The 57,671-nt window shown below is 34.6% G+C and carries 62 protein-coding genes and 1 pseudogene (2 of these 63 running past the window's edge); 18 read left to right on the top strand and 45 right to left on the bottom strand.

Features of this window, described 5'->3' with window-relative positions:
• Window positions 1-257 carry the final stretch of a glycosyltransferase family 4 protein gene (locus tag AC3EMB_RS04530; protein WP_205171326.1) on the top strand. 850 nt of this gene lie to the left of the window's left edge, so only the last 257 of its 1,107 coding nucleotides appear in the window; the start codon falls outside the window, past its left edge; the stop codon is at window positions 255-257.
• A 374-nt stretch (window positions 258-631) separates the two neighbouring features.
• On the opposite strand, the gene AC3EMB_RS04525 is transcribed toward AC3EMB_RS04530, so the two are convergent.
• From AC3EMB_RS04525 to AC3EMB_RS04470, 12 genes are all read right to left on the bottom strand, one after another.
• Window positions 632-1,939: a hypothetical protein gene (locus AC3EMB_RS04525; protein ID WP_488517502.1), complete on the bottom strand. Its 1,308-nt coding sequence runs from the start codon at window positions 1,937-1,939 to the stop codon at window positions 632-634.
• A 258-nt stretch (window positions 1,940-2,197) separates the two neighbouring features.
• Window positions 2,198-3,481: a nucleotide sugar dehydrogenase gene (locus AC3EMB_RS04520; protein WP_205171346.1), complete on the bottom strand. Its 1,284-nt coding sequence runs from the start codon at window positions 3,479-3,481 to the stop codon at window positions 2,198-2,200.
• Between the two features lie 86 nt (window positions 3,482-3,567).
• Window positions 3,568-4,920: a nucleotide sugar dehydrogenase gene (locus tag AC3EMB_RS04515; RefSeq protein WP_488517501.1), complete on the bottom strand. Its 1,353-nt coding sequence runs from the start codon at window positions 4,918-4,920 to the stop codon at window positions 3,568-3,570.
• Window positions 4,921-4,991: 71 nt separating this feature from the next.
• Complete coding sequence (locus AC3EMB_RS04510; protein ID WP_488517500.1) at window positions 4,992-6,215, bottom strand: glycosyltransferase family 4 protein; 1,224 nt, start codon at window positions 6,213-6,215, stop codon at window positions 4,992-4,994.
• A gap of 96 nt (window positions 6,216-6,311) precedes the next feature.
• Entirely contained in the window at window positions 6,312-6,908 is a 597-nt protein-coding gene (locus tag AC3EMB_RS04505; protein ID WP_239482571.1) for a sugar transferase, read from the bottom strand.
• A gap of 349 nt (window positions 6,909-7,257) precedes the next feature.
• Window positions 7,258-7,956: a CpsD/CapB family tyrosine-protein kinase gene (locus tag AC3EMB_RS04500; RefSeq protein WP_488517773.1), complete on the bottom strand. Its 699-nt coding sequence runs from the start codon at window positions 7,954-7,956 to the stop codon at window positions 7,258-7,260.
• On the bottom strand, window positions 7,949-8,686 hold the full coding sequence (locus AC3EMB_RS04495; RefSeq protein ID WP_488517499.1) for a YveK family protein: 738 nt from the start codon (window positions 8,684-8,686) through the stop codon (window positions 7,949-7,951). The genes AC3EMB_RS04500 and AC3EMB_RS04495 overlap by 8 nt, the downstream gene beginning before the upstream one ends.
• 719 nt (window positions 8,687-9,405) lie before the next feature.
• Window positions 9,406-10,608: an MFS transporter gene (locus AC3EMB_RS04490; RefSeq protein WP_048655892.1), complete on the bottom strand. Its 1,203-nt coding sequence runs from the start codon at window positions 10,606-10,608 to the stop codon at window positions 9,406-9,408.
• A gap of 212 nt (window positions 10,609-10,820) precedes the next feature.
• Complete coding sequence (locus AC3EMB_RS04485; protein ID WP_003269603.1) at window positions 10,821-11,399, bottom strand: TetR/AcrR family transcriptional regulator; 579 nt, start codon at window positions 11,397-11,399, stop codon at window positions 10,821-10,823.
• A gap of 151 nt (window positions 11,400-11,550) precedes the next feature.
• Entirely contained in the window at window positions 11,551-11,865 is a 315-nt protein-coding gene (locus AC3EMB_RS04480; RefSeq protein ID WP_000539671.1) for a DMT family transporter, read from the bottom strand.
• Between the two features lie 2 nt (window positions 11,866-11,867).
• Window positions 11,868-12,212 (bottom strand): DMT family transporter, encoded by a 345-nt coding sequence (locus AC3EMB_RS04475; RefSeq protein ID WP_000796022.1) that lies wholly within the window; start codon window positions 12,210-12,212, stop codon window positions 11,868-11,870.
• A gap of 414 nt (window positions 12,213-12,626) precedes the next feature.
• Window positions 12,627-12,986: a MerR family transcriptional regulator gene (locus AC3EMB_RS04470; protein ID WP_000288069.1), complete on the bottom strand. Its 360-nt coding sequence runs from the start codon at window positions 12,984-12,986 to the stop codon at window positions 12,627-12,629.
• A gap of 134 nt (window positions 12,987-13,120) precedes the next feature.
• Here AC3EMB_RS04470 and AC3EMB_RS04465 point away from each other — a divergent pair, with 134 nt between their 5' ends.
• Window positions 13,121-13,891: an SDR family NAD(P)-dependent oxidoreductase gene (locus tag AC3EMB_RS04465; RefSeq protein ID WP_000878075.1), complete on the top strand. Its 771-nt coding sequence runs from the start codon at window positions 13,121-13,123 to the stop codon at window positions 13,889-13,891.
• Between the two features lie 80 nt (window positions 13,892-13,971).
• On the opposite strand, the gene AC3EMB_RS04460 is transcribed toward AC3EMB_RS04465, so the two are convergent.
• A complete protein-coding gene (locus tag AC3EMB_RS04460) occupies window positions 13,972-14,427 on the bottom strand; it encodes an N-acetyltransferase (protein WP_000686663.1) in 456 nt (151 codons plus the stop codon).
• Window positions 14,428-14,555: 128 nt separating this feature from the next.
• Window positions 14,556-15,050 (bottom strand): Lrp/AsnC family transcriptional regulator, encoded by a 495-nt coding sequence (locus AC3EMB_RS04455; RefSeq protein ID WP_000446096.1) that lies wholly within the window; start codon window positions 15,048-15,050, stop codon window positions 14,556-14,558.
• Window positions 15,051-15,255: 205 nt separating this feature from the next.
• On the opposite strand from AC3EMB_RS04455, the gene AC3EMB_RS04450 reads away from it, so the two are divergent.
• Entirely contained in the window at window positions 15,256-16,167 is a 912-nt protein-coding gene (locus AC3EMB_RS04450) for a DMT family transporter (RefSeq protein ID WP_001146238.1), read from the top strand.
• A gap of 33 nt (window positions 16,168-16,200) precedes the next feature.
• On the opposite strand, the gene AC3EMB_RS04445 is transcribed toward AC3EMB_RS04450, so the two are convergent.
• The 9 genes and pseudogenes from AC3EMB_RS04445 to AC3EMB_RS04405 form a co-directional block, all read right to left on the bottom strand.
• Entirely contained in the window at window positions 16,201-16,686 is a 486-nt protein-coding gene (locus AC3EMB_RS04445; RefSeq protein ID WP_059304114.1) for a PRK06770 family protein, read from the bottom strand.
• On the bottom strand, window positions 16,686-17,087 hold the full coding sequence (locus AC3EMB_RS04440; RefSeq protein WP_059304115.1) for a nuclear transport factor 2 family protein: 402 nt from the start codon (window positions 17,085-17,087) through the stop codon (window positions 16,686-16,688). The genes AC3EMB_RS04445 and AC3EMB_RS04440 overlap by 1 nt, the downstream gene beginning before the upstream one ends.
• A gap of 154 nt (window positions 17,088-17,241) precedes the next feature.
• The gene (locus AC3EMB_RS04435) at window positions 17,242-17,646 is read right to left on the bottom strand and encodes a DoxX family protein (protein WP_001077751.1); all 405 of its coding nucleotides are present in this window, start codon (window positions 17,644-17,646) and stop codon (window positions 17,242-17,244) included.
• Between the two features lie 152 nt (window positions 17,647-17,798).
• Window positions 17,799-18,873 (bottom strand): annotated as a pseudogene (locus AC3EMB_RS04430) (DUF871 domain-containing protein).
• Window positions 18,874-18,921: 48 nt separating this feature from the next.
• Window positions 18,922-20,286 (bottom strand): PTS transporter subunit EIIC, encoded by a 1,365-nt coding sequence (locus AC3EMB_RS04425; RefSeq protein WP_000711293.1) that lies wholly within the window; start codon window positions 20,284-20,286, stop codon window positions 18,922-18,924.
• Window positions 20,287-20,310: 24 nt separating this feature from the next.
• Complete coding sequence (murQ, locus tag AC3EMB_RS04420; RefSeq protein ID WP_088022369.1) at window positions 20,311-21,195, bottom strand: N-acetylmuramic acid 6-phosphate etherase; 885 nt, start codon at window positions 21,193-21,195, stop codon at window positions 20,311-20,313.
• Window positions 21,196-21,350: 155 nt separating this feature from the next.
• On the bottom strand, window positions 21,351-22,214 hold the full coding sequence (locus AC3EMB_RS04415) for a MurR/RpiR family transcriptional regulator (RefSeq protein ID WP_000648168.1): 864 nt from the start codon (window positions 22,212-22,214) through the stop codon (window positions 21,351-21,353).
• Window positions 22,215-22,243: 29 nt separating this feature from the next.
• Window positions 22,244-22,558, bottom strand: a complete 315-nt coding sequence (locus AC3EMB_RS04410) for a hypothetical protein (RefSeq protein WP_000704960.1) — start codon at window positions 22,556-22,558, stop codon at window positions 22,244-22,246.
• A gap of 124 nt (window positions 22,559-22,682) precedes the next feature.
• Window positions 22,683-23,810 (bottom strand): cation:proton antiporter, encoded by a 1,128-nt coding sequence (locus AC3EMB_RS04405; RefSeq protein ID WP_375852900.1) that lies wholly within the window; start codon window positions 23,808-23,810, stop codon window positions 22,683-22,685.
• A gap of 197 nt (window positions 23,811-24,007) precedes the next feature.
• Between AC3EMB_RS04405 and bcaP the strand changes: the two genes are divergently transcribed.
• The gene (bcaP, locus tag AC3EMB_RS04400) at window positions 24,008-25,468 is read left to right on the top strand and encodes a branched-chain amino acid transporter BcaP (protein WP_153592908.1); all 1,461 of its coding nucleotides are present in this window, start codon (window positions 24,008-24,010) and stop codon (window positions 25,466-25,468) included.
• Between the two features lie 28 nt (window positions 25,469-25,496).
• On the opposite strand, the gene AC3EMB_RS04395 is transcribed toward bcaP, so the two are convergent.
• From AC3EMB_RS04395 to AC3EMB_RS04380, 4 genes are all read right to left on the bottom strand, one after another.
• A complete protein-coding gene (locus AC3EMB_RS04395; protein WP_053565173.1) occupies window positions 25,497-25,667 on the bottom strand; it encodes a hypothetical protein in 171 nt (56 codons plus the stop codon).
• A gap of 12 nt (window positions 25,668-25,679) precedes the next feature.
• Window positions 25,680-25,883 carry a hypothetical protein gene (locus AC3EMB_RS04390; RefSeq protein ID WP_000391504.1) on the bottom strand — a complete coding sequence of 68 codons (204 nt, stop codon included), beginning with the start codon at window positions 25,881-25,883 and terminating at the stop codon, window positions 25,680-25,682.
• Between the two features lie 79 nt (window positions 25,884-25,962).
• Window positions 25,963-28,422, bottom strand: coding sequence for a LamG-like jellyroll fold domain-containing protein (locus AC3EMB_RS04385; RefSeq protein WP_488517498.1), 2,460 nt, complete (start codon window positions 28,420-28,422; stop codon window positions 25,963-25,965).
• Between the two features lie 261 nt (window positions 28,423-28,683).
• On the bottom strand, window positions 28,684-28,932 hold the full coding sequence (locus tag AC3EMB_RS04380; RefSeq protein ID WP_043924624.1) for a hypothetical protein: 249 nt from the start codon (window positions 28,930-28,932) through the stop codon (window positions 28,684-28,686).
• Between AC3EMB_RS04380 and AC3EMB_RS04375 the strand changes: the two genes are divergently transcribed.
• On the top strand, window positions 28,817-29,200 hold the full coding sequence (locus tag AC3EMB_RS04375) for an S-Ena type endospore appendage (protein WP_488517772.1): 384 nt from the start codon (window positions 28,817-28,819) through the stop codon (window positions 29,198-29,200). The two genes, AC3EMB_RS04380 and AC3EMB_RS04375, sit on opposite strands and share 116 nt — an antisense overlap.
• A 54-nt stretch (window positions 29,201-29,254) precedes the next feature.
• Here the strand turns inward: AC3EMB_RS04375 and AC3EMB_RS04370 are convergent, their stop codons facing one another.
• The 4 genes from AC3EMB_RS04370 to AC3EMB_RS04355 all read right to left on the bottom strand — a co-directional run bounded on the left by AC3EMB_RS04370 (window position 29,255) and on the right by AC3EMB_RS04355 (window position 30,991).
• Window positions 29,255-29,599, bottom strand: coding sequence for a DUF3992 domain-containing protein (locus AC3EMB_RS04370; RefSeq protein WP_000525819.1), 345 nt, complete (start codon window positions 29,597-29,599; stop codon window positions 29,255-29,257).
• 20 nt (window positions 29,600-29,619) lie between these two features.
• Window positions 29,620-29,988, bottom strand: a complete 369-nt coding sequence (locus AC3EMB_RS04365) for a DUF3992 domain-containing protein (protein ID WP_001277537.1) — start codon at window positions 29,986-29,988, stop codon at window positions 29,620-29,622.
• A 98-nt stretch (window positions 29,989-30,086) separates the two neighbouring features.
• Window positions 30,087-30,692 carry a DedA family protein gene (locus AC3EMB_RS04360; protein WP_000435017.1) on the bottom strand — a complete coding sequence of 202 codons (606 nt, stop codon included), beginning with the start codon at window positions 30,690-30,692 and terminating at the stop codon, window positions 30,087-30,089.
• A gap of 17 nt (window positions 30,693-30,709) precedes the next feature.
• On the bottom strand, window positions 30,710-30,991 hold the full coding sequence (locus AC3EMB_RS04355) for a YkvA family protein (protein WP_000733844.1): 282 nt from the start codon (window positions 30,989-30,991) through the stop codon (window positions 30,710-30,712).
• 351 nt (window positions 30,992-31,342) lie between these two features.
• On the opposite strand from AC3EMB_RS04355, the gene ku reads away from it, so the two are divergent.
• Window positions 31,343-32,155 (top strand): non-homologous end joining protein Ku, encoded by an 813-nt coding sequence (gene ku, locus AC3EMB_RS04350; RefSeq protein ID WP_053565176.1) that lies wholly within the window; start codon window positions 31,343-31,345, stop codon window positions 32,153-32,155.
• A gap of 18 nt (window positions 32,156-32,173) precedes the next feature.
• Here ku and AC3EMB_RS04345 read toward each other — a convergent pair whose 3' ends face one another.
• Both AC3EMB_RS04345 and AC3EMB_RS04340 read right to left on the bottom strand, forming a co-directional pair.
• On the bottom strand, window positions 32,174-32,953 hold the full coding sequence (locus AC3EMB_RS04345) for a DUF2935 domain-containing protein (protein ID WP_488517497.1): 780 nt from the start codon (window positions 32,951-32,953) through the stop codon (window positions 32,174-32,176).
• Window positions 32,954-32,967: 14 nt separating this feature from the next.
• The gene (locus tag AC3EMB_RS04340) at window positions 32,968-33,387 is read right to left on the bottom strand and encodes a VOC family protein (protein WP_488517496.1); all 420 of its coding nucleotides are present in this window, start codon (window positions 33,385-33,387) and stop codon (window positions 32,968-32,970) included.
• Window positions 33,388-33,420: 33 nt separating this feature from the next.
• Between AC3EMB_RS04340 and AC3EMB_RS04335 the strand changes: the two genes are divergently transcribed.
• From AC3EMB_RS04335 to brnQ2, 4 genes are all read left to right on the top strand, one after another.
• Complete coding sequence (locus AC3EMB_RS04335) at window positions 33,421-33,636, top strand: spore coat associated protein CotJA (protein ID WP_000362188.1); 216 nt, start codon at window positions 33,421-33,423, stop codon at window positions 33,634-33,636.
• Between the two features lie 8 nt (window positions 33,637-33,644).
• Window positions 33,645-33,908 (top strand): spore coat protein CotJB, encoded by a 264-nt coding sequence (cotJB, locus tag AC3EMB_RS04330; protein ID WP_001075543.1) that lies wholly within the window; start codon window positions 33,645-33,647, stop codon window positions 33,906-33,908.
• Between the two features lie 12 nt (window positions 33,909-33,920).
• Window positions 33,921-34,490: a spore coat protein CotJC gene (gene cotJC, locus AC3EMB_RS04325; protein ID WP_000265278.1), complete on the top strand. Its 570-nt coding sequence runs from the start codon at window positions 33,921-33,923 to the stop codon at window positions 34,488-34,490.
• A 217-nt stretch (window positions 34,491-34,707) separates the two neighbouring features.
• Window positions 34,708-36,024, top strand: coding sequence for a branched-chain amino acid transport system II carrier protein BrnQ2 (brnQ2, locus tag AC3EMB_RS04320; RefSeq protein ID WP_098126289.1), 1,317 nt, complete (start codon window positions 34,708-34,710; stop codon window positions 36,022-36,024).
• 41 nt (window positions 36,025-36,065) lie between these two features.
• Here the strand turns inward: brnQ2 and AC3EMB_RS04315 are convergent, their stop codons facing one another.
• The 3 genes from AC3EMB_RS04315 to AC3EMB_RS04305 form a co-directional block, all read right to left on the bottom strand.
• The gene (locus AC3EMB_RS04315) at window positions 36,066-37,070 is read right to left on the bottom strand and encodes an ABC transporter permease (RefSeq protein ID WP_000269976.1); all 1,005 of its coding nucleotides are present in this window, start codon (window positions 37,068-37,070) and stop codon (window positions 36,066-36,068) included.
• Between the two features lies 1 nt (window position 37,071).
• Window positions 37,072-37,938 (bottom strand): ABC transporter permease subunit, encoded by an 867-nt coding sequence (locus tag AC3EMB_RS04310; RefSeq protein ID WP_142947103.1) that lies wholly within the window; start codon window positions 37,936-37,938, stop codon window positions 37,072-37,074.
• 89 nt (window positions 37,939-38,027) lie between these two features.
• Window positions 38,028-38,762: a YwaF family protein gene (locus tag AC3EMB_RS04305; RefSeq protein ID WP_000388712.1), complete on the bottom strand. Its 735-nt coding sequence runs from the start codon at window positions 38,760-38,762 to the stop codon at window positions 38,028-38,030.
• 211 nt (window positions 38,763-38,973) lie between these two features.
• Between AC3EMB_RS04305 and AC3EMB_RS04300 the strand changes: the two genes are divergently transcribed.
• The 4 genes from AC3EMB_RS04300 (at window position 38,974) to entC (ending at window position 43,778) form a co-directional block, all read left to right on the top strand.
• Window positions 38,974-40,077 (top strand): efflux RND transporter periplasmic adaptor subunit, encoded by a 1,104-nt coding sequence (locus AC3EMB_RS04300; RefSeq protein WP_000728807.1) that lies wholly within the window; start codon window positions 38,974-38,976, stop codon window positions 40,075-40,077.
• Window positions 40,074-40,748: an ABC transporter ATP-binding protein gene (locus tag AC3EMB_RS04295; protein WP_000609104.1), complete on the top strand. Its 675-nt coding sequence runs from the start codon at window positions 40,074-40,076 to the stop codon at window positions 40,746-40,748. The genes AC3EMB_RS04300 and AC3EMB_RS04295 overlap by 4 nt, the downstream gene beginning before the upstream one ends.
• A gap of 26 nt (window positions 40,749-40,774) precedes the next feature.
• Complete coding sequence (locus AC3EMB_RS04290; RefSeq protein ID WP_002197439.1) at window positions 40,775-41,932, top strand: ABC transporter permease; 1,158 nt, start codon at window positions 40,775-40,777, stop codon at window positions 41,930-41,932.
• A 457-nt stretch (window positions 41,933-42,389) separates the two neighbouring features.
• The gene (gene entC, locus AC3EMB_RS04285) at window positions 42,390-43,778 is read left to right on the top strand and encodes a cell wall-binding protein EntC (RefSeq protein ID WP_488517495.1); all 1,389 of its coding nucleotides are present in this window, start codon (window positions 42,390-42,392) and stop codon (window positions 43,776-43,778) included.
• 51 nt (window positions 43,779-43,829) lie between these two features.
• On the opposite strand, the gene AC3EMB_RS04280 is transcribed toward entC, so the two are convergent.
• From AC3EMB_RS04280 to AC3EMB_RS04245, 8 genes are all read right to left on the bottom strand, one after another.
• The gene (locus AC3EMB_RS04280; RefSeq protein ID WP_488517494.1) at window positions 43,830-44,753 is read right to left on the bottom strand and encodes a HEAT repeat domain-containing protein; all 924 of its coding nucleotides are present in this window, start codon (window positions 44,751-44,753) and stop codon (window positions 43,830-43,832) included.
• Window positions 44,754-44,861: 108 nt separating this feature from the next.
• Window positions 44,862-45,947 (bottom strand): DUF871 domain-containing protein, encoded by a 1,086-nt coding sequence (locus AC3EMB_RS04275; RefSeq protein ID WP_488517493.1) that lies wholly within the window; start codon window positions 45,945-45,947, stop codon window positions 44,862-44,864.
• A complete protein-coding gene (locus tag AC3EMB_RS04270) occupies window positions 45,937-46,215 on the bottom strand; it encodes a hypothetical protein (protein WP_000900048.1) in 279 nt (92 codons plus the stop codon). Before AC3EMB_RS04270 ends, AC3EMB_RS04275 begins: the two co-directional genes overlap by 11 nt.
• Window positions 46,191-47,501, bottom strand: a complete 1,311-nt coding sequence (locus AC3EMB_RS04265) for a PTS sugar transporter subunit IIC (protein ID WP_001013053.1) — start codon at window positions 47,499-47,501, stop codon at window positions 46,191-46,193. The genes AC3EMB_RS04270 and AC3EMB_RS04265 overlap by 25 nt, the downstream gene beginning before the upstream one ends.
• Window positions 47,502-47,584: 83 nt before the next feature.
• Complete coding sequence (locus AC3EMB_RS04260; protein ID WP_000275645.1) at window positions 47,585-47,890, bottom strand: PTS sugar transporter subunit IIB; 306 nt, start codon at window positions 47,888-47,890, stop codon at window positions 47,585-47,587.
• A 1-nt stretch (window position 47,891) separates the two neighbouring features.
• A complete protein-coding gene (locus AC3EMB_RS04255; RefSeq protein WP_000774623.1) occupies window positions 47,892-48,212 on the bottom strand; it encodes a PTS lactose/cellobiose transporter subunit IIA in 321 nt (106 codons plus the stop codon).
• Between the two features lie 110 nt (window positions 48,213-48,322).
• Window positions 48,323-50,263 carry a BglG family transcription antiterminator gene (locus tag AC3EMB_RS04250; RefSeq protein ID WP_488517492.1) on the bottom strand — a complete coding sequence of 647 codons (1,941 nt, stop codon included), beginning with the start codon at window positions 50,261-50,263 and terminating at the stop codon, window positions 48,323-48,325.
• A gap of 76 nt (window positions 50,264-50,339) precedes the next feature.
• Window positions 50,340-51,428: a DUF871 domain-containing protein gene (locus AC3EMB_RS04245; protein ID WP_001253350.1), complete on the bottom strand. Its 1,089-nt coding sequence runs from the start codon at window positions 51,426-51,428 to the stop codon at window positions 50,340-50,342.
• A 319-nt stretch (window positions 51,429-51,747) separates the two neighbouring features.
• On the opposite strand from AC3EMB_RS04245, the gene AC3EMB_RS04240 reads away from it, so the two are divergent.
• A complete protein-coding gene (locus tag AC3EMB_RS04240) occupies window positions 51,748-52,950 on the top strand; it encodes an MFS transporter (RefSeq protein ID WP_000503255.1) in 1,203 nt (400 codons plus the stop codon).
• Between the two features lie 350 nt (window positions 52,951-53,300).
• Complete coding sequence (locus tag AC3EMB_RS04235) at window positions 53,301-54,956, top strand: Na/Pi cotransporter family protein (RefSeq protein WP_050842626.1); 1,656 nt, start codon at window positions 53,301-53,303, stop codon at window positions 54,954-54,956.
• Window positions 54,957-54,993: 37 nt separating this feature from the next.
• Here AC3EMB_RS04235 and AC3EMB_RS04230 read toward each other — a convergent pair whose 3' ends face one another.
• Window positions 54,994-55,989, bottom strand: coding sequence for a YhdH/YhfP family quinone oxidoreductase (locus tag AC3EMB_RS04230; protein WP_488517491.1), 996 nt, complete (start codon window positions 55,987-55,989; stop codon window positions 54,994-54,996).
• A gap of 314 nt (window positions 55,990-56,303) precedes the next feature.
• Between AC3EMB_RS04230 and AC3EMB_RS04225 the strand changes: the two genes are divergently transcribed.
• Window positions 56,304-57,503, top strand: a complete 1,200-nt coding sequence (locus AC3EMB_RS04225) for an LCP family protein (RefSeq protein ID WP_000437406.1) — start codon at window positions 56,304-56,306, stop codon at window positions 57,501-57,503.
• 148 nt (window positions 57,504-57,651) lie between these two features.
• A protein-coding gene (locus AC3EMB_RS04220; protein ID WP_000642361.1) for a hypothetical protein crosses the window boundary here: on the top strand, window positions 57,652-57,671 show its 5' portion. 421 nt of this gene lie beyond the right edge of the window; the window shows 20 of its 441 coding nt (coding positions 1-20); its start codon is at window positions 57,652-57,654; the stop codon falls past the right edge of the window.

The following is a 57,671-nucleotide window of genomic DNA, read 5'->3' as shown; positions in this document are numbered from 1 at the left end:
TTTTTGAATATATGGCTTTACGCACCCCATATATAACTTCAGACTTCGAACTTTATTCAGAATTAACCGCGGATACAAAAGCTGGTGTAACCATTAATCCTTTCGATAGTGAAGATTTAAAAGAAAAGCTTATTTTTTTATTAAATAATGAACCTGTATTAAAAAACATGGCTGAAAATGGCCGTTCATCTGTAGCAAAGAAGTACAATTGGGAGCAAGAAGAAAAAAAATTAATAAAACTATATAATCAATTATAGATAACAAAATCCTGTTCTATTTAAATAGAACAGGATTTTGTTATCTACTTAAGCACTCTTATATTGTTTATCAGTTTTATTATAATCCATCTCGTTATATGATCTCTTAATATATGTATTTAACATGCTATCTTTTTATAAATAACATCATTCCCTCTAATTATTTATGTAGCTACTATTATCATTCAAAACCTCTATAATATCTAATTGCGAAACACGTTCTTACTATACTGCCTCTATACTCTATTAATTTTATCGATAAAACTTTACTGACGAAATAAATTAAAAAGTGTTCATTTCTAAAACGAGAATAACACTCCTAAACTTTAAATTTTCTTAAATTAGACAATACATGCATAATCACTACTAAAAATTTAATTTCTATTTAACCTATTATCTTGTTCATCACGATCTCTAGGTAAAAAATATAAAATAATTAGATTCATTAACAAACCGTGCGTTAAAATTGTTGTTAATAAAGATGTATCTGTCAACGCCCAAATTGGCATCGCTATTATTAAACAAACTATAGAGATTTTTTTAAACTTTAAAGAGAGACAATTACATATATAAGATATAAATAGCAATAATAGTGAGATACTTATAATACCTGAAATACCAAAGTTGGCAAAACCATCTGCCCATAGATTTGCATTTGCTGAAGCTTTTTCATTTCCAAAATAACTTAAACCTATAGTAAATGCTGGTGTAACGACATATGGATCTTCAAAAACACCTTTAAATACACTATATGCATATACAGCTTTAGGATTAAACGAAAAAAATTCATAGTACATGCCTAATAATAATCCTGGTGTAACTATAAAGCGTCTCAAAAATAAAGAAGTCAGAATATCCGTAGACCTTGCAACATCTAAAATTAAAAAAAAGCATAACCCAACTGTAAGTACCCCTAAAAATCTAATACTGAAATTTTTACCATTTCTACTTAAACAGAGATACAGCAAAAATAATAGTGCTGTAGAAAACAGAACACTCTTATGACCTGATATAGAATAAATCATAAGTTGGCTAAAAAATCCTAATAGAACAAAAAATGGTTTCTTTTTCAATAAACCTAAAGATATAAGTGTAGGCCCTATACATTTTGTAAACCATGTTATAGCATATGTAGAAATCACATCTTTATTTTCTCTATATGAATATCGTAAATCGTATACTTCATCAAATCCTACCAAACGAATATGGAATCCAAATTTATGGACAATAACAATAAAAAAAATTAAAAATACACTGAAAAATATAAATAAAAAAGTTTTATACGGAACACCTATAATATTAATATTAATAATGGGAATTTTACGCACCAAAACTAGTCCTAACATCACTAGTGTTATCACTAAATAAATAGGTAAAATTGTTAAATCCCCTGCTTGAATGGAAGCTACAGAGTATAATGGAATATACATGCTCGGAATATATAGTATTGTAAAAAGAAACCAAAATATAAAATCAGAAGGTACTTTTACGCTAATAGGACCAAATATGACTACCAATAAAATTAATAATGTCGCAATCACTACATCTAAAACATGTGGTTTGGCAAATGTATATCCTAAATATGAATATGCCGGGGAAACAAAGTATATATATCCTATATTAATCACCAAAATATAAGATACAACTAATAAAAATAAAAGTGGCTTTCGTAAATCAAACATCTTTACCTCTCCATTAAGTTATTATATATGGATTACCAACCTTTTCCCTCACACATCATATTTGAGAGAATTTAATTACTAAGTATTTCTTTTGATACTTAATATGCATCAATTATTTATACTATATAAATACAAAAAGGTTTTACGTAAGGACAGATTCCCCTTAAATAATCTTTGAACTCTTAGAAGAGAACCTATCCCGTTATTCTATACAAGATTTAATAATCGCTAAAATACGAAGTTTTCAAATAAAATTGTTTAAACGAGTGCCAGTTGCATTTCTAATTGATATAAGCTACCAAAATTATAGTATTTTATCTCTGAACTCTTCATATTTACACAGTTTTTGGTATCCAATATCATTGGACTTTTACATTTACTAAGAATCATCTCCTGATCCAAGTTCTGAAAATCACTATGATCAGTTAATATTAAAATACAATCCACACCTTCTATCGTTTTTTCTAAACTTAATAGTTTAAAAGGTACCTGTGATTGTTTTGCATACGGATCATGTACCTTTACATCATATTTTTTTTCTATTAATGAATGGATAATTTCAAAAGATGGACTCTCACGAATATCGTCAATATCTCCTTTATATGTAAGACCAAGTACTCCGATTTTCCCTTCTTTTCCCCTAACTAATTTTTCAACAGATTCTACTACAAATCGCGGCATAGAATTATTAATATGTCTTGCATTAGAAATTAACACTGCATTTTGAGGTGATTTTTCAATTATAAAATATGGATCTATAGCTAAACAATGTCCTCCTACACCAGGCCCAGGCGAATGAATATTAACACGCGGATGATAATTTGCCATTTTAATAACTTCTAATGCATTAATCTCTAAGTCTGTCGAAATTTTTACAAGTTCATTAGCTAGAGCAATATTTACATCCCGATACGTATTTTCCATTAACTTAGACATTTCTGCAATTAATGCTGTCGTTTCTAATATTGGTGCTTTCACAAAACACTGATATACCTCTGCTGCCTTTTTAGCCGAAACTTTATTTATTCCGCCAACGATTCTTGTATTATTAACTAGTTCATCCAATATTTTACCTGGCAATACTCGTTCAGGACAATGTGCTACATATATATCTTCACCAACCCTCCAACCCTCATTTTCAATAATTGGTGCAACAATATCATTAATAGTTCGAGGTGGAATAGTTGATTCGACTATGACTATATTGCCTTTTTTAAGGTAAGGTAATATATCCTTGGATGCCGCAATAACTGCCTCTAAATTTGCAGTGTAATCTTCATTATGCGGTGTAGGAACTGCAATGATAAAAACATCTGCATACGTTGGAGTAGTATCTGCTGTTAACCTTCCCTCCACTACAACCTTTTGCAATAATTCTTCTAATCCTCTTTCCTCAATATGTGCTTGTCCAGCATTAATCATTTTTACTGTTGTGAAATTAACATCTACTCCTCTGACTATTTTTCCTGCATTTGCAAATATTGTCGCTGTAGGTAGACCAATATATCCCAATCCAACTACACAGATTGTATGAATTCCCATTAATTTTTCTCCTTTTAATAAAGATTTTTGCTAAATTAAGCCCTTTAATTTATTCAATTTTATAAACATAAAATAGCTTTTAATATCTATAGAATTATTCTTGATTTATGCAGATTGTTAGAAACCCCTAATGTGAATACCTTATTATTCCTATGTTCTTCAAACATGTTTCTAGTATCAACAATAAGTTTTGCATTTGTTAGAATCTCACTTGAATCATAAACACTGTGATCTGTTGTTAAAATAACACAGTCATAGTGTTTCAGCTGTGAATAATCTAATTCAATTGACTCCACTATTTCTTCATAATGGTCCTTAAACGCCTTTGCAAATGGATCATTGTATTGTACAATACCTCCACTTCCTTTTAACAATTCATATATTTCTAGGGCGGGTGATTCCCTTAAATCATCAATATCTGGTTTATATGTCATACCCAACATCAAAATATTAGCACCTTTTATGGATTTACCATGCTCATTTAAGGCTAAGGAAGTTTTAGCAAGAACATGCTCCGGCATTTTTTTATTTACTTCTTGTGCTAACTCTATGAATCTGCTAAAGAAATTAGCTTCTTTAGCTTTCCAAGATAAATACATGGGATCTAATGGAATACAATGCCCACCAATACCTGGGCCTGGAGTGAACTTCATATAACCAAACGGTTTAGTTGAGGCAGCATCAATTGTCTCCCAAATATCGATCCCTAATTTTTCACATAACATAGCCATTTCATTAATAAAGGCGATATTCATACTTCTGAATGTATTTTCTAATAACTTACTCATTTCAGCCACCTTAGGCGAAGAGACTGGAATAACTGTATCGACAACTTCCCCATATAATAAAGTTCCTAATTCTGTACATGCTTTTGTTGTCCCACCCAAAACTTTAGGAGTATTTTTCGTATTATATTTTTTATTTCCGGGATCAACTCTTTCTGGAGAAAAACATAAAAAATAATCATCCCCTACTTTGTATCCAGATAATTCCAATTCCTGCTCAATCAATTCTTCAGTCGTCCCTGGATATGTAGTACTTTCTAAAATTATTAAAATACCCTTATGCATATTCTCTTTAATTCTTTCCACAGCTGCTATAATATAAGACATATCTGGATTTTGTGATTTAGTTAGAGGAGTTGGAACACAAATACTTATTACATCTAAATCTTTAATAGCATCAAATTTTGTACTAGGAAAAAAAAATCCTTTATCGAGAATTTCTTTTACTTCTGAGGAAGAAATATCAATTATATAAGACTCCCCACACTTAAGTTGATTGACCTTTTCATTATTCACATCAATCCCTAAAACTTGAAATCCAGATTTTGCGAACTCAATTGCCAAAGGTAACCCAACATATCCTAATCCAATAACACCCACTTTTGCTTTTTTCTTTTCAATTTTTTGCTTTACCATCTCAAATATATTATTCATCGCCTTAAAACCTCCTTAAAAAACATTAATATAACTAAATCTCAATAATAAAAAATAACGTTTTATAGATTTTATATTCTATTTACCGTCTTGTTCATTACCCCTAAATAGATTTCAGCATGCTTTTCCCTATTGTATCTATCTAGCAATAGCTTCTTACCTTTTAACTTTAATTGTTGAACTTCTACCTTATTTAACGACAAACATTCTAGAAAATATAGCATTGAGCTTATATCTTCATAATATAAATGACTATTAATTGAACATATAATTTCTTGTGCCTCTCCTTGAGGCCCTATATAAAGCGGCAATCCACCATTTCCAATAATTTCAAATATTTTCGAAGGAATTGTACCACTAAAAGCTGGATCATTTAAAATCTTAATAAGATTAAAGTCAACCTGACTATATAGATATTGAATCTCTTTTGAAGAAACAGATCCAAATACATAGATATTGTCACTATCTTGAGCCAATTTTTTAATTTTTTGTTCTCTAGAGCCATTTCCAATAATTAAAAGTGTGTATTTTTCTACACTTAAGAATTGCTCTACAATTTCTTCTATTCCCTGTGAAATACCCAATGTACCAAAATATCCAACAATTTTTCTTTCCTTTTCCTTCTCTTTGTTTATTATTTTCAGGATATGATCTATATGACTAGTATTAATTTCTTCCTCTTTATCGAGTAAATACCCATTAGGAATAGTAGTCATTTTTCCAATTCCTACTCCATTTTCCTCTAAAATCCTTCCATATGTTTCTGTAACTGTGACTACGTGGTTTGCCTTTTTACAAAAATATAATTCTAACTTTTTCATCAAATTTATTACTATATTATTTGTATAGTTTGTTGCTTCCAAACTTTTAAAAGTAATATCACGAAATTCTAGAACACTAGGTATCTTTTTTCTTTTAGAAATATAATGACCTATGAACCCCGAAAAAATGGGTCCAACACTCGTAACAACCACATCATAATTATTAAGAAGTTTTTTTACGTTTTTGTAGCTACTTATCATAAATGATAAATAAGATTTAACTTTATTAAACTTTGATTCTGATTTTCCCCTATCGACACTATTTCTAAATATAGTAATTCCTTCTATTTCTTCAATAAAACTTTTATTTTCTTCATACCCCTTATACACTCTTCCTAAAGGATAATTAGGAATCGCCGTATATACATGTACATCATGACCTTGTTTTTCCCATAATCTTGTTAACTCTGTTAGACGTTTAGAAGCCGCACCGATCTCAGGATAATAATACTGTGTAACAACCAATATTCTCATTTCTTCCCTACCTTTTCTTGAACCCCAACTATAATGAATAAAACACTAAATAGATATATACATACTTTACAATATCTTTACTTTCAATTCTCTTTCCTACCTTGCTCCATCCCCAGTAAAAACAACCTTAATAGTATTCAACATAATCTTAATATCCAAAATACAATTAACGTTATTTATATAATAAATATCTAATTCTAATTTTTCCCTCGGAGTAATATCATATCCCCCATTCACTTGTGCCCATCCCGTAACGCCAGGTTTTACTAAAAGTCGTTTTTTAAATCCTGGAATTTGTTTTTCGAACTCCTTAGTAAAGATAGGCCTTTCTGGTCTTGGGCCAACAACTGACATATCTCCTTTTAAAATATTAAAAAACTGGGGTAATTCATCGATCCGGGTCATTCGAATAAACATACCAACTTTAGTAATTCTAGGATCATTTTTTTTTGCCCATTGTGCTCCATTTTTTTCTGCGTCAAATCGCATGGAACGTAATTTAACTATATTAAATTTTTTTCCTTTAAACCCCAATCTTTCCTGTAAATAAAAAGGGGGGCCGGGTGATTCTAACATAATAAGCACTGAAAATATAAAAATTATAGGAAAAGTGATACATAAACCAATTACTGCAAATAATATATCAAATATAGTTTTTACCTTCCTAATATATATACTTTCAGAATTTCGCATGTGGACTTGTACATCACTACTATCATCTTGCTCAACCGTTACACCTTTATCCATTTATTATTTGCACCCCCTCACATGAAAAAGTAACCACTTTTTTGGCACGTCTTATTAAGAATTTTCCTTAGCAAGAATGTCCCAATCCAATAATTATCTATATTTGCAAAAACTAAATATTTTTCACAGTGAATTCCATCATTCATCATTCAATACAGCTTTTGCCATCACTATACTATCCTCTAATGTATGCTCCCCTTCTTTTAGATCAAGTACAACATGGCACCTTAAATGAATCTCTTTATTAATCTATAAAATTTTTTAAAAATATCAGAGGCATTAAGCACACAACTCCCTAGTCTGCACCATAATAATAGTTACTGTGTTTGTATTCATGGTCATTTAGTATTACGCCTAATAGTTTACCGCGAGATTTCTCCAAAAGAGTTTTGGCTTTTATCGCCCCTTCTTTTTCTGTTTGTTTGCTTCGTATAACAAGAATAGATGCATCACATTGATTTGCCATGATTTGTGCGTCTGTTACTGGTAAAATTGGGGGCAAATCAAAAATGACTAAATCATAATCGTTACAAATATCTGTGATTAAATTCTTCATCGCTATTGAGCCAAGTAATTCTGCAGGATTGGGTGGAATTGGACCACACGGAAGAAAATCTAAATTCGGAACAATTGTTTTCTGAATACACTTTTCTAAAATCCTACTACCTGTAAGCACATTTGTAAGTCCTAAAATATTGCTAACTTGAAATACTTGATGTAGCGCTGGCTTACGGAAATCAGCATCTACAATCAATACTTTTTTTCCTTGTTGTGCAATTACAGTAGCAATATTAGATGCAGTTGTTGTCTTTCCCTCACTTTCATTTACCGATGTTATTACTAAAGAACGCTTTTTGATGTCAACTGAAGAAAATTCCATATTTGTACGTATATTGCGATATTCCTCTGTTATTGTTGATTTAGGTTGTTGATGAGCAATTAGCTGATATTTTCGACGGCTCTTCTTTTTCTCCTGAAAAATATTCCTAAATATCACCATTCTCCCTCCTTATCCTCTTGAATAACATAGTTTTATTTTTATTCTTTTCTATCTCTATATGTGAAACAACTCCGAGTACTGGTAATTTGAGTATTAACTCGACATCTTGCTCCTTTTTAAATGTATTATTTAAATATTCAATAAAAAAAGAGATCAATACAGAGATAACCAGCCCTCCAATAGACGCAACTAAAATATTAAATAAAGGTTTTGGTTTAATTGGTGATTGTCCCTCTAGAACTTCAGCTTTAGAAAGTATAGTCACGCTGTCAACCTTCATAATATTTGAAATTTCATTTTTAAATACGTCTGCCGTAGTATTGGCAATATCTTTTGCTAAACTTAGATTCTTATCCTGTACCTTAATAGAGATTATTTGGGAATTCTTTTCATTTTCTACACTAATTTTGTCATGTAAAACTTGTGATGATACATTCAAATTTAGCTTTTCCTTAACTAAATCTAAAATTACTGGACTTTTAATAATACCCTTATACGTATTTGCTAATTGAATATTAGTTTGCAATTCATTTAATTGTAAGTTATCTCCACTTTCTTTCTTTTGATTAACAAGAAGTTGTGTCGAAGTTTGATAAATTGGTATCATAAAGTAAAAACTTACTATTGCACTTATAATGGCTATTCCAATTGTCACCACGATGATTATACCTAAACGTTTTCTTAAAATTGCAAATAAATCTCTCAAATTTATTATTTCTTCCATAATTCCTCCAACTTTCATTCAGCACAAAAAATCTAATATCCATCAATTCGGTAGCGATTCTTATTTGCTTTGTATAAAAATCCCTCCTCTTTTTAAAGTGAGAAGGGATTAACTAACGTGTCTTGCAAGCAGAATTTATATAAATTGACTATTTACCGAAAGAATAACAATAGAATTCACTCTGTGATAAAATGTTATAATTTAATCCTTTCAAATTATAACAAGCACAAAAAAAGATAAATAATGTATTTTTTCACGATATAAGGTAAAATTCCATACTTTTCTAAATAACATCTAACATTTTATCCAAAGTAATACTCCGACTTAGAATGGATGCCTTTAATCATAAAATTAGTGATTATATAATTAGCGGGCCCTAGATTCTTGCTTTAGCAATGCCAACATTAAGGCAAACAATCAAGAGAAAGAAAAGTAAAAGATGTTATCCTTCATTCAGATTAAGGAAGTATCTATACTGCGAAGAATTTCAAACGTATACAAAAAAAGCATTATCACTAGCATACTCCTAAAAGGAAAGTTGCCTTGATAATGCCTTGACAGAAGCTTATACTCACAAATGTGAAAAAATGGTGCTGGAATACATTCATTACTACAGTGGTGTGCAAATTCAAGAAAAATTAAACCACCTACCCCCTCCAGAATAGAGGGAACAGGTGGTTTAGATATTTCGAGATTCACTTTAATCATAATTAATTTCGTTACTTAGCAAAACTTTCAGCCAACTGTTTCTCTCTCCACATAAATGTAATAGCGAGACCAACTATTAAAACAACTCCTGAAAATGCATATGGATAATGAATATTCATATCAAATAATATTCCGCCCATCGCTGGTCCTGCGATATTTCCTAAACTCGTATAAGTCGAGTTCATTCCAGCAACGAATCCTTGCTCTTTTCCAGCTGCTTTTGATAAAAACGTCGTTAAAGCTGGACGAAGTAAATCAAATGCTAAGAAAATGAAGCAAGTAACGAGAAGTACAATCCAATAATTAAAGACTACAGTTGAGACGAATGCTAATACTGCCCCTACAATTAAACATATTTGGATTAATACTTTCTCACCGAACATGTCTACCAATTTGCCAAACATAAATACTTGCACAACTACCCCAAAGATTGAACTAATTGTAATAATTGCTGCAATATCTTTCGGCGAGAAGCCAAATTTATGATCAGAGAACAAGCTAAACACTGTTTCATACGCTGATAATCCGAATGCGAGTACAAATACGATAATAAATGCAATTGCATACATTGGATGTAATGATTTCTTTAAATCACCTATAAAACTTGATTCTTTCGTATTAGAAGAAATCTCTGCAAGTTCTTCTTTCGTTAACGGTTCTTTTAAAATAAAGATTGAAATTACACATGCTATAAAAGCAATTGCTGCTGCAACGAAAAACGGCACACGTATACCGTATTCTGCAATAAATCCGCCGATTCCAGGCCCTATAATGAATCCAGTACTAATCGCTGCAGATAAGTATCCCATCGCCTTTGGACGTTCCTGAATAGATGTAATATCCGCAACATATGCCGTAACACCAGGCATAATAAACGCAGCACTAATTCCGCCTAACACCCTTGCTACATAAAGCATCCATACATCTTTTCCCAATCCAAAAAGAAGCTCTGAAACACCAAAAATAAATAATCCAATGATTATCATTTTCTTCCTACCGTAAAGATCAACCCATCGGCCTGTAATAGGTGAAGTAATGAGCTGTGCCATTGCAAATACTGCAACGAGATATCCCATCGTCTTCCCTGTTAAACCCATATCATTCATAAAGGACGGCATAACCGGAATGATTAATCCAATCCCTAGAAAAGCGATAAATATATTACTCAAAAGAATGACCAATACCATCTTTTGTTCTTTTATCGGTTTCTTCACTTTTTAACACCTCTTCCCGTAAGTTCCTCTCAAAAAATAATGCCCAAGAAGCTTTTTCTTTATCCTGCTCTTTGCGGGCTAGTAATGAGTGAAGATGCCTCCACTCATTAGAATTTCACTCTATCCTTCCACACATACATAAGTATTAGGTGAATGACTATCATTCAGTTTTCCTCAAAAATGAACCTACCTTTTCAGACAGGTTCATCTTACTACTTCTTTATATGTAGTGCATGTGTTAAAAAATCTAGTACTTCTGCCTTTTGTAGCTCGACTTGCTCATCATCTTTATGATCATATAAATAAACTTGTTCCGCTGCTGATTCAACAAGAGCGATAAATAACTTCGCTGTTCGTTCTGCGTGAACCGAATCACGAATTTCACCAGCTTCTTTCGCCTCACTTAAAAATTCGCTTAACCACATATAAAGAGGCTCATACACAGCTTCCCACTCTTTTATATGTTCTGTAGATGCAAGACCCGCATACATTAAAGCTTGTATTTCACGGTATTCCTCTATAAAGTGAAACACCGCATCGATTACTTGTGCCACTTTATTTGAAAAAGGTACATCTTTTTGTACTTTTTCTTTCACTGCAAGTATCATCTTTTCAACCATCACTTCTGCTATTGCAGGCATAACAGATAGCTTAGAAGGAAAATATAAATAGAAAGTTCCTTGCGCAATGCCAGCTAATTTCACGATATCAGAAATCTTCGTTTTTTCGACGCCCTTTTCCTGAAACACTTCAATAGCTGCATAGACAATTTTCTCTTTTTTATTCATCATCTAAACCCTTTCACACGCATATTGAATGACTGTCACTCATTTTATAAGATAATTGATTGTACTGTCAATGATAGTGAACTCTAAGAGGAAATCATTTTTTTATAATAAAATCTCCTAATAAACAATTAGGAGATAGAAATACAATATATCTTTAAGAAAGTGCCTTTAATCCTGTCACTCCACATACAATAAGAAACACACTAATAATACGCGCTTTACTTTTCGACTCCCCAAACAAGAACATGTTTAATAAAACGGCACCTGCTGTTCCAATACCGATCCAAACCGCATACGCGACACTGACTTGTAAAAATAAGAAAGATGTATACAAGAATGCGAAGGATGTAGCAAACCCGCCTATATAAATCGCACCATTGGCTAATGTTTTATCTTTACTATACATTTTAAGTCCTATCACACCGACTATTTCACTAATTGCAGCACAAAATACGAAAAACCAACCCATCTTTAAGCAGCTCCTTCCACAGTTTCTTCTTTATTATCAGCAAGCTTTAAACCGATAACGCCAGCTACAACCATCACGATAAAGAATAACTTCCCTACACTGAAACTTCCGCCGAAAAGAAATACATCCATCAAGAAAGTACCTACCGTACCAGCTCCGGCGAAAACAGCATATACAGTCCCTGTTGCAAGATGTTCACACGCTTTAGAAAGGAAGTGAAAATCAACAGCGATAACTCCTAAAATAATAATCCAATGCCACCAAGTATTAGCCGTATTAAAACCAAACACCCAAAAAATTTCAAAGATACATGTTAATATGACATATAACCAAGCTCTATTTTTCATACCTCTCACCTCTTATGACTGACTATCAGTCATTTTTGTTTTAAAAAAAATATGCTCTTTCATCAATACTATATAAAAACAACTATCATCCTCATTTACCATTGTATTTGTTCCATTTTTAAACTAACTACATCCTGTCACATAAAAAATGACTGAATGTCATTCATATATATTGTACATGAACATTTTAAAAACTGTCAATGCCGAAAGTTTATTTAAAATTTCTTTCATCCGATTTGTATATTTCTCAATAATCTGTCAATACTGCTAGTAACATAATATTTTCTCCACTCCCCCTTGGAGAGATCCCTTGAATGGAGCAGTTAGCTTTTGCCAGCTGCTCTTTTTTATTTGTCCGCACACTATGATGAAATACTCATAGATCAAATCCATTTTTCATCACATAACAACCATCTATTTATTTTCCAATGAGTTTTTGTATGCACTAATTTTATTCTCAAGCATCTTCTCTGTAACTTCTAAGTTTTCTCTTTGAATCTGAATAGATTTCCTATGATCTTCTAGGAGCTGTAAACGAGCTTCTGTTGTATGCTCCCCTTCTGTATATAATCTAGCGTATTCTCTTATTTTCGCTATTGGCATTTGCGTTTGTTTTAATTTCATTACAAACTGCAACCACTTTATATGTGACTCTTCGTAAAGTCGATTTCCATTTGTATCACGATTTGCAATTAATATATTTTCCTTTTCATAATAACGTAGTGTATGTGTGCTCACGCCTAATAATTTTGCTACCTCGCTAATTGTGTACATACTAAAACTCCCTTCACATGCTTACCCTTATATATTTTATAACCGTATCAAATTTATAAAAAACGTTTGACTTAGAGTATACTCTAACAAATACAATCTAACCATAAATGAATTTGAATTTAGGGGGATTTTATATGAAATACACGGTTATTACTGGCGCAAGTTCCGGAATTGGTTATGAAGCAGCTTTAGCATTTGCATCTCGCGGAAAAAATTTAGTACTTGTAGCTCGAAGACAAGAAGAATTAAACGAATTAAAATTGAAAATTAACGAAATGCATCCAGAATTGGATGTTGTCATTCGAAAAACTGATTTATCTGTTACTGCAGATGTTTATAAACTTTATGAAAGCCTACAATCTTTTCAAATTGAAACGTGGATTAACAACGCAGGTTTTGGTAATTTCGCCTCAATTGCTGAACAAAATTTAAATAAAATCGAAACGATGTTACATGTAAATATAGAAGCACTAACAATACTCTCTTCTCTTTTCGTTCGAGATTATTCAATGGTTGATGGAACACAGCTTATTAACGTTTCATCGGGCGGCGGATACACAATTGTTGCTGATGCTGTTACGTATTGCGCTACGAAATTCTATGTAAGTGCATTTACAGAAGGGCTGTCTCACGAACTGAAAGAACAAGGCGCAAAACTGCAAGCAAAAGTTTTAGCTCCTGCTGCAACTGAAACAGAATTTGCGAAGCGTTCATTTGATATTGATGAATTCCAATACGATAATGTTGTACCAAAATTCCACACTGCAAAACAAATGGCACAATTTATGCTCGACCTTTATGATAATGACAAAGTTGTAGGAATTGTCGACGGTTTAACGTATAACTATGAACTTAAAGATCCACTTTATAATTTTGCCGTGAGACAAAAGAATTCAAATTCTTAATAACCTGTCCATTTCTTATGGAAATATATGTTCCCACTATATATGTAAATAATAGTGGGAACTTTTTCTCTATAAAATTTTCATCCAACATACCGCACCATCGCCACTTCATCACAATAATCCACCTTTGGACAATGTCTACAATCAATCCATACTTTCTCTGGCAACGCTTCTTTATTTATAAAATCAAATCCACACTTTTGAAAAAATACTGTTTCATATGTTAAGGAAATTACTCTTCTTACATTTATTTTCGTAGCTTCCTCCATTACATGATTTACAAGCATACGCCCTATCCCTTTCCCTGCATATGTATGCGAAACTACTAACGATCGTATTTCTGCAAGATCTTCCCCCAATACATGCAATCCAGCAACTCCAACAATTCTCTCGTCTTCTTTCATAACATATAAACATTGCAAATATTGATAAAGAGACAAAAGAGAACGTGGTAAAACAACTCCCTCTTTTGCATAAACCTCAATAAGACTATAAATTTCTTTCACATCACTCGTCACCGCATTACAGATTTTCATATTACATCCCCTTGCCCTCGATATTAATATTTATAACTTAAAATGAATTTTAATTCATAATTTTATATAATAATACAGCTCTCTTTTCTCTTCGTCAATCACTTTATGCAAACAAAAAACCAAGCAATCTAATTGATGCTCGGTTCCTCATCTCGTATCGGCAATACCGTCGAATATTTAATTTCACGAAGTGCTAAACTTGTCTGTATCCTTGTAATACCAAGTTTATTCAGCTTTCTAATAAACTGCTCCAGTTCTTTACGATCACGATTTGCAACCTTTAATAAATAATCGTACTCTCCTGTTAAACAGTGACATTCTAACACTTCCGGCATCGATTCTAATTCTTTCTCCAACACTTCCAGCTTGTCAAATTGATGAATATTTGTACTCATAAAAATAAAACATAATAAATCAAATCCAAGCTTTTCTTGATTTAAAATCGCAACTTGCTTATCGATGAAACCTTCCCCATCCAATCTTTTTATTCTTGCATGCATCGCAGCCGGTGATAAATTAACGCGACGTGCCAGCTCTGCATTACTTACTTGTGACTCCTTCTGCAATATATCTAAAATTTGTACATCCAAATCATCCAACACTTTAATAACAGACGACTCCATTACAATTCCCCCTTTTTTCTTACCGATGATTATTCGAAAAAACACCTTATACCTTACACAAAACTGAATATCATTCCGTAAATATCATTCATAACTAAATATTTTATCGAGTTTTAATCATTATACAAAAGAATATATTACACAATAAAGAAAAATGCTAAAATTATTTACAATTCGTATTGATTACAAAAAAGGGGATTTTAGCATGCCTTATTTTTACGTCTTTTTACTATTACTAACGAGCTTATTATGGGGAGGAAATTTTGTCGTTGGAAAATCACTCGTCGATCATGCATCGCCGATGACACTGACAAATTTAAGATGGATGATTGCGATTGTTTGTTTATTACCAATGGTATGGTTTAAAGAAAAGAAAATCCTTCCACCACGTACCGCAATACTTCCTTTAATATTGATGGGAATTTCAGGGGTCGCTCTTTTTAACATCTTTCAATTTTTAGCATTAGAAAAAACCTCCGCTACGAATGTAGGTCTTATCTCTACTTTGAATGCAATTTCAATCGCATTATTTTCAGTATTATTTCTAAAAGAAAAAGTAAATACACTTCAAATCCTATCCATGATTCTTTCATTCTTCGGGGTTATCCTCGTCCTATTAAAAGGTGATTTCTCGCTTTTATTTTCACTACATTTTAATAGCGGTGATTTATGGATGATTGCAGCAGTCTGTATTTGGGGAATCTATTCTGTTTGTAGTAAATGGGCAACAAAAACAACTACACCACTTATGGCAACGTTGTACTCTGGTATTTTCGGCGTTATTTTATTACTACCGTTTAACATAGGTAGCTTCACTGTTTCAAATATAAATACTTCTTTCATCACATCACTTTTATATACCGGGCTTATTTCGACAGTTCTTTGTATGGTATTTTGGAATATTGGTGTACAAAAATTAGGTGCAACTACATCAGGTATTTTTCTAAACTTCAATCCAATTTTCACAGCCATTTTAGCATTCATATTCCTCGGAGAAGAATTAACGTGGATACAAATTTTAGGAACAATTGTCGTTGTAACAGGATGTTATTTATTTTCTCATTTCAAAACTGTTGCCGTTCAGCCAACTAGAGCTTTAATGCGAAAACATTCTTAATGAAAAAACATCGTCATCCAAGTGGCGATGTTTTTATTTACTCTTCATTTCTTTTATATACTGCTTTTCCTCTTCTGGCGATAAACGTTCCGTCGCCTTGCCAGTATCTCCACCTTGAAGGCTCCATAAAAAGTTATGCTCCTCAACAGTTTGAGAAAAATCTCCTTTTTCCCATCTATTTATAATAGAAAATAACTTTATTTTATATTGAAAACCTGTACTATTTTCAATATCTCTTTTCACATTAGAAATTTCCTTTTTTGTCATCTCTACAAATCCCCATTTTTCAGAGGATTTTACCTTTTGGTGCACCATTTTATGCATAGTAGAAATAATTTCACCTTCACTAATTTGCGGAGCTTCTTCTGCAGCTTTTTTCTCTTTTTCGTTTGCCGCTCGCTCGGTTTGAATATTTGTATTTTCTTTTTCCACATATGCAAGCAATTTCTTTCCGCCAACTATAGAAGAGATGATTACCATAATGGTAATACATATACCTACAATCCATTTAAAAAGCATTAGCTCTTCATCGCTTCCCTAACAATATGACTATCTACATACTGCTTAAACTTCACGATTTTTCCATTTTCAAGCTGCCATACATGAACAAATTCTGCTTCAAATGATTTTCCTGTTTCTTTATAAACTCCAGAATACATACCTTCAGCAATAATTACATCTTTTCCGTTTACTTCATGATATGTATTTACACTTGCTTTATAATCATCCCATTCTGATCCTAAACGGCTAAATACATTTTCCATTATAGCTTCTACGCCTGTATATGTTCCGCCATACGGGAAACCTTCTGCCTCTGTCCATTCCACTTTTTCAGAGAGGGCTTCTGCTAAATGCTTTGCATTCGAAGAAGCTGATCCTTCATACGTGCTTTGAATAATTTCTAAATTTGATTTAGGCATATTACTTCCTCCCGTTTATTTATTTTTACACAAGACGTAACCAATGTAGTTACATCTTGTGTAAAAAAATATTTAAATTGTTTCATTCGTGATTCATTAGTTGTAATCATTATAGTTACAATGATTCTTCAAGTCAACAATTTATAAATAAAATTTACTTCGTTTTCATTACTTTCTCTTTTAAGAAACGATCTACATATCCTTCTGCTTTTACTACGAATAAATACGCACCCATTGATAATAATGCAAGATCTAATTCATATCCTGGATTCTTTCCATCTCCTAATAAACCTGCTGCTCCATTTACCTTTACGATAGCTCCAGCTAAAATAAGAGCAAATAACAATCCTACATATCGTACACCTAAACCGATAATTAATAATATACCACCAACTAATTCTACAGTTGCTACGCCGTATGCAAGGCCACCTGGTAAACCGATGCTTGTAAACCATCCTGCTACATTATCGATACCTGATTGAAACTTTGCTAAACCGTGTGCAAAGAACGTAACTCCTAACACGATACGAATAATTAAATTCCCAATATATTGATTCATTTTGAACTCTCCTTTTTGTTTTGTTATGGTGAACTTTTATTTACAAGTCAAAACAATACGGTATTTTATTTCATTCGTCAAATACTTTTTTAAAGAAAACAAAAAACATTATCCGTTTTACGGATAATGTTTTCCTACAAAATAGCGCTAATTCAAGCTTTTATTCTATCGCATAGAAAAAGTTGAAACATTTTTCCAGCGCCAATATAAGGCAGTAAAGAAACGTCCTCTTCCACAACTATTCCAACAACATTCACTTTCTCATCTACAGGTAAATCATGTGTAGCAACTTGCATCTCCCCTGCATATCTACCGTACAATTCATTATCAATTGTAATGCTGCCTTTCTTTCTTACAATTGTATGCATCGGCTGTAAAACCACTCTATTTCCTTCCCTTGATTCTACAGATCGAATAACATCACGAGCCGGATCTAGTCTATTTGTATGCACTTGCTCCACCACTTTTAATACTTCTTTATCAGTTATAAATGATTTGTAACGCAATGGAATAATCCCTTTACTCGCACTAGCTACTTCTTGCATACTTTCCAAACTTGCGCTTATATCTCCAATCAATACTTTAATCAACACCACAATCTTGAACAAGTTCTAAGTACGCTTCAAGCGGGCGCATATTGCGATGTTTTTCTAACGTTGGTAACCCTTCATATAACGGACCACGTTTTTCCGCATCTCCTGGAATAAATGCCATCGTTTTTATTCCGCACTCCTGTAAATATTGATTTTGTTTTTGTAAGAAGGACTTTGCTAGTCCCGTCTCTGGACGTGGATAAAAATTATGCCACGCTTCTACATTCTCTACTCTTATATGTTCTGCAAGTAATTCTTTCCAAAATGGCTTTGTAATCGTACTCGCATTTAAAGCTACTTTCATCTTATGAGATACGCTTGCAATTTCTTTTGGCGCAATGCCGTAATCCATTCTTAAACCGGTAATGCCCCAGTCCAATAGTTCTTCCACATTTTCATATGTTAGCCCTAAATGATGTAACGATTTTGGAGAAACATCAACCATTAACTCCATTTCATGTGCAAGAGCTTGTTTCCCTAATATTTGAATTAACTCTTTATACGTATTTGGATCATCTTCTGGAATGTGCAGTGATGTAAAAATAGATGTAAACCCATTTTCCTTTGCTACTTTTAGCCACTCTTCTTGTTTCTCTACTCGTTCTTTTGAAAGATAAATGGAAACTCCGATCATATAAATCTCCCTCTCTATTAATAGAAAAAGAGAAAGGAATCCCTTTCTCTATATGTTTTCTGCCATTTCTTCTTTAAATCCGAAGAAGTACGTAAAGATAAATCCGAAAGCATATGCAATTACTAAACCTAAGAAATATAGTAAATATTTATTGTCAGCAATTAACGGAATTAAAGATAGCCCTGATACGCCAATTCCAAGTGAAGCCGTTTGCATAACTGCTTGGAATGCACCACCGACAGCCGCTCCTAAACAAGCAGTAATAAACGGTTTCCCAAGTGGTAATGTAACCCCGTATAATAACGGCTCACCAATTCCTAAAAAGCCAACTGGCAATCCACCTTTAATTACATTTCGAAGTCGTTTGTTTTTTGTTTTCACATAAATCGCAATTGCTGCGCCCACTTGGCCAGCACCAGCCATTGCGAGTACTGGTAATAAAGGTGTTACGTGTGTTTGATTAATGAATTCCATATGAATTGGTGTTAAACCGTGATGCAATCCGACCATAACGAGAGGTAAAAATGTTCCCGCAAGTACTGCGCCAGCAAATGCTCCGCCAATATTTAAAATAGCATTAATTCCGCTCGTAATACCATCTGATAAGAAACCTGCTAATGGCTGAATGGCTAACATCGTTACGATACTTACAACTAATACAGTAATGAGTGGTGTCACGATAATATCAACTGCATTCGGCACTGCTTTTCGAACTTGTCTTTCCACTACAACCATAAGCCATGCTGCAAAAATAACTGCGAATAATCCGCCCCGTCCGGGCACTAATGCTTCACCAAACAATTTTACGTTTGCCATCGCTGGGTTGAAAATTAAAATACCAGCAATTGCCCCAAGAACCGGTGTCCCGCCGAACTCTTTCGCTGTATTCCAACCAACTAAAATTCCTAAGAATGTAAAGATACCGCCGCCAATGAGTAGTAACATTTGTAACCACGTTGCATTTGGATCAGCACCAGCATTTTTCGCAAAGTTAGCAACCCCGTTTATAATTCCTGACGCAACAAGCCCCGGAATTAATGGGATGAAAATACTTCCTATTTTTCGTAAAAAGTTTTTCACCGGTGTATTATTTTTCTTCTTAATCTCTGATTTCATCTCTTGCCCAATATCTTCAAGGTGATGATCTGCTACCTCACCAATTCGTAGTCCTGTCAAACCTTCCATTTCAGCTGCTACTTTATTTACTGTTCCTGGACCAACAACAACTTGAAGCGTCTCATCTTCTATAACACCCATAACGCCTTCAACTTTTTTCAAAAGGTCCATATTTACTTTACTTTCATCATGAAGCGTTAAACGTAGTCTCGTCATACAATGAGCAATACTACGAATATTTTTTATTCCTCCAAGTTGCTCCGAAATTTCCTTGGCCATTCTCTCTTCTTTCTTCATAATAGAATCCCCCTCCCTATTATTTTATAGTGCTTTCTTCACAAACCCTTTTGCGCATTTTAGTTTCTCCAGTGCTTCCCCATATTCGCACTGCAACAACACCATAACAATGGCAGCTTTTACGTTACGTTCTGCCTTTTCATAATACTCTGTCGCTACTTCATAACTAGCGCCTGTTGCTTCCACAATAATTCGTTTTGACCGTTCTACTAACTTTTCATTTGTGGATTGAACATCTACCATTAAGTTTTTATATACTTTTCCTACACCAATCATCGAAGCTGTTGAAATCATATTCAACACTAATTTTTGTGCTGTACCAGCTTTTAAACGCGTTGATCCTGTTAATATTTCTGCACCTGTCTCTACTTCCACATTTAACTTTGCATATTTACTTATTTCAGCATTTTTATTACAAGAAATACTCGCTGTACTCGCTCCTACGCTCTGTGCGTATTTCAAGCCGCCAATTACGTAAGGAGTTCTGCCACTTGCAGCAATTCCAATCACTGTATCTTTCTCATTTAATCCAATACTTTTTAAATCTTCTTCTGCTAACTCTTCGCGATCTTCGGCACCTTCCACCGCTTTAGTAAACGCTTTCAATCCACCTGCTATAAATCCTTGCACCATTTTATCATCCGTGCCAAATGTCGGCGGACATTCCACTGCATCTAGAATACCTAAACGACCACTCGTACCAGCACCAATGTAAATTAAACGTCCCTCTTCTTCAAAAGATTTAATAACAGTCTGTACAACCTTTTCAATTTGTTCTATCTCTTTTTCAATTGCTAACGCAACAGTTCGATCTTCTTCATTCATACTTTGCAACACTTCTTTTATGCTCATTTCATCCAGATTCATTGTTTTCTCATTACGATGTTCTGTCGATAAATTTTCTAACATATTTCCACCCTCTTTGAAATTATATTTCACACTTTTATTATAACTTTAAGAAACTAAAAATCAATAACTCTTTCTTATTTTATGAAATAAAATTTCACAACATGACATATTTGTGTCAAAGATAATAAAAAAGATGAGTCTCCTCATCTTTTCTTCTACTTTAACTTCCGTAACCGCAACGCTTCTTCTCGCGTCTCCATAAATTGATCCAATACTTTATTGCCAATTCGGTTGAAAGTAATCACATATAAAGCATCAATCATATTCAGTTGCGTCATTCTCGACGCAATACTTGCAATACGATGATCTTGTTCTACATCTGGCATACAAAGGCGAATGTCCGCTTCTTTATATAGGGGTGATGATTGATCTAGTTTCGTAATTCCAATAACAGTTGCACCTTGTCTCTTTGCATACTGCGCCATTTCAAGCACATCTCTCGTTCGACCAGATGTTGAAATCGCAACAAATATATCGCCTTCTTTTAAATTCGTCACGAGCGGCAACATCATATGAAAATCAGATAGCATCATCGCTGTAAATCCGAGCCGTGTAAATTTATACGCCCCATCCATCGCTGGCGTAGCTGATCCACCTACACCGTAAAATATAATTTTGCCCGCATTGACAATACGATCTGCAGCTTTCTCAAGTTCCTTCTTATCTATCGCAGTAACGCTCGCCTCAATTGCAGCTTTATTCACATAAGTAACTTTATTAAATAAATCGTACGGTCCATCTTCCGTATTCATCACTGAAAAATCGTTAATATTATAATCAGCAATCGTTAATTCACGAACGAGTGCTATCTTAAATGCTTTAAAGCTCCCAATCCCAATCGACTTACAAAAACGAACGACACTCGCCTCACTTGCGCCTGCATTCGTTGACACTTCTTTCGTCGTTAAATTCGGTACAATCTCTGCATTCTCCATTATGTACATGGCAACCTTCTTCTCAGCTGGTGAAAATTGATCCATATTACTTTCAATTTTAAATAGTAATGTTGAAGCTTTCACTATTTAACCTCCACTTCTTACGGCTGCGTTCACTTATTTTCTCTTGCTTCAAGAAGGTAAAAACCATCATCGCCAGGAGGATGAAACACATTTACAATGCGATTCCCTTTTTGATAAACAGTTCTTTCTCCTTCTGTCCACTTCTCTTTCCAACCGTTCATCCAAATCGCAACATCAGGTAAAAAAGCAGTATATTTCAGCTTCTGACCGTACTCACCATCTGCTTCTTCCGAAAAAATAGAAACCGGAAAATCTTTCACTTTTGATTCTTTCCATGCAGTAAATGGTATACATACTGCAATAAGTACGATTACACCGATAACCTTCTCCTTCGTAATCTTCACACTTCCCTCTCCTTGTCATATCACATACATAGATTTTACCATAATTACAAACCCTTCATGCTATATGATCATTGCTTTTGGGAATAAAAAAAGAGCTTACCTACATCAGATAAGCCCTTCCTCTCTATACAAAATATTTCTTCAAAAGTGGCGGTGTAATAATCGTCGTCAATATAACAACAATAACAATCGCTGTGAAATTTTCTTTCGCTAATAAATTCGCCGTAAGTCCATTTGCTGCGATGATAAGCGCTACTTCACCACGTGATACCATCCCCGCACCAATACTGATAGAAGATTGGCGATTAAATCCTGTCAGTCTTGCGCCTAAGCCGGATCCGATTAACTTTGTGAAAATCGCAACGAGAGTCATAATAATAATGAACCAAAGCTGACTTCCAATGCCTTGAAATGTAATTTCCATTCCGATACTTACGAAGAATACTGGAACAAATATTGCATAAGCAATCGGTTCAATTTTATGTTCCACTTCATGCTTATACTCTGTTTGAGAAATAGCAATTCCTGCTGCAAATGCTCCAATAATGCCTGCAATTCCCATCATTTCACTGTAATAAGAAAAAGAGAAACAAATAATAAGAGCCGCGCTAATTAACGCTTCTGTTACACGAAGCGGGACAAGCATTTTCATAATCCAAGGAACGACTTTCCAAGCAATAAAAACAATACTTACAAAGAAAATAATTTTCTTTACAATGACAAGTGTTATATTCACATCTTGTGTTCCTAAAAAACTCATTACAAATGCCAATAAAATAACGACAATGACATCATCAAATACGGCAGCACCTAAAATTGTTGTACTTTCTCTCGTATTCATTTTTCCTAGATCACGTAGCGTCTGCACCGTAATACTAACCGATGTTGCGCAAAGTAATAACCCTAAAAAAATGGCATGGGACTGCATTAATCCAAACAGCAATCCTGTTACATAACCACCGATGAAAGGAAAAATAATTCCACCAGCCGCTACTGCAAATGACGATTTCAAATTCCGATTTAACTCTTCTAAATCTGTTTCAAGTCCCGCCATAAACATAAGTAACAAAACACCAATCTCACTCAGTTCATCAATTAGTTCAGAACTATTAATAATACCGAGTACAGCTGGACCGATAATAATACCGACAATTAACTTACCAAGTACAGAAGGCTGACCAAGTCTCACACTAATGTCACCAGCTAATTTCGTACAAAGTAAAATGACGACAAGTTCAAAATAAAATAACATAGCATCTGCTCCTACTTTAACTTTAATCAGTGGGTCGTTAACCCCCGTCCATTTCTGCAAGTAGTTTCCCCTATTGATCCGCATTTTATTTGTCATATTTTTATTTGACAAAATATTCTGAATTATATTAAGATTAATCCAGCAATTTTAAAAAACTACATACCATAACTGCACCTCCACTTACTTACTCTTTTTTAATGGGCTCATACTATAGTCGCAGTTATGGAAATGAAAAAACGGGGGGAGAGTCCAAAGTGAAGTCATTATTACGAAAAAAAGCGCTTAGTACTGAATCACCAAAGCAGCTAGATAGAACATTAACTGCACTCGATTTAACGTTTTTAGGGATCGGCGCCGTAATTGGGACAGGGATCTTTGTATTAACAGGTATTGTTGCAGCAAAACATTCTGGTCCTGGTATTATGCTATCATTTCTTATTGCTGCATTTACTTGTGCTTGTGTAGCCTTTTGTTATGCTGAATTTGCTTCTTCTATTCCTGTCTCAGGAAGTGTGTATACTTACGCATACATGACAGTCGGAGAAGTCGTCGCCTTCATCGTCGGATGGTGTTTAATGCTCGAATATTTACTTGCCGTTGCAGCAGTAGCTGTCGGTTGGTCTGGTTATTTGCAATCATTACTACAAGGGTTCAATATACACCTGCCCGCCATAATCGCCTCGGCCCCCGGCGTAGGAAAAGGTGGTCTCATCGATTTACCAGCTGTCTGCATTTTACTTCTTATTACTGGCCTTTTAAGTTTTGGTATACGTGAAAGCGCACGCATTAATAATATTATGGTTCTTATTAAACTAGCTGTTATCATTGCCTTTATCGTAGCAGGCGCAAAATATGTAAAGCCTGAAAACTGGACACCGTTCATTCCATTCGGATACGACGGTATTATTACCGGAGCTGCCACTGTATTCTTCGCCTTTTTAGGTTTTGATGCAATCGCAACCGCTGCAGAAGAAACGAAAAAACCGCAGCGTGACTTACCAATTGGTATTATCGGTTCTCTTCTTATTTGTACTGTTTTATATATGATCGTATCTTTCGTTTTAACAGGTATGGTTCCTTATACGCAATTAGACGTTTCTGATCCAGTTGCATTTGCATTGCATTTCGTTGGTGAGGACACAATTGCAGGACTACTCGCTGTTGGAGCGATGACTGGAATGACAACCGTCCTTTTAGTCGTTATGTATGGACAAGTTCGTGTTTCGTATGCGATGAGCCGTGACGGCCTACTTCCAAAAGCGCTAGCACGTGTAAATAAAAGAGTAAAAATCCCTTTATTAAATACGTGGATTACTGGTGTTGTTGCCGCTTTATTAGCAGGGCTTTTAGATTTACATTTGCTAGCGAATTTAGTAAACATCGGTACGTTAACAGCCTTTACATTCGTTTGCTGCGCTGTACTTATTTTACGAAAAACACACCCTGATTTAAAACGTGGATTCCGTACACCTTTCGTACCTGTATTACCCGTTGTCGCGATTCTTTGCTGCTTATATTTAATGATCAATTTGTCTAAAACAACATGGATTAGCTTTGCAGTTTGGCTTATAGTCGGCTTATGCTTCTATTTCTTCTACTCTAGAAAGCATAGTCACTTAGCTACCGAAAAAACGAATGATGAAAAGAAAAAAGCATAATAAAATAGCTCGCCGTTTTAGCGGCGAGCTATTTTTCTGTACTATTATATTTTTTCGTTAACGATTGTAAAATGAAAAATATGCCGATGCAAGCTGTAAACCATGCCCAATTTCCTATTGGCGTTGCGTATTTAACAATTCCAATACCTACAAGTAATAGGAAAATAATCACCTGATATATGAACTTCCACTTTTGCATATATTCCCTCCTTTACTTCGTTCCCTTCTTTTTCTTCTTCCATGCATTTAAACTATCAAAGAAGAAATTAATAAATAACGTGCCTAAACCCGCTAATAAAAACGTCATTAAAAATAGAACCCATATACTTTTTTCTTTTAAGAAATAATATCCTACAAGGAGCACAACCGCGATCCATACATATTCAAGAATTCTTTTTAGCTTTTTCTCTTCCAAATTATTCGCTCCTTCATTCTATACTAATTTTAGTATAACAAAAAAGAAGCCTATCATGATAAGCTTCTTTTCCTCTCTCTTATTTGTTCATACTTTTTTCAACAAGTGAAATTGTATACTCTAATGTACGATTCATCGTTTCTACCTGTGCATCTTTTACTTTTACATCTTTCACTACAGCTTCGGCCACTGTAATTTTTTGACTCAATGCTTTCACTGAACCGTCCGTTACATTTGCATCTTGCGCTTTTTTCACTACTACTTTTGCAGATTCAATATTGATTTGTAATTTTTCTTTCGGTGTTTTCGGTTGTTCTACTACTTTAGATTGTACAAATGTTACATTAGCTGTTTTTAATTCGTTATATGTTTGAACGATTTGCTCTCCCGTACTCCCTACATTTTCAAACACTTGTTTTGCATTATTATAGCTTTTCTCTAGTTCTTGAAATGCTTCCTTTGAATATTGACCTGGCTTATCTCCAAATCCATACGTTCCAGCTAACACTTCTTTTACTTTTCCAAGCTCTTCAAATAAAGCAGTTACTTGCTCTAACTTCGTACGATTAGAAAACTCATTGTACGCTGCTAATACTTCTGAAGAACTTAACGCTTTACTATATAATTTCGCAAGCGCGATTTGTCCATTTAACGGAATACCACCATTTCCGTTACTATCAGGATCCGCTCCAAATGCAAATGGTACGTTTGGATGATACACTTTCCCAGTAGCTGGCTGACTATTTACTTTTTTACCATCTACGTAAATTGCGACTTCACTTCCGTTATACGTTCCTGTTAAATGATACGTTTTGTTCGCTTCTAATTGAACTCCAACACGTTTATAGCTGCCACCAATGTGAGCCCATAATTCAACATATCCACTTCCTGTAGACTCAAATCCAATTCCGCCGCTCTCTGTATTTTGCAAAATACCTTGGCCATGGATTTGATTCATTGAAAATACCGTTTCTAGCGTAAATGTATTTGCTACTTTTTCTTTTTGTGCTGCTGAAAATGGAAGGTATCCAAATGTATTAGATTGTCCGTTTAACTTCATCACATTCTTTTTCAATGCTTTATCATATTCAATAACCACATTGCCCTTCACATCACCTTTTGTACCAAATGGTGAATTGTCTTTAAATGTACCATCTGCAAAGTTTACATCGAAAACATCAGCTTTTGGTACTTTCACATTCGGGTCAATATTATCTTTTTTCGTAGTAATTTCCGCAGTTAACGGCTGTGCGGTTTCATTGCCGAATGAATCGATTGCAACGACTTCAAGTGTATATGTTTTCCCGCCATCTAACCCTGCAAGCGTAAATGTAAGATCTTTTGGCACTGGATCACGGTAAAACTCTGAGAATGCTAACAATTTATTTTTTATTTCACCCGTTTGCTTATCTCTAGCCTGTACACGGTAAGAGTGAACAAGAAGGTTGTCCAATGCTTGCGGGAATGTTACTGTTGCCGCATTTTCTGTTACATTTGATACAGCAAGCTTTGCATCCTTAGCAAAGTAAGGCTTTTCTTTATCACGATCTTCTACATGTGTAAATGTTTCTTTCTTTGCTGGTAATTTAATTTTCCAAGGCTCGCCTGTCCAAGAATTCGTATGGAAATCACGGCGATTAATCGTTACTTCTTCATCATCTACTTCTACTAATAAACCTTGGCTTAACGTACTAGCTCCTGGCGGGATATTCCCCTGTACTTTACCACCTTCAACTTCCATATAACTTACTGAAGATGTACCAACTGATGTAAAGTCTTTTTGATGTATCGATCTTGGATCATCTAATGGATAATGTGAATGACCTGAAAACGTAATAACTTGTGGGTATTCTTTTAATACCGCATTAATTTTTGCGCTATCTTGTGTTCCCCATTCATGACTACCGTATACTGTCTCTTTAATGTGTTGATGTAAAAATACAAAAATCGGTTTTTCTGGATCATCTTTTTGCGCTTTCGCCATTTCTTCTTTTAACCAATTAATTTGCTTGTCTGAATAATATCCATGAGTTGTTCCATTCTCTGGAGACATAACAAGGAAGTGATAACCTTTTACCACTTTATGATAATAAATTGATTCCATACCTGTTTTTTCTAAGAAGCGCTTCTGCGCACCTTCTACAGATAAACCGTTCCAATAATCATGGTTACCAAGAGAATTCATTCGCACAGCATCTTTATTTGCATTTTCATTGTACACTTGCATGAAACGATCATATTGCTGCACCGATCCTGTATCCGTGAAATCACCTACAATAACAAATGCATCTTGCTTCGGTGCTAATGTATTAAACTGTTCGATCGCTCTTTTCCAGCGAAACGTATCATCTGTTCCACTATTTTTAATATGCACATCACTTACAACTGGAAAAACTATCTTCTTCTCACTTGATGCCTTTTCTTGCTTTTTCTCTTCCGCCTTGACTGATGTACTCCACGGAAATGATACGAATGCTAATACAAAAACCATTAATAATCCAATAAGGCCTTTTACTTTTCTTAGAGCATTTCTGTCCACGTGAATCCTCCTCATAATAATTGATTCATTACAAGGGCTATTTTATCTAATACATGTTAATGTCGTTTAAATAACAAATGAACTTTATTAGATTTTTGTAAATATACAGTTAATTAGAAATTAAGTCCAACATTCCTCGTACTATTGTATACAACCACCTTTTGTCTAAAAGAGTCTGATCATTCTTTTCCTATGACTATTCACATATAATCTTTTCTATAACGCTAATGATAAGTTAAGGTTTAAGCCTATTAGACAATCTTAATTTTTAATATTTCCTTCTTTTTTTAACACATCGGCCATGCTTTTACATTTAATAGTAGTAAAAGACAACTTAAAAGGAGGGGTTGTATTGAAGAATAAAAAAAATATCGGCTGTTTCGCTCCTTTATCTATTATTTGTCCAGACCCTTGTCCACCGCCCCCTCCTCCAAATCCAAATTGCGAGCGAGTAACAAATGAATTTGCAGGGAATTTCCTCATAACTAATAACACCATCCCCTCTGCCAAAGATGCATCACAATCAATGATACTATGGCAAAGTGATGGGATACTACTTATATCAGGTACTGTCTCGGTTTACAATAGTACTAGCAGCACCGAAGCAATTACAATTCAAATCGTTGGAACAGTAACCAATATTTTCACTGTGTTTCCTGGCAATACAATATCGTACACAGGAAAAGACTTACAGTCGTTCAGTATTATTAATATAACAAGTAATCCTTCACTATATTTAGAAGGCAAGTACTGTTGCGAATTTACATGTTGCTTATAGAATACCAATTTCATTACTTTCTAAAAAAAAGCATACCATTTACGGTATGCTTTTTTATGAAATTGGATAACGTACTGTAATACAAAACTCGCCTTGATTAACAGTCGTTCCTGTCGTAGTAATTCGGACAGTAGTAAAATATCGGACAGTGAAAGTACCACTACTTTGTGGTTGTACAGTAATTGTATCAACTACTGTTGCACCTACTAAAAAATCAACTGTAATCGGGTTGGCACCTACATCATACTTCACGTAGCCTGAACCATATACTTCTTGCGTGATATTATTTGTATATACAATTTGAGTACCAGCACCTGTAATAGACCAGTCTGTACATACTTGGTCTTGCACAAGTGTTTTATTAGAACAACAAGACAAACTGGAACTTCTCATTCCCATTTCGATCCTCTCCTATTCTGCTATGAAAGTGGATAACGTGTTGTAATACAAAATTCTCCCTGATACGTTCCAGCAGGTGTTGCAGGTAACACAACTTGTATACTATCAAAGCGGCGATACGTAAAAGCAATACTCGTTCCTGGGTTTAATGTTTGTGTATCAATTGTACCCCCAGCAGAATCAAGTACCTCTACAGTAATTGGGCCTGGTCCAACATCATATTTAACAAAACCAGTACCAATTACGTTTTGGTTAATATTATTTGTATAGAGAACATTATCAATTGCTGTTGCAACTACAGTAGCAGACCACGGACTACACACTTTATCTTGCACATAATTTTTATCTGGACAACAAGTTAATGCTGACCCTGAGCACTCACAAGACATAGTTGTTTCCCCTCTCTCTTTTATATTCCCTATATGTGTATGTCCCTCAGAGTCTTTTGCCTGTACTATTCATCTATTTTCAAAAAATATTCAAATGACTAGATAGATTCCGTTTTGTTTCTTTTCTTCATATATTTATAGACAAAGATACTAGCCACGATAAGAATAACGCCGCCTAATATCGGTAGCATATATTGCCCAACAACATCTGCTGCTTTTTCCCAATGCGGACCTAATTTCATTCCAAAATAAACATATAAAGTCGTTAACGGGAACATTGCTACAAATGTATATATGCTGAATTTCCATATGTTCATTTTCGCCATACCACATGGAACAGAAATAAGCGTTCTAACTCCCGGTACAAAGCGTCCAACAAATGCTACAACCGGTCCATATTTCTCGAAGAAATCATCTGCTTTTTGAATTTGTTCTTCTTTAATGAAGAAGTATTTCCCGTATTTTATTAATAGAGGACGGCCACCGTAATAACCGAGTGCGTATAACGTTAACGGTCCTGTCGTTCCGCCAAGCGTTCCGGCTAGTACAGCAAGCCAAAAATTCATATCACCCTCGTATACCCAATACCCAACCATGGGCAAAACTACTTCTGCCGGAATAAATTCAAACGTTAATGCTAACACAACTCCAAAATAAGAAAACTGCTTTAAAAATTCGATTATATCTAAAATAATTTGCTCCATATTTTCTACCCCAACTCCTATCCTACGTTTACGTTATGCTTTTCTTGTAATTGAACTGGCGCCATTTTTACAATTCGGTTCAAAATAAATAACACAATTCCAATATCATCTAAAATACCAATAAACGGTAAGAAGTCTGGAATTAAATCAAGCGGCATCGCAACATAACCAACTAAAAACGCAATAGATAAAATTTTCTTCTTTATTGAAACCTCTTTTGAAGTGAAAAAGTCAAATAGGAATGGAACAAATCGGCGAACATGAAATACAACTCTTAATCTACTAATAAGTTTTTTCATTTTTATATCTCCTCTCTTTGTATACAAAAAGGCCCCTACCAAACATGGTAAGGGTCCTAAAAAAGACAATAAGGGGCCTTTACCATTGCTGGTAAAGGTCTCACTAACAACGAAACGTTGCCAATAAAGCCGAGGGTTTCTCCCTGTAATGACGACTTTACTGTAATAAGTTACTCCCCTTTATATACACAATTTTATACAATCACATTAAAATATTTTGGAGGGCTTGTCAATATATTTTATATCCCACATCCTCCTGCTTAACATTCCGTAAAAACAAAAAACGTATAGGAAATTTCTTACTATCTCATAATATACATAATCATTTTTGAATGAAAGGAGAGGCTTCATTTGCATACCGTATGGAAAGGTGCCCTTTCACTTGGACTATTAAATATAGGAATCAAACTATACAGTGCCGTAGAAGAAAACGATATAAAATTTTTAAGTCTTCATAAAGAATGCTTAACACCTATTAAATATAAAAAATTTGCTCCTGATTGTACGGATGAAGAAATTGATGATAAAGATATTGTAAAAGCCTATGAATACGCACCTCATAAGTACATTATTATGGATGAAAAAGAATTAGCTGAGTTGCAAAAAGCTCACGAACCAAGATCTATTCGTATTATATCTTTTGTCCAAAATAACGAAATTGATTCTGTTCTCTACGATCGTTCTTATTTTATAGGCCCTACCTCAGGACATGAAAAATCGTATTTATTATTAAAAGAAGCTCTTGAACGTACAAATAAACTTGGTCTTATCCATATTTCCATTAGAAAAAAACAACATTTAGCTATTATCCGTAACTTTGAAGATGGGCTTATATTACAAACTATTCACTACCCTAATGAAATTCGCGATATAACAAATACACCTAACTTACCAAGTAATGAAAATTATCCGATTCAAAAACAAGAACTCACAGCAGCAATCAATTTAATCCACCATCTTACAAATCCTTTCGAACAAGAGTTATATACAGATGAATATAAAGAAGCTCTTACCGAATTAATCGAAAATAAAATTGAACAACAGGAAAAAACCGAAACCATCTCTCCTGCTCCAAACATCATCAATATTATGGAGACATTACAGGCAAGTATTGAACAAGCAAAAATAAAAAGAGACAATAAAACAGAAAAAGAGGCCAAATAAAATTGACCTCTTTTTTCTTTAAAGCGGATTACATTTTGGCATCTCAAGTCCAGAAGATTGTGCTAATTTTAATAAGTAATAACATTCTTCTCTTGCCATATGATCCGCCATTCTAGCAGATAACGCACTTAATATTTCATTCGATAACTCCATCTCTTCAACCTCATGGAGAAAATGCGAAAATAATTTTAACTCAAGTGAAACATCTTTTGTAAACTTCTTTAATGCAGGAAAATGATGCAGCTCTGTCCGTAAATAACCTGTCATCTCAACTGCCTTTAAGTAAAATTGTTCAAAGTGCTTCGTAAATTCTTCACTTTTCTCTTTCAATCTTTTTTCAACAAGATCTAATCCACCAGAAATAGAGCCTGCATGACCAGCCGCATCCGTTAACCAAACGAGATGATAATGTAATTCATGAAAAACAGGCGGAACTTCTCCTTTCTTTAAAAATTCTAACACCATTATATATTCTTCTACTTCGTTTACCATATGATTGATGAAAGTTGGCGTAAAATGAATAGTGATTTTTCCCTCGAGTTGTTTCTGTATAATACTTAATTTAAACGTTCGTATTTCCTTTGCGGCCCGTTCTGCCTCTTTTGAAAATGCAATGAGATTCACATCATGAACTTTATTTAAAAGATTCATAAATGTTTCAAGAAAATATGTGGCCTTCTTTATATCTTCTTTTTCCTTCGGAGCTAATGCATCAAGTAAAAATTGCGAATGATCAGTAAGCACCCTTAGCCAAAATTGATGCTCAAACAACGCACTTTCTTCATAATTCCGCTCCACTAAATCGCCTCCGTTTATTCATCCTTCTCTGTCACTTGAAGTTTATATCCATCTGGGTCTTGTACTACAATACTCTTCTCACTTTTGTTTTCTGTATATGCAATTTTATAAAACACTAACCTCTTCTTTAAATTCTCTATGTTAGAAATTGAAAATGTTAAACCAGCGCATGAATTCGTAAAACTCTTCTCTCGTCCCCCTAACATGCGATTCATAACAAAACTAATTCTCTTTGAATCAGAATCATACCAAACCCCTGTTACATCCAATTGAGGTCTTTCTAAACTAGGTCTTATTCCTAAAATCCCTTCGTAAAAATACAAAGTTTCCTTTAAATTTTTCACTTCTAATATAATACATTGCTCCACATTCATTCCCCCTGTACCTATTACCTTTTTATATGTGTCATAAATGCCTATTATGTCTGAATACAATACGTAGTGATGAAGATATGAGGAGGTTTATTAATGGATAAATACATGAAATCATATGTGCCATATCATAGCCCTCAAGATCCTTGTCCTCCTATTGGAAAAAAATATTACTCTACCCCTCCTAATTTATATTTAGGTTTTCAACCGCCAAATTTACCACAGTTCTCACCGAAAGAAGCACTACAAAAAGGAACTTTATGGCCTGTTTTTTATGATTATTACGAAAATCCTTATAAAAAAGGGCGGTGACTACTGACGTGAATCAACCACTACCAGAAGAATATTATCGACTTTTAGAGAATCTCCAAGAATTAGACTTTGTATTAGTGGAACTAACACTTTACTTAGACACCCACCCAGACGATACAGCAGCTATTAATCAATTTAATGACTTTTCCTATAAACGAAGAGTATTAAAACAACAAATGGAAGAAAAATATGGACCGCTTCAACAGTATGGAAATAGCTATTCTAATGCCCCTTGGGAATGGAGTAAAGGTCCTTGGCCATGGCAAATATAAAGGAGAGAAACTATGTGGATTTATGAAAAAAAATTACAATACCCTGTTAAAGTAGGAACTTGTAATCCAGCACTTGCAAAATTATTAATTGAGCAATACGGTGGTGCAGATGGAGAATTAGCCGCTGCACTACGCTACTTAAATCAGCGCTATACAATTCCCGATAAAGTCATTGGCCTCCTTACCGATATTGGTACAGAAGAATTTGCACATCTTGAAATGATTGCTACGATGGTTTATAAGCTGACAAAAGATGCGACTCCTGAACAGATGAAGGCAGCTGGTCTCGATCCTCATTACGTTGACCATGACAGCGCACTTCATTACCATAACGCAGCTGGCGTTCCATTTACTGCAACCTATATACAAGCTAAAGGTGATCCAATTGCCGACCTATACGAAGATATTGCTGCTGAAGAAAAAGCGCGTGCCACATATCAATGGCTTATTAACCAATCTGACGATCCCGATATAAATGACAGTTTACGCTTTTTACGCGAACGAGAAATTGTCCATTCACAACGTTTCCGAGAAGCGGTTGAAATTTTAAAAGAAGAACGCGATAGAAAAATATATTTTTAATACACGTATCCTAGCGATATGTGTTTTTTTATGTTAAAAGTTAAATCCTTCCTATTAAACATATAAATAGTATATTTATTCGATTTAATGCATTATTTTTTAATATTTTCAAAATTCCCTATTGCTTTCTAGTCATCAGACCTTTAAAATAATAACAGTTACTCGACAAATTATTTGAATTTTCGACAAAAACACTCATTAGGAGGATTTTCTTTATATGCGTACAACTTTAAAACCAGCGCAAATACTTTCGATTAGTTTATTACTATTCGCAGTTTTCTTCGGTGCTGGTAATATGATTTTCCCGCCCCTTCTCGGTCTTTCTTCCGGAGAAAATATGTGGGTTTCCATTACAGGGTTTATTATTACAGACGTCGGTTTATCTTTACTTGCTATCGTTGCTGTTGCCCTTGCTGGTGGTAGTTTTAACACTTTAGCGAGCCGTGTTCATCCAAAATTCGCAGCAGTATTCGCTATCATTATTTATCTTTCAATCGGCCCACTATTTGTTATTCCACGAACTGGATCTGTATCTTATGAAATTGGGATTGCACCACTTTTCCCAGATCAATGGTATTCTATGTTAGTTTTTAGTGCGATTTTCTTTACAGTCGTTTACTTCTTATCATTAAATCCATCCAAGCTAGTAGATCATATCGGTAAAATATTAACGCCAATTTTACTTGTAATTATTGCAATTATGGCAACAAAAGCGATTCTTTCACCAGGAACGTTTGCAGAGCCTATCGGTGACTATAAAGACATCCCGTTTTTCAAAGGATTTCTTGAAGGATTTTTAACGTTAGATGCAATTGGCGCTCTCGTACTATCAACAATTGTTGTAAATGCAATTCGTCAAAACGGTATACAAGAGAAGAAATCTATCGCAAAATATACAATCATTTGCGGAAGCATCGCTGCTCTATTCTTAACAATTGTTTACTTCTTACTCGGTTATATCGGAGCTTCAAACGGGAACTTAGGGCAATTCGAAAACGGTGGTCAACTATTAGCTACTGTTATGTATCAATTCTTTGGGACAAGCGGTAATATTTTATTAAGTATCGCCATTATCTTCGCTTGTTTAACGACGGCAATTGGTGTTGTAAGTGCATTTGCAAATTACTTCACAACAGTGCTAACAAATGTTTCATACAAAAAGCTTGTGCTATACGTTTGTATCTTTAGTTTCGTTATTTCAAACTTAGGATTAAGCTTATTAATTAAAATCACACTACCTGTATTAATTATTTTGTACCCAATTACGATCATTTTAGTTTTCGTATCATTTATCGATAAATATACGAAACGTAAACCTTCTGTCTACATTGGAGCAATGATCGCAGCATTTATTATTAGCTGTATTCATGCACTTGATAATGTGGGAATGATACCAGGTTTTATCGCTAATATTGTACACACGATTCCTTTTTATAACTTAGGAATTGGCTGGATCATTCCAGCAATAATCGGTGGTATAATTGGATACTTTATTCCGCAAACAGAAGCTGAAGGTGAAGTTTCTGCAAAGTAAAAAGAAGCAAGCATGAAATCCATGCTTGCTTCTTTTTCTCTTCACATCGTATGTTTAAACGTAAACAACTCTTCCTTTGACTGTACAGCAGATTGTTCCTCTTCTACAACTTCCTTCTTTATCTCTCCCCCTAATCGAACTTTCAACATCGCCTCTTCTAGACTTTTTACAATCATATTTCCTGAAAAAATGGTAAGCCCGAAAAATGTAATTGGGACGAGAGGAATCCATGGATGCACTGTTAAAGATCTAAAATAGACTCCAATTAGCCCTGACCATTCATGTGTGTAAGATTCTATTTCTTCTATCGGTCCTAAAAACTTAACCGTTCCGCCAAAGAATATTTCTAGTAACCCTAAGTGCAGTAAAATAGTAAGAGTCTGCGTAAACTGCTGAAAAAATACAAGTATAAACGTCATATAAAGGTGCGGGAAAAGATGCTTTATAACAATATGTCTTCTCGATCCACCTAATATGCGTGCGGCATCAACAAATTCCTCCGTTCGCAATTTACGAACTTCCTTCGCAACATACAGTGCAATAACTGGCATTACAAGCATTACAAGTAAGACAACTTGAAACGAAGCCCTTTCAAAAAAGGTTGTTGTTTCCTCCCCGCTTCCAAATGCATTTGCAGATTGAAGAAAAAAATACGCAATCATAACTGTCGGAATAACTGTAAAACTATCAAAGAAAGCCTCAATTTTTGAAAATCCTCTTTTTATATACGTTCCGAGTACGACACCGAAAAACACACCTATTACCATTCTAAGTGCCGCAATTAAAATAGATATACCAATCGTCCACTTCGCGCCTTCAATAACTAAATGTAAAAGGTCGTATCCTTTCCGATCTGTCCCGAGTAAAAATTGTAATGAAGGTGAAAACGGTGGCACTTGTGGATTTTCATCCGCATCATATTGCAATGTAACTTGTCTAATATGTCCATCATTCCATAACGTATTTCCGATGCTCAAAAGAACTAATAGGAGAAGAAACCCAATGCTTATCCAAAATCTTTTATCACGTTTTATATACGTCCACATATTATAATCTCTCCTTCATCGCAGCCGGAATGAGATAATGAAACAATTTAAATAAAATAAAAATCGGAATATATATAAGAAGCACACTAACGATGAAAACCTCAACTTTAATACCAAAATAAGATTTCAAAAACATAAAAATACCACCCGTATTAAAAATCCATTCTATAATATATAAATTAGATAACATAAAAAAGATATTCGTTTTCGCAAAGAATAATGTACTAAGCAACACATTTCGTAAAATATGACGATTTAAAATATGAAAGCGCCCCAGCCCTTTCGCCTTAGCAAATAGTACATAATCTTTTTCTAGTTCATTTTCAAAACGAAGCACGACCATTTTTACAAACATAATCGTAGTCGGGATGCTCAAACAAAGTATCGGCAATCCTCTAATTGACTCGCCTCCAATTGAAGCAATTTGAAAAGGTAAAAAACCTGTTTGTTTAAAAAACCATATAACTAAAATTTGTGATACTAAAATAAGAAGGATATCTGGAATAGATTCTAGGAAGATAAGAAATGATTTAATTCGATGTTGTATACGCGGTGAACTACTCATAATTACATAAACAATACAAAATGCTACAAATAATGAAATAAAAAAAGCAGCTAAAAAAATAATAATCGTTTCTTTATAATGGACGAACAGCTGCGGAAATAAAAATTTACCTTTCACATATTGCAAATTGGAAATATCCATTAAGTTCACAAACACTTCTTTTAAACTCTGTATGTACTTTGATACATCCAGCTTAAATCCATAAAACAATTTCGGCAGAGCCCCTAACATAATAATCCCCAAAATCGAAATAATAAATTGAATTGTCACTTCCATCCCATTCAGAAAAACTTTTTTGACCACGTTTTCCCTTCTCTCTCTTTATATTTTACTCTCTAATTTTATTCTTAATTTTCTGAATTGTAAATATTCAACCATAAAAAATCACTAGGTTATGATCCTAGTGATTCTTTATGCGCATGCCTTTCTCTTTTTGCAAACGGCATATACAAAATAAAACACCCAATAAGCGCTGCGAGTTCTAATGAAATAATATAGTAAGGATGCGGTCCTAACATATCGAGTAATGAAGCTGTTTCTGGCTTATGAGCTAAAAACATATAATTACCGCCTGTTTTATAATTCACAAACGAAACAAGCGGAATCAATATGTTTAAAAATATCATCGTACGCTTAATAGATTGCAAGGTCGGTCTATAGCCTTCCACCCAAGTCATAAAGAGTGGTGCCCAAATGAGCAATATATGCGCGATAAAATATTCAATGAAACGAAAATGCGGAAAAGCATACTGCAAGTTTGGCGTTAAAATAGCTTGTGATGCACCAATAATTCCCGTGAAAAATACAATCTCATATATGCGGTAACTTTTCGTTACGATCATAATCGACGCTAATAATAAACTAATCGTACATAATTCAAACGGTAATGAAGTAGCTAGCTCAAAAATCCCCGCTTTCCACTCCCACATATGAAGCCCAATTTCACTACCTATAAATAAAAATGCAATTGCATATCGAACCGTTATATTCCACTCACTTTGACGTAATACATCTTGGTATTGATACAGAAAAAATATCCCCACCAACATAATAAATAATATAAGGGCATGTTGCCTTGTGTATGGAATAAATGGTTTTAATGGGTGTGCGCTAAAATAAGCTTCCATCTTCCTTCCTCCTTTCCTCCATACAATATTATTGTAAGAAAGAAACGACGAGTCAATTCATTTGCTTACACTAGGACAACCTCTACCTTACATTTACATATTCATACCTTACAAAACTGTAAGGTTATTGTAAGCTAAAACGATTTGTCAGATTCTTTACCTCTTCTATACTTAATGTAGATACTAAAACGAACGAAAAGGTGATAAATAGATGAAGAAGAAAAATAAAGTGTTAATTACTAGTGTAGTAGCAATCGGAATTGCAGCTGGATCATACTTTGCATTTGCTGGTGGCGGTTCAGATGTAGCAATGGCATATAGCGGATATAAAGTAACCGAAAAACAAATCCAAAACGCGCAAAAATTTGGTGGCGAAGTTATTCCAAATGGAATTGAAACTATTTCATTCGATCCAACAAAAGGAACATATGAATTAGCTGTGAAAAAAGGCGATGAAGTGAAAAAAGGTCAGCTTCTATTTAAATACAATGATCCGACTGCGAAACAAGGTGTAACAGAAGCAGAAATGCAAAAGAAAATCGCACAAAAAGAAGTAACGTTGCTCCAAAAACAAATTGATGTAGCGAAACAAAAATTACAAAAAGATAAAAATGCAGGCCTTCCTGCTGAAGCATTAAAAGCATCAGAAGCCGAAGTTGGGCAATTAGAATCACAAATTGAAATGAAAAAGTTTGAAGTTGAAAAAGCTGATGAAATGATTAAAGCAGCAAAAGAGAAAGTAAACAATCTTTCTGTAACAAGTCCTGCTGATGGCGTAATTGATGATATCGTAAAAACTGCTGACGAAAAAACAGGTATGAGCGGAATTACTCTTCGTCACGCTGGTCAATTTAAAGTAAAAGGTCAAATTTCTGAATATGAGCTTGCTAGTATGAAAGTTGGGCAAGAAGTAACTGTTTCATCAAAAACTGTCGCTGGTAAGACTTGGACAGGAAAAGTAACAGAAATCGGTTCTACACCATTAAAGAGCATGGATGAAAATAAAACTGTTTCTAACTATCAATTCACTGTCACATTAGATAATAGTGACGAATTACAAAACGGCTTCCACGTTTACGTAACAAGTAAATCTGGCGAAGCAACTGGTACAATTGTTCCGAAAAGCAGTATCGTGAAAAAAGGTGACAAAAATGTTGTCTTCGTTGTAAAAGACGGTAAGGCGAAAGAACAAGCAGTTACTGTTGAATTCGAGACTGATAGCGAAGCAAAAGTTTCTGGAGTGAAAAAAGGAGAGGAAATTATCTCTAAACCTGAAAAAGACTTAAAAGATGGTATGGAGGTTGTCGCCCAGTGATTAACTTAAAAGGCATCACGAAATCCTTCCAAAATGGTGCAGAGTCCGTTCAAATATTACACGGAATTGACGTAACACTGAACCAAGGAGAATTCACTTCAATTATGGGACCTTCTGGTTCTGGTAAATCAACACTAATGAACATTATCGGTTGCTTAGATAAACCGACGACAGGTACGTACGAACTAGCCGGTCAAAATATTTCAAACATGACTGAAACAGAACTTGCACACGTACGTAATAAAGAGATCGGATTCGTATTCCAAAACTTCATGTTATTACCGAGACTTACAGCGCTTCAAAATGTAGAACTACCTCTTATTTACGCTGGAGTCGATAAAAAAGAAAGACGCGAGCGCTCATTAGCCGCTTTAACAAAAGTCGGTTTAGCTGATCGCGCTACTCACTTACCGAACGAATTATCCGGTGGTCAAAAGCAACGTGTCGCCGTTGCCCGCGCAATCGTAAATAACCCGAAATTCATTTTAGCCGATGAACCGACGGGAGCACTTGATACGAAAACAAGTACACAAATTATGGACCTCTTTTACGAATTAAATAAACAAGGCTCAACAATCATTATGATTACCCATGACCGTGAAATCGGGGAAGCTGCAGCACGTCAAATTGTAATTCGTGACGGAAATATCGTCCAAGATTGGAGAGGTTAATTTTGAATACGAGTGAAAATATACGCATGGCCCTTTCCTCTATCTTTGCTCATAAGATGCGTTCTATATTAACGATGCTAGGTATTATTATTGGGGTTAGTGCCATCATTACTATTATCTCGATTGGGGATGGAACAAACGCAAAGTTCCGCGAACAAATCGGGAATGAAAAAAAAGATCAGTTTTCTGTAAATTATAAGACAGAAGATTACTCAGATATGGACGGCAAAATTTCCTCAAGCATGTATGAAAGTATATCCAAAATTTCTGGTGTGCAAGAAGTTTATCCAGATGTAAAAGGAAAAGAAAAAGTATATGCAGGAAAAAAAGAATTAGATCTTGATATTACCGGTGCAAAAGGTGATTATTTTGAAGATACATCTAAATTCAAACTTGAGCACGGCAGATTTTTAACAGCAGCTGATTTAGACAGACCTGAACACACAATTGTATTAAATACAGATGCTTTTGATAAATTATATTCTTCATGGGAACCAAACTTATATGTAGATATAAAAGGTACACCATACAAAGTAGTTGGCGTATATTCAATAAAAGCAATGATGGGTGGCATGACATTTAAAGAAGGTGTCATTTCAGCAGAAAACTGGCCTGTACTATTCGGGAAAAACAACTACGATTCTGTAACGGTAAAAATTGCTCCTGGTCAAGATAAGGAAACTGTTCAAGAAGCAGTTGTAAAATCATTAAATGAAGCAAAAAAACCAGAGCATTCAGGTAAATTTGAAGTACCAGATCCACAAGAATTCTTAAAAGAAATTGATAGCTTCACAGGTATATTAAAAAGTGTATTCGGTGGTATTGCCGCTATTTCCTTACTTGTAGGTGGTATTGGTGTAATGAACATTATGCTAGTATCTGTAACAGAGCGTACACGCGAAATTGGTATTCGTAAAGCATTAGGTGCAACACGTGGTAAAGTATTAATGCAATTCTTAATCGAAGCTTGCATTTTAACAGCATTAGGTGGTTTTGTCGGATTTATGCTTGGAATCTTCTTCGCATGGATTGTCGCAATGTTTGCAGGATGGCCACTTGTCGTTTCACTAAAACTAGGACTTATCTCCGTTGCCCTATCTATGTTAATCGGTATACTATTCGGTTTACTACCAGCTAACAAAGCTGCCAAACTGGATCCAATTGAATGTTTACGATATGAATAAACAAAAACGTAGGAGTTTACACTCCTGCGTTTTTTATTTATCTACTAAATTGAGTTTCTTCTATTATATATGTTTCACGTTACAACTACCATTCTAATACTCTTCATTATTTATAGGTACTAAGGCTATTATCTAATTCTATTATTGCAAAAATACTATGTAACAGACGAAAATCAAGGCGTAATTTTTTCCATACTTCGACTGATTTTGTAACAATTATATCGATATTTTATTAAATTTCACCTCATTTATATATTTTCACGCCTAAAAAGATTATCGTTTCATAACTAAATTTCCATTCAAACAGTAAAATAAGCTATTTTTGTAACGCTATAGATATCATCAAGAAATATTACTGTAACATTATTAATGTTACAGTAATTGAAATACTACTCATTTTGTGTTTCATATGCCCTAATACGCCAAAAAACAACAAGGAAGCGCTATCAGGATATTTATGGAATTGTTACAGAATATTAATGCCCCGTTACGAAAGCTTTGTAATTTTATGTTTTTCGCAAATAAGAAAATAATGGTTGCTATAATGAGGTCAACGAAAACAAATGCAATGGAGGCTATTATGAAAAAATTTATGGGTATAGCAACAGCAGCGGTTTTTGGTCTTGGGATTTTCACAACATCTGCTAAAGCAGAAACTATCGTAACGACTGACGTACTAAACGTACGAGAAAACCCAACTACTGAATCAAAAGTTGTAGGAAAATTATTAGATGGATATAAAGTAAATGTTTTACATACAGAAAATGGTTGGTCAAAAGTTCAATTGAATAGCGGTAAAGAAGCTTTCATAAGCGCTGACTATACAAAAGACACTTACTACGTAACAGCAAACGTATTAAACGTACGTGCTAGTGCAAATACAGATTCAGAGATTCTTGGTAAGTTGAAAAAAGATGATGTAATCGAAACAACACACCAAGTACAAAATGATTGGATTCAATTTGAATATAACGGAAAAACAGCTTATGTTCATGTTCCTTACTTAACAGGTAAAGCACCAGTTAAAGTTCAACCAGTAGTTAAAGCTGAAAAAACAACTACAGTTCAAGATACAGCTAAAGTTCGTGAAGCAGTTAAAGCTCAGGAAGTAGCTGAAACTCAAGCAAAAGCTAAAGCAGTGGAAGCTACTAAAGCTCGCGAAGCAGCTGAAGCTCAAGCAGAAGTTAAAGCTCAAGAAGCGGCTAAAGCTCGTGAAGCAGCTAAGGCTCAAGAAGCAGCTAAAGCTCAGGCAGATGCTTCTGCTCAAGCAGAAGCTAAAGCTCAAGAGGCGGCTAAAGCTCGTGAAGCAGCTAAAGCTCAAGCCGCTGCTGAAGCTCAAGCAGATGCTGAAGCTCAAGCAGCGGCTAAGGCTCAAGAAGCGGCTAAAGCTCAAGCAGATGCTGAAGCTCAAGCGGCTAAGGCTCAAGAAGCAGCTGAAGCTCGTGAAGCGGCTAAAGCTAAAGAAGCAGCTAAAGCTCAAAAACCAGCTACACAACAACCTGCTGCAAAAGAAACTGAAACAAGTGCACCATCATCTTCTCGTGAGTTACGTGTTGTAGCAACAGCTTACACAGCAGATCCACTTGAAAATGGTTATAAAGCAGGCGACCAAGTAAAATCAGCTTTAGGCCACAACTTAACAGCTAATCCAAACATGAAACTAATTGCAGTTGATCCAAGTGTCATTCCATTAGGTTCAAAAGTATGGGTTGAAGGTTACGGAGTAGCAATCGCTGGTGATACTGGTGGAGCTATTAAAGGTAATAAAATCGACGTTTTAATGCCAGATAAAGGCACATCAAGTAGCTGGGGACGTAAAACAGTTACAGTTAAAGTATTAAACTAGTTATAAAAAAGAGTCAGTCTCATCGTTGAGGCTGGCTCTTTTTTATGATTCTTACATTCTTTCTTTCTCTTGAAAGTAAGTAATATTATCTCGAAGCCACTTCCTCTCCGACATAAACAAGTTTCCACGTTTTTTGTACACTTTATCAAATGTCTTTAAAGCTTCTTCCTGATCAACAAACTTATGTAAGAAACGAAGAGCAATGATAATCTCTGATTCATCCGTAGGCTCTACTTCATTTTTACGTCTTCTAGCGACAATTTTATTCACACGTTCGCAAATTGGTCTCATTGCCATTTCGTCACCATACATATAAATAGCTCGAACAGCTTCATATTTCACCATCACATTTCTATCATGCAAAGCTTCAATATAAACTATTTGTAAGTCTGTTCTTCCGATTTCTGCTAAAGTCTCAATAGCTGCTGAACGAATATAAGCACTATCGCAGTGTAAAAGTTTCGTTAAAGATAGAATCGATCGCTTTGTTCCAATCTCATGTAAAGTGGCACATATATTTACAATATCATCTCGATTCTCCTCCACTGTAAGTAACTTCAATAAAGCCTCTTCTGCTCCCAACGATTTACACAACTTTAAAGCGATGACAGCGGAATAACGAACTCCACTATTTTTATGATATATGTAAGGAATAATTTTATGTGCATTGCTCGCTTCAGATAATTTACTTAAATCTATAAGCATACTATCCAACACTATCCTGCTTTCTTCACTTTCTAACCGATTTATCAAATAATCTGCTATATACATCTCTCTAGTATTTATTGCAAGTTGTGTAATTAAAAAATAAAGGTTTATTTTTATATATACTTTTCGTGCTTCCGTTACTTTCTCTTGCAAACAAGAAAAAAGGGATAAATCATTTAACTGCATCGCTTCTTCATACGCACATTGCCGAATACCTGCTTCTTCATCATCCATCCGCCTTAATAAATCATCTATATACTCTTCCATCTCCTTCTCTCCCGTCCAAATGAAATCTATCTCTTTGCATTCTATATACGATAGACTACTATATCAATAGAAAAAAGAGGATGCCACAGCATCCTCTCCTTCTCTTCTCTATTCCACACAAGTAAACTGCGTCCAAGCTCCTACATAATCTAGTAAGAATAACTCCTCTTCCGCAATTGTACCGACGATATTTTTCCGTTCATCTATCGGCATTTCTTTCAAGATGATTTGCAGTTCACCTTTATACTTACCAAATGAGTTGTTACCAATTACAACTTGCCCTCTTTCCTGTAGTACACTTTTGCGCACTGGGAAGTCATAGTCTTTGTACTTTTTACGTACTTCTGTAGAACGTACCATATACTCTGTTATGTCGCCGCGTCTTACATGTAATTCTTGCAGTGTCGCTCTCTTCTCTACTTCAGTCGCTTCGTCTACAAATTGTACTTTTAGCTGTAACATGTAGCGATTTAAGTTTCCTAGTTTCTCTAACTCTTCTTCACTCGCATAAGCATTTCCGATAATGACATCATCGATTAGCCCTGTTGCCCATAAATGCTTCGCTTGTACTTCAATTGGTAAATTACGATGCTCTTCTAACGTACATAATCCATCGTTAATATCCCATGGACCGATGTTTGCGGCATGTGATGTAATAAAGGCTGCACTGCGAATACCATGCTTTTTAAAGCGTTCACTACAGCGAATGAAATAATCGTACGGAAGACCAGTGAATTTTTGCGGATAAAAATTATGGCAACCAATTAAAGCTGATTTATTCGCTTGATGCGAAAGAATATTTTCTAAGTACGCAATATCGTTACTTACATTTAACTCAATTTTTAAACCGTACGGATTATTCGTCATTTTCGCTTCCGTTAATCCGTCAAAACCTACATCTAAACGAATACCGTCTGCACCTAACTCTGCGAAAAATGATAGATCGCTATAACTAATATCAAGCTGATCAAACACAGCCGGAGCTACATCTAAAATAACTTCCATATTATTATCTTTTGCGTGATTAATAATCTCTTTAAATTCAGATACAATTTCTTCTTTCGGACGATTCACAGATAACAAACAAGTAAATATTCTTGAAAAACCGTGTCGTGCCGCTGCCGAAATATATGCCATATCTTTTTCTTTCGTTGAATGTTCTGGATAAAGTGAAATTCCTAATTTACGCTCCATGCTTTTGCATCTCCTTCACACGTTGTATTAATGCCATGCTCGTAAATCTATATTTTGCAGATAAACATGTTGCACATAAAATTGTCGGTACAATAATTACGTACGGTGATTGCAATCCTAACATTACATATGCACCCATTGAACAACCGATAAATAAAACTGATACTAGTAGTAACACTAATAAAGATTTACTTTGTACCCATTTCGAATAATGGGCAATACACTGTCCGACCACGAATGTAATTAAGATGATAATTGCTCCGAGCATTCTGTTTTCTCCTCTCCTGCTAATTGTTGTTTCTCATACATTTTGAAGAATGGATAGTAAATAACGAATGAGATAACAAAGTTAACAAGTACAAGTACACCAGCCATAATTGTCCAGTCCGTACTAATTACCGCTGCAATTGGTGCTAACATCGTAAATGGCAGTTTCGCCATCATGAGTGGAATCATACCTGAAACAACTGCAAAATATGATACTGTCGTTGTCACTAACGGTGTAATAACGAACGGAATAATTAGAATTGGGTTCATTACAATCGGTGCCCCGAAAATAATTGGCTCGTTAATATTGAATAAACCTGGTACGAATGATAATCTACCTAACTCTTTTAGGAACTTAGATTTAGAGAACATAAACATAATTACTAAAGCTAACGTTGAGCCTGATCCGCCAATCCATACGAACCATTGAATGAATTGCTCTGTAAATAAGTTTGGTAACTGATGTGCATTTCCTGTAGCCGTGAATACTTCCATATTTTCAAGAATTGCTGAATCCCACATCGGACGAATAATTGGTCCTAAAATCGCTGGTCCATGTATACCGAATGACCAGAAAAACACGATTAAGAATACTGTTAATAAACCACCGAATAAATTATTTCCTACTAATACTGATTTTAATGGTGCGATTAAATATGTGATCGTTGTATTCACATCAAATTTCAAACCGTAGCGAATGCCCCAGAATAAAAGAATAACTGCTAATGTTGGAATTAATGCTGCAAACGAATTTGAAACTGCTGGTGGTACACTATCTGGTAATTTAATCGAGATATTATGCTTAATCATAAAATGATAAATTTCTACTGCAATTAATGCTGTAACAATTGCGCCGAATAAAGACGTTGCACTTAATGTTCCTACTGAAATATATCTCCCTGCATCAATAACACCTGGTACAGCTTTCGTAATTTGAATTGGTTCAACTGATGCTAGTAAAAAGGCGAGTACAGATAATAGCCCTGCACTTAACTGATTGAGCTGATAAAAGTTCGCGAGCGAAGCCCCTACACCAAACGCTGCGTATAATGCCATTAGTCCTACTGTAAATCGGAATGGAATATCTAAAATATGGCGAAACGGTGCAATCCATTCCATATATGCATCAATTGGTAAATTTAAAAAGATAACGAAAAATGATCCGACGATCGTTAACGGTAATGTAGAAATAACACCGTTTCGAATTGCTAATAAATGTCGTTGTCCTGCGATTTTTTGCGTTGTTGGCATAATCTTTTGTTCCATAAAACTCATAAACCCATTCATCAATAGCCCTCCTCTTTCTCTCTACTATAAAAGAATGAAATAAACTTTATAACATTATAATGTTTATATTTAAAAAGATATAATTATGCTAAAACTAATTGTTCTGCTTGCCTAAGCACTTTCAAACCATCACACATGCCATAATCTCGTTGGTCTATAATCGCAACTGGTATGTTGTATGAGTTTGCAAGAAACTCTACAGCTGGAAATAAATATTTCACTTGTGGACCAATTAAAACGACATCAGCTTCCTTAATTTCAAGTTTCACAAGTTCTGAATCAACCGCCTTAATTTTATAATTCTTCCCCTGTTTCTTTGCCTCTTCTTGCATTTTTCTTACGACCATACTCGTTGACATACCTGCTGCACAACATAATAAAATATACATCTTATACTGTCACTTTCTCTTCCACTCGTTTATGAAGAGTAATAAATTCTTCAGCTAGTTCTTTCACTGTAATTGCATTCATTAAATGGTCTTGTGCGTGCACTAACAGTAAACTGATTTCTGCATGATTTCCTCTTGCCTCTTCTTGAATTAAATCCGTTTGAATACGATGCGCTGCTGAAATTTCCTCACTAGCAAGTTTCATCTTTTCACCGGCATTCTCAAAATCTCCTTGTCTTGCAAAAGCAATTGCTTCAAGTGCCGCGCTTCTCGCATTGCCACCATGTAAAATTAACGCAAATGGAGTTTGCATATCAGCCATTTTAAATTCCCCCAAGCTATATGTTTTCTATATTTTTATCTTATTATGAAAACGCATACAATTAAACATAAAAAACTTCCGTTATGTAACGGAAGTTTTTATATACTTTTTCAAAATGATAATAAAATCTCTTGAAAATCTTCAATTACCTCGGTCTGAGTAAGTTTCTCTATCGTAGTTTGACTAGACATAATATCATATAAAAAATCATAAAGCCTTTGCAAATCTTCATTATTATTGCGCTTTACACTAAATAAAATAATTACTTGTACTTTTTTATCTCCCCAATCAACAGCTTTTTCAAGTGTGCAAAACATCAAAAAAGTTTCCTCACTTAATAACTGCATCGGATGCGGGATTGCAACTGAATTCCCAACAGCTGTCGGAGACGTATTTTCTCTTTCCATAACAGAAGCATAAAAGTTTTCTGGTACATAGCGTTTCTCAGCAGCTTTCTCACATAAAAACTGAATAACATCCTCTTTCGTAGAAGCACTATGATTTAAAAAGATTAAATCTTCCTTAATATATTGCCGCACACTATTATTTACATGCGTAAACAACCGCTGACCAATCGATTTAATCTCTTTATCATCAAATATTGAATTCACTTTTATAACTGGAACAGGCAAGCCACTCGGTATATGAATCGTACTAATAATACAATCTATTTTTTCTTTATAAAGATCTTCTACTTTCAATTGATAATAGCCTGTAATACCTACAATCTCTAATTTATCTCGGAACTGTGATAAAATTTTATATTTTAATAGTTGTGCACTTCCTTGACCAGTCGCACAAACTAATAAGCATCTTTTCTTTTGATTCTGCTCCTGCAAACGGCTCATCGCTCCGCCGAAGTGAATTGCTATATAACCAATTTCACTTTCAGGGATCGATTCACCCGTATATTCACCAATGATATCTCCAACAAGAACCGCAATTTCAAAAGCATACGGATAATTCTTTTTCACTTCTGCCAAAAGAGGATTTCTCGTATTTAACTTATACTTCAAACGATTTAATAACGTTTTTAAATGAATACCAAATCCAAATAATAATTCTTCATCATAATAAAAAATAAGATTCCGTTCTTCCGCTACTTTAAAAAGAATATGTTGCATAAATGCATATATATCTTTTCCTAATAGCTCTTCTACATTTTCATAGCGATCTCTCGTTGTAACAGCTGTACTTAATAAATGCATCGTCACATATAATACTTCTTCTTCTGGAAATGAAAATTTCAACTCTTTCTCTAAATCTCCTAAAATCTGCTTCGCAATTGTATATTCTTTCTTTATTATAAGTTCTGATTGCTCCGTATGCAGTTCTTTCATATAATGTTGACTTTGACAACGCTTTAATGCGATTGCAATATGAATGACTAAATTATCAATTTCTATATCAGATAAATATATTGTTCCGCCTTCAATATACTTTAATATAATTGAACGAATGAGTGATATATGAGGTAGCGATAAATATGTCTCCGTCTGCTCAAATTGCTCATGAAACGGAGTATGGTCATAACGCGGTAAACCATATTGTGATAAACAAGAACGAATATTAAATTCCTCTCCAACAATACGTATACCATAATACGGTCTCTTCTCAATTTGTAATTTATAGCGACTACATATATCTGTAACATCTTTCATAATTAAATTGACCGTTGATTTGCTCACATAAATCTCTTCCGCTAATTCTGAAAGCTTCACATATCCCTCTGTCGTTAAAACACGCTGCAGAATGTACGCTATTCTTTCTTCATAAGAAGTTGGAATCTTTTCCGTCTGTTTTTGAAATAGACTCGCACAAAATTCTTCAAATTTCTTCGTTTGTATAATTTCTAATTCGTACCCAGTCCCTCTTTGCGATTCGATTTTCGCTCCGTTTTCTTCCAATATATCATTTAATAATTTTATATCCTTTTGAATCGTCTTCGTCGATACATGTAAACGGCCCGCTAAAAAAGCTCGATTTAACATCGATTTCTCTTCTAAAAACTCCTCTAAAATAGAAATTAATCGCTGATGCACCTTTGTCATAGCTCTTCCTCTCGCTCTTTATATATAAAGGGGGAAAAGCTGCTGAAATCAGTAGTTTTTCCCCTTTATATTCTCTCTATTTCTTTAATGTGAACCCGAATTTATCCCATGCTTGTAAATAATCTAATAAGAAAATTTCTTCTTCTATAATTCGACCAACTACATTTGTTTTTCCTGTATTCACCATATCTTTTAATGCAATTTGTAATTCGCCTTTATACTGGCCATATTGTTCATTATCAATTAATAAATCTCCACGCTTAATTTCACGCGTATTATGAGGTTTAAACTCTTCTTTTTTATATTTCACACGACTTTGTGTAGAACGAATCATATATTCAGATACATCTCCGCGATAAAAATGTGGTTCGTCTAATACGATAATTCTTTCTAATTCTGTCGTTGTATCATATAGTTCTATATCAAATGTTTGTTTCTCTTTATTTAATGCACCTAGTGCTTGTAATTCTTCTTCTGACGCATATGCGTTTGCAATAATAACATCATCAATTAATTCCGTCGCAAATAAATGCTTCGCCTGTGTTGTCATCGGTAATTCACGATGCTGCTCTAATGTACATAACCCTTCTGTTACTGGCCAAGGTCCGTATGTTGCATCAAATGATGAAATAAAAGCAGCCGTTCTCATACCGTAATCTTTAAATTGTTTCGAGCATTTAATGAAATGATCGTATGATAAACCTGAATAACGATGCGGATAAAAATTATGACAACCAATTAAATTTTCACGATTTGGTCTATGACTCATAATGTTATCTACATACTTCGTACCATTGCTCATATTAATCTCAATTTTCAAACCATACGGATTATAAGTCATAATTGATTCTTCTAATCCTGAGAAACCAACATCTAAACGAATACCGTACGCACCCAATTCATGGAAGAATGATAAATCATTATACGAAATACCTAATTGTTCAAAAACAGATGGACTAATATCAACTAATACTTGGAACCCTAATGCATTCGCATGTGAGATCGTTTCTTTAAATTCTTCAATAATTTTCTCTTTTTCTCCATCCACAGATAATAAACATGTGAACACACGTGTAAACCCATATTTACTTGCTAATGTTAAATACTCCTTATCTTTCTCTACTGTTGAATGTTCTGGATAAATAGAAATACCTAATCGTCTCATATGTACACGCCTCTTTCTTCATCATATTGTAAACCTTTTCAAATATATGTAGTGAAAAAGTATATATCCCCTTCTTGTTCACTACTCCTTTGAATCCGCTTTCTTTAAAGAAAAAACAATTTCTATCATTCTTAACACCTACAAGTATATACATCTATACTTTACATCTTTTTTTCATAGTTGTGTAGCCTTTACACAAATTTGTCAGTTTTTCACCTTAAAAATTGTTATCCGTTTTCAAGACACCTTCCTTGACTGTTGCATTGGCCAATACATATACTCGAAAGAAAAGAGAAAATTTTATATAGGGGATGAATATATGGGAGAAGCAATACTCGTAAAACGAGAACCGTTATGGACAAAAGAGTTTGTTGCTTTAATTTTTGCAAACTTATGTATGTTTTTAGGGTTTCAAATGTTAATTCCAACCTTACCTGTTTATGTGAAAGAAATTGGTGGCACAAGTTCCAATATCGGATTGGTTGTCGGCATGTTTACCGTTGCGGCACTTTTTGTTAGACCGCTAACTGGGAACGCCTTGCAAAAATTTAATAAAAAAATCATCTTAATGATCGGTACTGCTATTTGTTTACTCGCTATGGGCAGTTACCTTTTCGCCTCAACAATCTTTCTCTTGCTTGCTGTTCGTATTTTACACGGAGCTGGTTTCGGTATTACAACGACTACATATGGGACTGTCGTTTCTGATTTAATTCCCTCAGCTCGCCGCGGAGAAGGCATGGGATATTTTGGTCTTTCTGGAACAATTGCAATGGCCCTCGGTCCACTTATCGGACTATGGCTTATGCAAACATATAACTTCACAATTCTTTTTTTATGTGCATTATCGTGCACAATTGTTTCATTAATATTAACGAAACTACTTCAAATCCAAAAAACGAAACAGCCTCCACAACAATCATCTAGTACTTTTCTCGATGGATTTATTGAGCGTAAAGCTTTACTTCCTTCATTATTAATATTATGTATTACATTAATGTACGGAGGAATCGGAAGTTTTATCACACTATTTGCTACAGAAGTCGGCATAGCTGATATTAGCCTCTTCTTTTTATGTAACGCACTAGCAATCGCTGTAACTCGTCCATTCTCTGGAAAGCTATATGATGCAAAAGGCCATACATTCGTCATCATTCCGGGAGTTATTATAACGTTTACAGGTATTATTTTATTGTCGTATACGACGACAATTCCGAGCTTAATTATTGCTGCAGCATGTTACGGAAGTGGTTTTGGAGCGATCCAACCTGCACTACAAGCATGGATGATTGACCGCGTAGCACCGCATCGACGCGGCGTAGCAACGGCTACATTCTTCTCCGCATTTGACCTTGGAATCGGCGCTGGAGCGATTATATTTGGATTTATTGCTCATTTTACAAACTATGCAACTGTATATCGTTACTCCTCTCTATTACTTATTGCTTTTCTCTTCATTTACATTACAAGCATAAGAAAACAAAAGCATAGCGATAAAAACACGGAAAAAGCTGCTGGATAAATCAGTAGCTTTTTTATCGTATTAAAAAATTGTTTTCCCTCGTTTTGCTGTTATAAAACTACATGCATTTTCCTACATATTTTTTTAACTTTCATCAAAAAATATACGATGAACTCGCAGACGCTTTCCTTGATATTCAACTGAACAACATTATTCTAAAAAGTGTGATTTCTTTACAAAATTAAGATTTATACAAGATGAAAACCAATAAAATACAGCTGTTTCTTTAAGCGATTGTAAACTTTTCTTCCCTTTGTAAATTTAGTGTAAATTTTACTAGCAAACCGTTTACAGTGACTCAAGGTTCAGTTAATAATTACATCGTACATGAAATTTAAGGAGTGGAATGCGTGGAATATAATGTTCAAGATATGATCTTCCAGTTCATTGGTGGATTAGGTATTTTCTTATTCGGGATTAAATACATGGGCGATGGACTGCAACAAGCAGCTGGAGATCGTCTTCGCGATATTCTAGATCGTTTTACAACAAACCCACTTATGGGTGTACTAGCAGGTATGTTAGTTACTGTATTAATCCAATCCAGTTCAGGAACAACCGCTTTAACAGTCGGACTTGTAAGTGCCGGATTTATGACATTAAGACAAGCAATCGGTGTTATTATGGGTGCAAACATCGGTACGACAGTTACTGCATTTATTATCGGAATTAAAATCGGAGAATATGCTCTCCCAGTTATGGCAGTTGGAGCAATCCTACTATTCTTCTTTAAAAATAAAAAAGTACATTCTGTAGGTCAAGTTGTATTCGGTTTTGGTATGTTATTCTTCGGTTTAGAATTAATGAGCGCAGGTATGAAACCTCTTCGTTCTTTAGAATCATTCCAAGAATTAACAGTGAGCATGAGTGATAATCCAATTTTAGGAATTGTTGTCGGTACAGTCTTTACTTTAATTGTACAAAGTTCAAGCGCAACAATCGGTATTTTACAAGAACTATTCGGTCAAGGTGCAATCGATTTACAAGCAGCTCTTCCTGTATTATTCGGTGATAACATCGGTACAACAATTACAGCTGTATTAGCAGCGATCGGTACTTCAATTGCAGCAAGACGTGCAGCATTAGTTCACGTTATCTTTAATATTATCGGTACAATTATCTTTACAATTTTATTAGTACCATTTACAAGTTTAATTCAATATTTCCAAACATCATTAAACTTGAATCCAGAAATGACTATTGCATTTGCACACGGAACATTTAACGTAACAAATACAATTATTCAATTCCCGTTCATTGCAGTGTTAGCATGGATCGTAACAAAAATTATTCGTGGTGAAGATGCAGCGATTGACTTCAAACCACAACATTTAAATCCAATCTTTATTGAACAATCTCCAGCCATCGCTTTAACTGAAGCTCAAAAAGAGATTATCCGTATGGCTGAGTTTTCATTACATGGATTAAAAGAAGCAAATCAATTTTTAAATACACAAGACAAAAAACACGCAAACATGGCTACTCAATTAGAAGGAGCTATTAACAATTTAGATAAAAAAATTACCGAGTATTTAGTTTTACTATCAGAAAAGCCACTTTCACCTACGGATTCTGAAAAACATTCTGTTTTAGCAGGTGTTGTTGGAGATATTGAACGTGTCGGTGATCATGTAGAAAACCTTGTAGAACTTGTAGATTTCCAAATTTCAAACCGTGTTTCACTATCAGACGAAGCATTAACTGAATTAAACGAAATGCTAGAATTAACGATTTCAACACTGCAAGACTCAGTTGAAGCTTTAACAAACTTCGATACTGAACTAGCTCAAACTGTTATTGCAAAAGAACGCAAAATCGACCAAATGGAACGTGTTCTTCGTAAACGTCACGTATTACGTCTAAACGAACGCAGCTGTTCAGGTGATGCAAGTATCATCTTCGTCGATATGGTAAGTAACTTAGAGCGCATTGGCGATCACGCTGTAAATATCGCTGACGGTGTTTTAGGCGAACAAGGAAAAATCAATTTAAAACAATCATTATAATAAGAAAGAGACGCTAACTTAAGCGTCTCTTTTTTCATTATATTTTAACAACTGTTCTTCCTTTTAACTTTCCTTGCAATATAAGTGTAAACTTCTTCTCTAATTCTTCTAATGTACATTCTTCTGTATAAGATAGTAACTCTTTATTTCCCCATTCATTCGCTAAAAGCGTCCACACATCTCTTCTCACATCCACTGGACATTGCACGGAATCTACCCCTAAAAGGCTTATACCTCGTAAAATAAACGGATATACCGTGGTTTGTAGTTCCTGGCCTGCCACATTACCGCATGTCGTTACACAACCACCATACTTTACTGTTTTTAAAGCTGTTTCTAACATATGTCCACCTACAGTATCGATAACTCCGGCGTATATCCCTTTTAACATCGGTCTTCCTGATTCATCATTCAATTCCGCGCGATGAATCACTTTTTTCGCTCCTAGACGTAGTAGCATCTGTTCCTCTTCCATTTTCCCTGTCGCTCCTACTACGTTAAACCCTAACTTACTTAATATACTAACAGCTACACTCCCTACGCCGCCTGTAGCACCCGTTACTAAAACATCTCCCATACTAGGCTTGATTCCTGCTCCAATAAGCTTATATACCGACAAAGCCGCAGTAAAACCTGCTGTCCCATACATCATACTTTCCTTTAATGACAATCCTTCTGGTAAAGGCACGACCCAAGATGATGGCACGCGAATATATTCTCCGAAACCACCAGAAGTATTCATCCCTAAGTCATATCCCGTTACAATAACTTGATCTCCTACCTTAAAAGAGTTATCTTCACTACTCAAAACTTCTCCTGCAGCATCAATTCCCGGCGTATGAGGATATGTTCTCGTAACCCCTTTATTACCAGTAGCTGAAAGGGCATCTTTATAATTTAATGAAGAATAATGAACTTGTATGAATACGTCTCCCTCAGGTAAACTACTTACTTCTCTCTCAACAACTTTTCTTACAAACTGATGATTTTCCGTTTCGTTCACAACGATTGCTCGGAATGATGTATGATTCATTATGCTCTCTCCTTTATCCGTCAAATTCTTCTTTATTATATAGAAGAAATAGGTAAGCTTACTCATTTCTTCTTGGATATATTTCAACAAATCTTACTTCCCTATCGCTTTCTCATAATATATATTTTCATTTCTACTAATAGCCCTTATACTTATTCTACATCTACAAAATAATATATAGAAAATCTGACTTTTTATAAATAAATTGAATTTTTACGAAATGTAAATGATTTGTAATGTTTTTTTTCGCTAAATTTCATTATAATAAGTGGATATGAGTGTCGTATTTCAATCCAAATGAAGGAGTACAAGAAATGGAGCAAAACCCATCTTTGCAAGAAAATACACGCAGTAAACCGAAAAAAAATAAGAAAAAAATAAAAATTATTATAAGCGCTATACTATTCGTTTTATTAATAGGCGGCGGTTATACTTGGTTTTTAGTAAATAAAGCATCTTCTGCTGTTCGAAATGCCGCACACGATTTAGCACGCGGTGATAAATCTGATTTACGAGATAAAGCTGTAAAACCTATTACAAATAACGTCTCTGTTTTAATAATGGGTGTTGATGAAAGCGATGTCCGAGGAAAAGAATATGGTGAAGCTATAAGAACAGATGCGCTTTTACTTGCAACATTTAATAAAGATAGCAAAACTGTTAAACTATTAAGTATCCCACGTGACACATATACTTATATCCCAATAGAAAAGAAAAAAGATAAAATTACACACGCTCATGCATTCGGTTCTGCTAAAAACGGAAAAAATGGTGGACCACAAGCAAGCATTGATGCAGTTGAAAAATTAATGAATGTTCCTGTCGATTATTTTGTGAAATTTAACTTTAAATCATTTATAAAAATCGTCGATGACTTGGGCGGTGTTGAAGTTGATGTACCAGTTGAATTTACTGAGCAAGATAGCAATGATAATGCTGAGGCAATTCATCTAGAAAAAGGTGTTCAAAAGTTAAATGGCGAAGAAGCTCTTGCTCTTGCTAGAACAAGACACATCGATAGCGATGCAATGCGTGGACAACGTCAACAACTCGTTATCGAGGCTATTTTAAAGAAACTAACAAGTGTTGGTTCTGTAACAAAAGTTGGCAACATCATTGATGATATTAACGGACAATTCGTTACAAACTTAACATTTGATGATATGCTTTCATTCTATAAATATGGATCGGATTCGGAAATTGAGAAATTACAAATCCAAGGTGATGATTGCTATATGGCAAAAGGTGACGATACATGTAGCAAATCTGCTGGTGGTGGTCGAACTTACTACTACAATCCAGATAAAAAAGAATTAGCTAATGTTACAAATGAACTTCGTACTCATCTTGGGCTACCTGCATATACAAAGTCTGACTCAGACTCTGATTCGAAAAAGACAAAAGAATCTAAGTCTGAAAATTCAAGTGAACGCGAATCAAGTAACAATGAAGTGAAAAATAAGAACAAAAATAGCAGTGAAGATACAGAAACATCGTCTAACGACAATGAATAATAAAGAAGCAGTACTCTATGGAGGTAGAGTACTGCTTCTTTTTATTTCTTCAGAATCAAAAATCAGAACTTTCTAACTATCTTTTTTAATATTTTTAAATTATAATAAATAGTAGCAATCTATTCCAATTATCAGGGGGCTCATACATATGAAAGCTGCAGTAAAACA

The organism is Bacillus sp. LQ16, from assembly GCF_057784645.1.
This window is presented reverse-complemented; position numbering and strand designations above follow the sequence as displayed.

Excerpts from the sequence above, each read along its gene's own strand:
- AC3EMB_RS04520 (WP_205171346.1), bottom strand. The coding sequence starts at position 3,481 with ATGGGAATTCATACAATCTGTGTAGTTGGATTGGGATATATTGGTCTA.
- AC3EMB_RS04225 (WP_000437406.1), top strand. The coding sequence starts at position 56,304 with ATGGAGCAAAACCCATCTTTGCAAGAAAATACACGCAGTAAACCGAAA.
- AC3EMB_RS04395 (WP_053565173.1), bottom strand. The coding sequence starts at position 25,667 with ATGCAAAAGTGGAAGTTCATATATCAGGTGATTATTTTCCTATTACTT.
- murQ (WP_088022369.1), bottom strand. The coding sequence starts at position 21,195 with ATGTTAGAAAATTTATCGACAGAACATCGTAATGAGAAAACAATGAAT.
- AC3EMB_RS04290 (WP_002197439.1), top strand. The coding sequence starts at position 40,775 with ATGGCCCTTTCCTCTATCTTTGCTCATAAGATGCGTTCTATATTAACG.
- entC (WP_488517495.1), top strand. The coding sequence starts at position 42,390 with ATGGAATTGTTACAGAATATTAATGCCCCGTTACGAAAGCTTTGTAAT.
- AC3EMB_RS04335 (WP_000362188.1), top strand. The coding sequence starts at position 33,421 with ATGGATAAATACATGAAATCATATGTGCCATATCATAGCCCTCAAGAT.
- AC3EMB_RS04365 (WP_001277537.1), bottom strand. The coding sequence starts at position 29,988 with ATGTCTTGTGAGTGCTCAGGGTCAGCATTAACTTGTTGTCCAGATAAA.
- AC3EMB_RS04270 (WP_000900048.1), bottom strand. The coding sequence starts at position 46,215 with ATGCTCGGAGCAATTATCATCTTAATTACATTCGTGGTCGGACAGTGT.
- AC3EMB_RS04470 (WP_000288069.1), bottom strand. The coding sequence starts at position 12,986 with ATGTACACAATTAGCGAGGTAGCAAAATTATTAGGCGTGAGCACACAT.
- AC3EMB_RS04355 (WP_000733844.1), bottom strand. The coding sequence starts at position 30,991 with ATGAAAAAACTTATTAGTAGATTAAGAGTTGTATTTCATGTTCGCCGA.
- AC3EMB_RS04230 (WP_488517491.1), bottom strand. The coding sequence starts at position 55,989 with ATGAATCATACATCATTCCGAGCAATCGTTGTGAACGAAACGGAAAAT.
- AC3EMB_RS04480 (WP_000539671.1), bottom strand. The coding sequence starts at position 11,865 with ATGGGTTGGTTTTTCGTATTTTGTGCTGCAATTAGTGAAATAGTCGGT.
- AC3EMB_RS04405 (WP_375852900.1), bottom strand. The coding sequence starts at position 23,810 with ATGTTATTTTATTTTGAACTTGTCGTCATTTTACTTTGTACGAAATTA.
- AC3EMB_RS04315 (WP_000269976.1), bottom strand. The coding sequence starts at position 37,070 with ATGTGGACGTATATAAAACGTGATAAAAGATTTTGGATAAGCATTGGG.
- cotJC (WP_000265278.1), top strand. The coding sequence starts at position 33,921 with ATGTGGATTTATGAAAAAAAATTACAATACCCTGTTAAAGTAGGAACT.
- AC3EMB_RS04260 (WP_000275645.1), bottom strand. The coding sequence starts at position 47,890 with ATGTATATTTTATTATGTTGTGCAGCAGGTATGTCAACGAGTATGGTC.
- AC3EMB_RS04455 (WP_000446096.1), bottom strand. The coding sequence starts at position 15,050 with ATGGAGTCGTCTGTTATTAAAGTGTTGGATGATTTGGATGTACAAATT.
- AC3EMB_RS04510 (WP_488517500.1), bottom strand. The coding sequence starts at position 6,215 with ATGAGAATATTGGTTGTTACACAGTATTATTATCCTGAGATCGGTGCG.
- AC3EMB_RS04265 (WP_001013053.1), bottom strand. The coding sequence starts at position 47,501 with ATGAATGGGTTTATGAGTTTTATGGAACAAAAGATTATGCCAACAACG.
- AC3EMB_RS04465 (WP_000878075.1), top strand. The coding sequence starts at position 13,121 with ATGAAATACACGGTTATTACTGGCGCAAGTTCCGGAATTGGTTATGAA.
- AC3EMB_RS04435 (WP_001077751.1), bottom strand. The coding sequence starts at position 17,646 with ATGAATCAATATATTGGGAATTTAATTATTCGTATCGTGTTAGGAGTT.
- AC3EMB_RS04300 (WP_000728807.1), top strand. The coding sequence starts at position 38,974 with ATGAAGAAGAAAAATAAAGTGTTAATTACTAGTGTAGTAGCAATCGGA.
- AC3EMB_RS04280 (WP_488517494.1), bottom strand. The coding sequence starts at position 44,753 with ATGGAAGAGTATATAGATGATTTATTAAGGCGGATGGATGATGAAGAA.
- AC3EMB_RS04305 (WP_000388712.1), bottom strand. The coding sequence starts at position 38,762 with ATGGAAGCTTATTTTAGCGCACACCCATTAAAACCATTTATTCCATAC.
- AC3EMB_RS04275 (WP_488517493.1), bottom strand. The coding sequence starts at position 45,947 with ATGGAGCGTAAATTAGGAATTTCACTTTATCCAGAACATTCAACGAAA.
- AC3EMB_RS04370 (WP_000525819.1), bottom strand. The coding sequence starts at position 29,599 with ATGGGAATGAGAAGTTCCAGTTTGTCTTGTTGTTCTAATAAAACACTT.
- AC3EMB_RS04485 (WP_003269603.1), bottom strand. The coding sequence starts at position 11,399 with ATGATGAATAAAAAAGAGAAAATTGTCTATGCAGCTATTGAAGTGTTT.
- AC3EMB_RS04255 (WP_000774623.1), bottom strand. The coding sequence starts at position 48,212 with ATGGCTGATATGCAAACTCCATTTGCGTTAATTTTACATGGTGGCAAT.
- AC3EMB_RS04525 (WP_488517502.1), bottom strand. The coding sequence starts at position 1,939 with ATGTTTGATTTACGAAAGCCACTTTTATTTTTATTAGTTGTATCTTAT.
- AC3EMB_RS04450 (WP_001146238.1), top strand. The coding sequence starts at position 15,256 with ATGCCTTATTTTTACGTCTTTTTACTATTACTAACGAGCTTATTATGG.
- AC3EMB_RS04360 (WP_000435017.1), bottom strand. The coding sequence starts at position 30,692 with ATGGAGCAAATTATTTTAGATATAATCGAATTTTTAAAGCAGTTTTCT.
- AC3EMB_RS04425 (WP_000711293.1), bottom strand. The coding sequence starts at position 20,286 with ATGAAGAAAGAAGAGAGAATGGCCAAGGAAATTTCGGAGCAACTTGGA.
- AC3EMB_RS04240 (WP_000503255.1), top strand. The coding sequence starts at position 51,748 with ATGGGAGAAGCAATACTCGTAAAACGAGAACCGTTATGGACAAAAGAG.
- AC3EMB_RS04440 (WP_059304115.1), bottom strand. The coding sequence starts at position 17,087 with ATGCCTAAATCAAATTTAGAAATTATTCAAAGCACGTATGAAGGATCA.
- AC3EMB_RS04495 (WP_488517499.1), bottom strand. The coding sequence starts at position 8,686 with ATGGAAGAAATAATAAATTTGAGAGATTTATTTGCAATTTTAAGAAAA.
- AC3EMB_RS04475 (WP_000796022.1), bottom strand. The coding sequence starts at position 12,212 with ATGAAAAATAGAGCTTGGTTATATGTCATATTAACATGTATCTTTGAA.
- AC3EMB_RS04445 (WP_059304114.1), bottom strand. The coding sequence starts at position 16,686 with ATGCTTTTTAAATGGATTGTAGGTATATGTATTACCATTATGGTAATC.
- AC3EMB_RS04250 (WP_488517492.1), bottom strand. The coding sequence starts at position 50,263 with ATGACAAAGGTGCATCAGCGATTAATTTCTATTTTAGAGGAGTTTTTA.
- brnQ2 (WP_098126289.1), top strand. The coding sequence starts at position 34,708 with ATGCGTACAACTTTAAAACCAGCGCAAATACTTTCGATTAGTTTATTA.
- AC3EMB_RS04505 (WP_239482571.1), bottom strand. The coding sequence starts at position 6,908 with ATGCGAAATTCTGAAAGTATATATATTAGGAAGGTAAAAACTATATTT.
- AC3EMB_RS04245 (WP_001253350.1), bottom strand. The coding sequence starts at position 51,428 with ATGAGACGATTAGGTATTTCTATTTATCCAGAACATTCAACAGTAGAG.
- bcaP (WP_153592908.1), top strand. The coding sequence starts at position 24,008 with ATGGGCTCATACTATAGTCGCAGTTATGGAAATGAAAAAACGGGGGGA.
- AC3EMB_RS04515 (WP_488517501.1), bottom strand. The coding sequence starts at position 4,920 with ATGAATAATATATTTGAGATGGTAAAGCAAAAAATTGAAAAGAAAAAA.
- AC3EMB_RS04460 (WP_000686663.1), bottom strand. The coding sequence starts at position 14,427 with ATGAAAATCTGTAATGCGGTGACGAGTGATGTGAAAGAAATTTATAGT.